A 57,671-nucleotide genomic window follows, 5' to 3' on the forward strand; every position below is an offset into this window, starting at 1 on the left:
CACTGCGTATGATCTAGCACTGTTAGGTGCCGCCCTGATCCGGGATGTACCCAATGAATATAAAATCTATGACGAAAAATCGTTTACCTATAACGGCATCAAACAGTACAACCGCAATGGTTTATTGTGGGATAACAGTTTGCATGTAGACGGCATCAAAACCGGCCATACATCAGAAGCGGGCTATAACCTGGTCGCTTCAGGAACCAAAGATGGTATGCGTCTGATTTCGGTCGTGTTGGGCACTAAGAGTGAAGCTGCGCGTAAGGCCGAAAGTAAAAAGCTGCTGGAGTTTGGTTTCCGCTTCTTTGAAACCGTCACCCCTTACAAAGCAGGTGACAGTTTCGTCACCCAGAAAATTTGGTATGGCGACAAGAGTACCGTCAATTTGGGCGTCGTTACCGACACGCCAATCACTATTGCGCGCGGCCAGGCCAAAAATCTCAAGGCCAATTTCGAACTGACTAAAGAATTAGTTGCCCCTATAGCTAAAGGCGAAACTGTCGGTCGTCTCTACTTCCAATTAAACGGTAAAGATATTGCGCAGTTTCCGCTGGTATCACTGGAAGAGGTGAAAGAAGGCAGCTGGTTTAGCAAACTGATTGATTACTTCAAACAGATGTTTGCCGGATGGTTTAACTGATGAAATGTTAAAAAGCCGCCTGATGGCGGCTTTTTTCATAGATATCCCGTTGTTTGTTTTCGAGTAACAATCTCGGGATTAGATTTTACCACTGGTGGTTTTTTGCTATACTCCGCGGCCGCCTGCCACAATATCAATATGATCACTGGTCAAGCAGGCATTTTTGCTTGAATACAGGAAGCGTAACATGAAATTTGAATCCTATAGTTTTGCCCCAGAAATCATTCGTGCGGTCAGCGAATGTGGTTATGAGAGCATGACCCCGATTCAGAAACTGGCAATTCCGCCCATCCGCCGTGGTCAGGATGTGCTCGCCAGTGCGCAAACTGGAACAGGTAAAACCGCTGCTTTTGTATTGCCGCTGTTACAACGTTTCTATGACAAACCTGCAGTCGCGCAGCCCGGCATTGCCCGCGCGTTGATCCTGGCACCGACCCGCGAACTGGTTGCGCAGGTCGCCGAGAATGCCAAAGCCTATAGCCGTTACTTAGAGACCCAAACCGTTGCATTGTTTGGCGGGGTAAAAACCACTGGCCAAGCCAACAAATTACGCCAAGGCGCCGAGCTCGTGGTCGCAACGCCTGGCCGCCTGTTGGAACATCTGCAAGCAGGCAATATTAATCTTTCGCAGGTCGAAGTGTTGGTGTTAGACGAAGCTGACCGCATGCTGGATATGGGCTTTATCAAAGATATTCAGAAAATCCTGCAAGCGACCAATAAGGAACGACAGACACTGATGTTTTCTGCCACCTTTTCTGGTGGCGTAAGACAGTTAGCAGAGCAAACTCTGCGCCGTCCCAAGGTGTTGGCAGCCGATCGCCAAAACACTACCGCCAACACTGTCAGCCAAGTGGTTTATCCGGTTGAGCAACGTCGTAAGCGCGAACTACTGGCAGAACTGATTGGCCGTAAAAACTGGCATCAGGTGTTGGTGTTTTCCGCAACACGCGAAGATGCAGACCAACTCGCCGATGAGCTAAACCGAGACGGGATCCCCACCGCTGCGGTTCACAGTGAAAAAGCGCATGGTAAACGGCGACGTTCGTTAAAGGAATTTACTGAAGGCAAAATCCGCGTGTTGGTGTCCACAGAAGTGGCCGCTCGCGGACTGGATATTCCCGATCTGGACTACGTGGTGAACTATGACATGCCATTCCTGGCTGAAGACTATGTTCACCGCATTGGCCGTACTGGCCGCGCGGGAAAATCAGGGGTAGCGATTTCGTTCGTTAGCCGCGAAGAGGAACGCATCCTCGCCGATATTGAGAAACTCATTGGTCAGCGCCTTAAACGCATCATGATGCCCGGCTATGAAGTCAGTAATCGCGACGTGCTATTAAAGCAGCTGCAACGGCGCCGTTTTGGCAAACGCAAACCTGAGGAAAGCAGCGCATCAGAACAAGTTGCTGCAGAAAAATCGCTGTCGGGTCGTCGGGTTAAAGTCCGTGTGGGCGGTAGCCAGCAACAGAAAAAATTAAAATGAGCCGTGGCGTGCTAGGATTCAAACGGGATCGCACGCCAAATCACCCCGTCTTTCTGCAACAGTAACACTCGGGTACCGGCCTCAAACGCAACATCCTCTTCCTGAGGTTCAACCATAACGTAGTGAATACGCTGTTGATCATCATGGACCAATGCCTCTGCCGGATTACCTTTAATCGCTTTCCCTAAGGTTAAAATGCCGATATTGCCACAAAGATTATCGGCGTCCTCATCTTCCCCACGTTTCCACGCCAGTTGTTTCCCCAACAGATGACAACTGACAGATGTCAGAGCAAACGCTGGCCATACAGAAATTTCTTGGGGTAATAAGATATTGAACGACAGCCAAGTGAGCAGGTTCAGCAGAAAGCCACCAATAGCAAAAGATATCAGCGCTAAAATGAACCACAAAAAAACGGGGAGACGATCGAGGCCCAACCAAGATGCGAGGGATGGCTCTTCGCCGATATCAACGCCTGAACTCTGCAATGCCAATGGCTCATCCATTAACATGCCCAGACTGCCTCCGGCTAACCGGGCCATCGCTTCAATGACGCCAAGCATCACCACGACAGTCGCACAAACCATATAAGGCAGATTATCATTCGCCAGAATAAACTCCAGCACGTTACTCCTCCTTGAGGCACACTGCATCCTGCAGTTGTCTCGCTGTTAATCCTTTAAATTCCCGTTACAGAGTCTAGTAATCTGGCGGATGATATGCCACCACCTTTGCGTGACTTTGCACAGAAAAAGCACAAAAAATGACAGTTGAGTAGCCGTGAGGACACAGCTAGCATAATGGTATTGAGCGATGTATTGAGTGGATGCCATGAATACCCAACAGCCAGCGGCTTATGAACAGTTGCGCCAACATTTTCAGAAAATTTCACATTTTGAACATTTTGCGGCGTTAGGTGACTGGGATCAGGCGACAATGATGCCCGCTGGCGGCAGCGATAGCCGTGCTGCCGCCATGGCCGAGCTCGCGGGTCATATTCATCAATTAAAAACCGCACCTAATCTGACCGACTGGCTGTCTGAAGCTGAGCAGCAACTTTCCGCATTAACGCTGCCACAACAAGCTAACCTGCGTGAAATGAAGCAGCAGTGGCGCCATGCCAGTTGTGTTCCGTCATCGCTCATTCAGGCAAAAACTGCTGCGGCCTACCAATGCGAACATCAATGGCGACAGCAGCGCCCCGCTAATGACTGGCAAGGTTTTAAAGCCAATCTGCAACCTTTGTTGCAATTAGTCAAAGAAGAAGCACAGGCGCGCGCTGACGCAGAGGGTGTGGCACCCTATGATGCTTTGCTAGCGCAATTTGAACCGGGGATGACAGCGGCAAGATTAGAACAAACACTGGGAAGCCTCAGAGATTGGATTCCCACCTTTATTCAGCAAATACACGAGCGGCAATTACCGGCAGTTGCTTCTAATGACGCCCAGCGTTACCCCATTGCTCGCCAACAGGATTTGGGTAAAGAAGTGATGCATTTCCTTGGCTTCGATTTTCAGCAGGGACGATTGGATATCAGTGCACATCCCTTCTGCGGTGGCGTGCCGGGAGATGTCAGACTGACAACACGTTACGACGAACAGAGCTTCCTTGGTGCTTTACTTGGCATTATTCATGAAACCGGCCATGCACGTTATGAATTAGGACTCCCGTTCGCCTGGCAAGGACAACCGGCGGGTTTGGCACGCTCCATGGGTATCCATGAAAGCCAGAGTTTGTTTTTTGAAATGCAACTAGCCGGCAGCCAAGCCTTTGTTGATAAAATCTATCCATTGTTAAAACGCCACTTATCCTGTCATCAAAGTGCAGCAGAGTTACATCAACAAATGACTCAGGTACAACCGGGACTCATTAGGGTTGACGCCGATGAAGTCACCTATCCTTGCCACATCTTGCTGCGTTTCGAAGCTGAGCAGTCATTGATTGACGGCTCTTTAGCCGTGTCTGATCTGCCAGAATTCTGGGATCAGCGGATGCAGCACTATCTGGGGCTCAGTACCAAGGATAATTATCGTGATGGCTGTATGCAGGATATTCATTGGGCTGTAGGCGAATTCGGTTACTTCCCCAGTTACACCTTAGGTGCGATGTATGCCGCGCAGTTTCGCTTTGCCATAGAAAAGCAGTTGGGGCCGCTGGATACATTGATCCAAAACGATAAATTGGCGAAGGTATTTGACTGGCTACAGCAGCATATCTGGTCTCAAGGTTCACTGCTCGACACAGATACGCTGGTGAGGCAAGCCACCGGAGAACCCTTGAATCCTCAATACTTAAGACGTCATTTACAACAACGTTATCTGCGTTAATTAAGCCTATAACCTGATATACTGATGGCACGTTTTGCTCAGGCTTTACATCATGCTTATTCGTGCCATCAAACCCGGCGACTGGCCGCTAATTGCTGCCGTACAACAGCAGTGTTATCAGGATCTTGAACCAGAATCTTTAGCGGTATTGCAAAACAAGTGGCAGTTGTCACCTGAAAGCTGTTTCGTGATGGTGATAAGAGAACGAGTACAAGGTTACTGCCTCGCCCATCCGTGGCTGGATGGCATGCCACCAGAACTCGACCAGATCCTCGGCCCTTGCGATGCGCCGGACACCTTGTATCTGCATGATATCGCCGTCAGCTCAGAGGCCAGAGGCAATGGTTTTGCCACTCAGGCTTTCCGTCGACTGGTACAATTTGCATTGCAACAACAACTAGGTTCCGTGTCCTTGGTTGCGGTACAAGGCGCTGAGGACTACTGGCAAATGCTGGGATTTAGTCAAGCTACAGCTAAAAAGTCCCTTAGCAACTACCCTGAAAATGCCTGTTATATGCGTTATAGCCTGTCTCGGACCATCTGAATGCAACCCACATTTATTACCATTGGCTTGCTGTGCCTCAGCAATATTTTCATGACATTTGCCTGGTATGGACACCTGCGAATGCTGGGGACCAAACCCTGGATAATCGCTGCATTAGTCAGTTGGGGCATTGCCCTGTTTGAATATCTGTTACAAGTCCCGGCTAACCGTATCGGCTATACCGTTATGAGTGTCGGCCAGCTAAAAATTCTTCAGGAAGTCATTACCTTGAGCATTTTCGTACCATTCTCAGTGTTTTTTTTAAAAGAACCACTGAAATTGGATTACCTGTGGGCTGGTCTATGTTTGCTGGGTGCGGTGTATTTCATCTTTCGCAGTAAATTCTGATGATGAGATAATTCGTTATAGACAAGCTGATGTGCTCAGTAGTTACGCTCAGGCAGAGTTCACAAATTACCTCTCGTTTTTTGATAAGGTTTTCACGTCAACAATCGCCCATCAATTCTTAAATTTCGATATTTTCCAGTTGCACAAACAACTTCTAACCTTAATCAACACACTGAAATTGGCCTTCTTCTGAAGAAGGCTTTTTTAATGCAAATCAAACCACTGTCTTTCGCTTCGATTTACACCATAAAATGTCCGAACAGTTGACCATCACTCCATGTTATATTGCGCCCTCGATAACATGGGACTTTTACACAACATACATTTTGAGTTTGGTGTTCACATTGCTGCGACGAGACACGTTCAGCGATAAGATGAATATTTCGGCAACCCGTGGCTTTAAAATGGTAAACATCCCTGCTTTTGAACATCATCATTAAGCCCACAATGCGATTCATAAATAACTCAATGATCAGAGGAGCCTAAATGGCCAGATTGGTGACCTATACATTTCGCGGACAGCAGAAAACCATCAATTTTGCGTATGATAAATACCATGACGGTTTCGAGGCAGCAGCGGCAGCTGAGGGAGTGGACATCGGTGCTTTTCTCAGGATGGAACAGCAAGTTGCCTTAACGGCGAAAGGCGGTGGTGCACTTAAAAACTTTCGGCAATCTGAATTTGCCCGAATGGGGTTCACCGAAGTGCGTTTATTAAAAACTGAAGACTGAGTTGATATGAAACAAGGTCCTGATTGCTACTACGCCAATCTCCCGAGAGCTGGATTAGGCAGACGCTTGGGCGCCGCCTGCTACGATTTGTTACTGGCAGCGGCGGTATATGTGTTTGCCGGAATTTTAGGGTTTGCCTTTTTTGCGCTGACAAGTCGGCTCGGTATAACGTCAGTTGCTAGCGACCAAGCATTAGCAGATGTATTGAGGCAGAACCGCCTATATCATGGGGTGTACCAATGCTGGTTAATGTTATGGGTGCTCGGGTTCTACTGTTTTTTCTGGAGTCATGCAGGACAAACCTTGGGCATGCAGGTCTGGCGTCTGCGAGTACAACATACCAATGGCCAGAATATTAGTCCGGTGACAGCGCTGGCAAGAGCTTTCTGGTCACTGTTAGGCTTAGGAAATATTTGGTTGGTCTTTAGTCAACAGCGGTTAGCATTGCAGGATAAGCTAACCGATTCAGAAATAGTCCAATTACCGAAGCCATAAATATGCCCGGCTTTAATGCAGGGCATTAGACATTTTTAGCTTACTTGCGGATGTAGTAAATTGCCGCACCAGTAAACAACAAACTTGGCATAATGGCGCCGAAAAATGCTGGCATATTGTACACGATGCTTAATGGTCCGAAGATTTCATTACTGATATGGAATACAAAACCCGCCACCACGCCCAGCAATACTCTGGCCCCCATAGTGACATTACGCATAGGCCCAAAGATGAAAGACAGGGCCACCAGCATCATTACCGCAACCGTCACAGGCTGCATCAATTTATGCCATAACGCCAACTCATAACGGCTAGCGTCCTGATTGTTCCCTTTGAGGTAATCCATATAACCAGCCAAGCCCTTGATAGGCAAAGAGTCCGGGTCTACTGACACCACACTCAGCTTATCCGGCGTCAGACTGGATGGCCATCGGTCTTGTGCCTGTGTATTGACCACAATCTGTTCGTCCTTAATGCTGGTACGGCTGACATTGTGCAACTGCCAGTATTCGTTGATGTATATCGCCTTATCTGCGTGAACCACGCTCAATAAACGTTGATTCTCATCAAACTCATACAGCGTGACATCGCTGAGGTGATCTGTGGTGTTAATCTGGCCGATGTTAACAAACATATTGCCATCCCGAGCCCAGACACCACGATGCGATTTAATCAGATTACCGCCAGAAATTTTAGTGGCTTTAAGCTCACTGGCTTTCATCTCTGCCACTGGAGCGCCCCATTCGCCTAAAGCCATCACCAGCAACATCATAGGAATTGCAGTTTTCATGACCGACAGAGTGATCTGCAATCGCGACAACCCGGAAGCCTGCATCACCACTAATTCCGAATTGGAAGCCAATACGCCCAAACCAATCAAGGCACCAAGCAGCACTGCCATCGCAAAAAACGTTTCAATATCACTGGGCACCAGATACAGCACATACATGGCTGCATCCATCATGCTGTAAGTGCCTCGACCGACCAATCGTAATTGGTCAACCCACTTGATGATAGCTGACAGTCCAGTCAGAACTAACAAACAGAGCGCGGATGAGCTTAATAATACCCGGGCAATATACCAGTCCAAAATCTTCATCATGCGATACTCCTTCTGCGGAACATCGCCGCAATCCGAGTACCCAATGGACGCTCTTTACTCAGTAACAATATCCCCAACAATAAGGCCGAGCCATGGATCCACCACATACCAAGCCACAACGGGATAACGTTGTCTTGTAGCGCCTTACGACCAGCAACCAGCAAACCGAAATATCCCAGATACAACAATATTGCCGGAAACAATTTGCCAAATTTACCCTGCCGCACATTGACTCTTGCCATCGGCACGGCAATCAAGGTCATTAGCGGAATTGCTAACGGAATTGCCAGCCGCCATTGCAACTCTGCCACCGCGATACTGGTATGCTGACTCAACAACTCCTGGGTAGAAAGCGCCGCCATCCGGCGATCAGTTTCATCTACTTCCTGTTCTTTAATCTTGGTCTGATAACTTCCAAATTCAATAACTTGAACATCCTTGCGGTTAGCCGCACCTTGGTAACGCACACCATTATCCAGTTTAAGGCTTTCGGCACCGCTGTTATCTTCAGTCACGCGACCACTTTTCGCTACCACGAGGTTAGTCTGACCAGACTCTTTGCCAGACTCGGGTAACTGCACCACAAAAACCTTTTGCAACTCGTTTTCTTTGCTGATTTTTTCAACATAAATGACGGCACGGCCATTAGGACTGGTCTGAAACCGACCCGGTACCAATGCAGCCAGCCCGGCGTCTGACTTAGCTTTTTCAAGCACTATGTGTTGCCGTTCTTCTGCCCATGGCTTGCCATACATAGACAACCAGAAGGTAAATAAACAATTAACCAACGCCACCAACAGCGTCACGCGGGCGACATACCACTCACTGATGCCAACGCCATGGAGCACCACCATTTCATTTTCAGCATACATACGTCCGTGAGCCAACAAGACCCCAAGGAACAGACTCAACGGCAATATCAACACCAACAACCCCGGCAAGTTGAGTCCAATCAGGGTCATAACTAAAGAAGAGGGAAATTCTCCGTCCGAGGCACCGGCGAGAATTCGCACAAATTGCTGACTGACGAAAATAGCCAAGAGCACAGACAGCACTGCGACCTGAGTTTTGAGCACTTCACGAATTAAGTATCTGAATACAATCACAGGCAGGTCCTGTATCTAAACTTATCTTTTTGCTGATATCAGAGTATCTTTTATGTAAACTGTCCACTTTTGACAGTTTTCTGTCCAAACTGGCGGTGCTGATAGTAACTTAGTTACCTCCATCGCTGCGGATAGATGTCTAGTACCGTCTCACGCCGGATATAAAATCCGCCCCAATGTAGATGGACATAAGCGGACATTATCCAATAAATCAAAAAGTTTGTCTTTAAAAGAATCTAGGAGAGCTCATGGAGTTTAGCGTAAAGAGCGGCAGTCCGGAGAAGCAGCGTTCCGCTTGTATTGTGGTCGGCGTTTATGAACCGCGCCGCCTATCCGGTATTGCTGAACAGCTGGACAAGATTAGCGGTGGTTATATCAGCAACCTGCTGCGACGCGGCGATCTGGAAGGTAAAACTGGCCAGATGCTACTGTTGCACCATGTTGATAATGTCCTAAGTGAGCGGATATTACTGGTGGGCTGTGGCAAAGAACGAGAACTCGATGAGCGCCAGTACAAACAAATCATTGCCAAGACTATCAACACGTTAAATGAAACCGGTTCAATGGAGGCTGTATGCTTCCTCACCGAGTTACATGTAAAAGGTCGCGACACCTATTGGAAAGTTCGTCAGGCAGTTGAGACCACTAACGCTGCGCTGTATAGCTTCGACGCTATGAAGAGTCGTAAAGGAGAAGCTCGTCGTCCGCTTCGTAAACTGGTGTTTAACGTACCGACTCGCCGTGAGCTGTCATTAGGTGAACGAGCCATTGCACACGGTTTGGGAGTCTCTGCGGGTATCGATTTGTGCCGTAATGTTGCCAACATGCCACCCAATATCTGCAACGCAGCCTATCTTGCCTCGCAAGCGAAACAGTTGGCTGAAGTTTATGAAGATCTCAAAGTTTCTACTGTTGGCGAAGAACAGATGGAACAATTGGGCATGAATGCGTATCTGGCCGTTGGACGCGGCAGTGCTAATGAATCCATTATGACTGTGATGGAATATCAAGGTGCAGTAGACAACACCGCTAAACCGATTGTACTAGTGGGCAAAGGCCTGACGTTTGACTCAGGTGGTATTTCATTAAAACCTGGCGAAGCCATGGATGAAATGAAATATGACATGGGTGGTGCCGCGGGTGTTCTTGGTACCATGAAAGCTATTTGCGAATTGAAACTCCCGATCAATGTCATTGGCGTACTGGCGGGCTGCGAGAATATGCCCTCCGGCAATTCCTATCGTCCTGGTGACATACTGACCACGATGAGCGGTCAAACCGTTGAAGTGCTCAATACGGATGCCGAAGGCCGCTTGGTGTTATGTGATGTTCTCACCTATGTTGAACGTTTCGAACCGGAGTTGGTGGTTGATACCGCTACGCTCACCGGTGCTTGTGTCATTGCGCTAGGGAAGCACGCCTCTGGCCTGTTTTCCAGCCACAACCCATTGGCTCATGAGTTACTCAACGCTGGAGAACAAGCAGGTGACCGCGCCTGGCGTTTGCCACTATGGGAAGAATATCAGGAACAACTCGACAGTCCATTTGCGGATATGGCCAATATTGGTGGTCGACCAGCGGGCTCCATTACCGCCGCCTGTTTCCTGTCGCGTTTTGCTAAAAAATATAATTGGGCGCATCTGGATATTGCCGGTACCGCCTGGACCAGTGGTGCCAACAAGGGTTCAACCGGGCGTCCAGTGCCAATGTTAACCCAGTTTATCCTGAACCGCTCTGGCGTAGAACAGGGCGAGTAAGCCTGGGATGTTCATCCAAAAGCGAAGCCTCAAGCTTCGCTTTTTTTATGTTTGCGCTCATTCAATTACGGCGCGGAACTATCGTAAATGGTGATAAAGCTGCATCGTTCAGGCAGTAATGGATTTATCTGCTCCACAATATCCAACCTGTCTGCTGGTCGCTCCCCGTTCCAGGTGGCCACTTGTACTCGCTTCAGCTTAAATGTCAGACGCGAATGTGCGGTTGAGAATGCACCAACACCTTGTTCATCCACAGTGTAATGGCCCTTAATAACAGGAAATGTCTCACCTCTATCAAGCGAAAAAGCATCCGCATCGGTTTCCAACACAATATATTGCTGCCCACAATCTTCGCTTTGCATCACCATCGGCATAATGACGTTAACTTGTGAAGGCAAATACACACCAACATTACGCCCATTGTAAAAATACTGTTCGGTTTGCATGGAAACCACATCGACTGACGCGTAACCATGTTGCTGCAACGAGGTTACGATGCCACCAATGTAAGCATCATCAAATAACGCAGGGCTCTTGATCAGCAGCGGCTGTGTAAGTCGGTACGGGGGCGCCACATCAATAACGGAGACATCATATCCCTGCTGTTTTAACTGAGCTTTGAGCGCATCGACCACGGATGACGCCACATGAGATCGTGACAGGAAAACATGCTGTTCAGCGCATCCCACTAGTAGACAGAGCCACAACAAAAGGTATCCATTCCTCAAGGTTTCGCTCCCATGATGTTTTGATGAGTTGCATGTTGACTATGCACTCATCACCAGCGAATTAAACTCGCCGCAATTTCTGACCGTGTTAAATAAATTACATTTTATTTTAAAACAATATGTTATATGTCTTCCGTTAAAAATCAAACCGCCCAATCTCATACTTTGTTACGAAATCTTCACTAGACTATCTTTAAGGAAAACAGTAACGTTCAGCCGTTATAACAGAATGTCCTGAATCAAATGTTGCATAGACTAATACCGCACAACAAAAAGTGGCTTTGGCTGCTACTTGGCGTTTGGCTGACTGTTTTGCAGTCGGTCGCGGTAGTGCACTCCGCGCAACATGGTTTAGTCCATGAACACGCCCACTGTCTGCTGTGTAATTTCGGTAACCATCCAACCACCGGCCCAATGGCAATACTGCCAATTGCCGCCACACAATCGTTGGTTACCAATGTTTCCGAACAACCTTACACACAGCCCGCGCTCCCTTGGTTGCGCACCCTGTCAGCTCGCGCACCACCAGCTCTGTTCTTCTAATAACTCTATAAAAAATCTTAATTTTTATTGCTTATCAAAGGACAGGCATAATGAAACTCGCTGTTTTATTCGTAGCATTGGCATCTGCCGGTGTGACTTCAACTGCTTTTGCCGCCCAATTACAGGGCAAAGTCACCGACACTAAAGGAAATCCGGTAAAGGATGCGATGGTCAGTGTCGATGGCGGCACCCAAACAACCACTGATGCACAAGGCCAATATCGTTTACAAGTTGCCGATAACAGCCATCTGCATCTGCACATCAGCAGTGATAATTACAAACACGGTGAACAGGATTTAACGGTTAGCAGCGGCACGATCACCCAAAATTTCACCCTGACTGCCGTTCAAATCGAAAATATTGTAGTGACGGCATCCCCCTTAGGACGTTCAGCCCTGGAAAGTACCACCCCAGTTACCGTGCTCAGTGATGACCAACTGAAACTCAATACTGAGCCAACACTGGGAGATACACTCGATAAACTCCCCGGCGTGCAAGCTACCCACTTTGGAGCAGGTGCTAGTCGTCCGATCATCCGCGGTATGGACGGCCCTCGAGTTAAGGTGCTGGAAAACGGTCTGTCGGTAGGCGATGCATCTACCGTTTCAGCCGACCATGCGGTGACAGCGGAAGCCGCCTCTGCGGAGCAGATTGAAATTCTTCGTGGTCCAGGCACGCTTCTTTATGGTAATGGTGCTATCGGCGGCGTGGTTAACGTTGTCGATAAACGTATGCACGAACAACCCGTTGATACGTTTAACGGTTCCGTGGGCGCTCGCTATGATTCTGCCAACAATGGTGAAACGGTGAATGCCGATCTCAATGGTGGCAATGGTAAATTTAACTGGCATCTAGATGGCACCCATCGCAATACCGATGATTACGATATCCCGGGAGAAGCAATTGAAGGTGATGCCACCACGCACGGCAGCGTCGATAACAGCCAGTTGAAACTAAATGAATATGCTGGTGGCGTGGGTTATACCGGCGATAACGGTTTTATCAGTGTTTCTGGCGCACGCACAGAATCCAATTACGGTATTCCCGGTCGTGGTGAAGTTGACGCACCAGACATTACCATCGACATGAAAAAAACCGCCTGGCAACTACATGCTGGCTTACTCGATCCATTTGCAGGTTTCTCTAAAGTTCGTTTAGATGCGGGTTACACCGATTATCAGCATGCGGAAGAAGAAGATGGCGATGCCGATACCTTCTTTTACAACAAACAATCAGAAGCACGTCTGACGTTGAATAATAACCCCTGGGGAGAATGGCAAGGAGCAATGGGACTGCACATCATGCACCGGGATTTTTCGGTGCAAGGAGCAGAGCAGTTAACGCCTAACAGCAACACCGATACTCTCGCCGCCTTTATTATGCAGGAACGTAAAGTCGGCGATTTTCGGTTTGAACTGGGCGGTCGCGTCGAAGACTATCGGCTTAATCCCGAAGCGATGACGTTAGAAACTTTGATCGGGGAAGAAGAGTACCAGCCAGAAAAACTGAGTGATCTCAACACGACATTATCAGCAGGCTTGGTATGGGATTTCGATCCGTCGTATAACCTGAGTCTGGCACTTACTCGTGCCGAACGTGCGGCCACTGCCGAAGAGCTGTACAGCTATGGGCCGCATGATGCAACCCAGAGCTTTGAACTTGGCTCAGAATTTCGCATTGAGAATGGTCAGATAGTTGTCAATGCCGGCGATGCCAACAAAGAAATAGCGAATAACATCGATCTGACCTTGCGTAAACTGGATGGTAGCTGGACTGGCTCATTAAGCATGGCCTATAACCGGGTCAATAACTTCTTTTATGAAGCGAATACCGGCTTGGTCGCTTCAGATATCGTCAATAGTGACGGCGAAGGCGATCTGCCAGTTTATCAATATGCACAAGATGATGCCGAACTCTATTCCATAGAAGCTCAGGCAAAAATCCCATTCAACGATAGCTGGTCAATGGATCTGTTTAGCGACTACACCCGCGGTAAACTGGTAGACGGTGGTAACTTGCCGAGGATCTCACCATTACGCTTTGGTTCCACTTTGAATTTTGATGTGGATCAGTGGCACGCTGATGTGGGTATGATTGCCTATGCACGTCAAACTGATGTAGCAGAAAATGAGACAGAAACCGCCGGTTATACATTGGTTAACGCCGCAGTAACCTATCGGCTGTTCGGTGATAGTGGCGACATGTTGCTCTACCTGAAAGGGACAAACCTGACCAATCAGGAAGCGCGTCCACACACCTCTTTGCTGAAAGATTACGCTCCCCTAATGGGACGCAATGTTATGCTTGGGGTCAGTTACAATTTCTAAGGCTAATTGATTAATTCAATATATAATCTTCAAAAAGCGAAGCCTTGTAGCTTCGCTTTTTTCATTTTTTTTGCCAAATCGTTGCACCTTTTCAGTGCCAAAAACCCAAAAATATTGCATTCTGGTGCAATATTTGGCTCACTTTGAAGCACCAGTCAGCAACATAAAAGTACATCCACTTAACATTCAATAACTTAATGACTGGCACAATTCATGCTGATACACATTGATAATTACTACCACAAGGAGCAAGCTCAAATGGCTGACAGCGATACAACTAACGTTCAACGCCGACAATTTCTGAAATTTTCTGGGGCCGTAATGGGCGGTGCCGCATTGGCTGGCGTAAGCCAACCAACACTGGCAAAAACCGAAGTATCACCTACTTTCAAGAAGCCGACAGCTGACCACCCAATTCGTATTTGTTGGAATGAAAACCCACTGGGTATGTCACCAAAAGGTCAGGCTGCTGCCCGTGAAATGATTGGTCAGGGCAACCTCTATCCTTTCATGGAAATGAAAACACTGCAGAAAATGTTGGCTGACAAGCATGGCGTAGCCCCAGAGTGCGTACTGCTGAGTGCTGGTGCCACCCAGGGTATCGTAGCTGCATTTGGTGCATTGGCTACTCCTGATACTCAGTTAGTTATCCCTGAATTGACCTTCAGCGCTGGTGAAGAAGCTGCTATTGATAACAGCATGAAAAAAATCACCAAAGTTAAGATGACCAAAGATTGGCAGATCGATCTAGAAGCAATGAAAAAAGCTGTTGCCGATTACGATGGTCCTTCTATTGTTTACTTTGTAAACCCTAACAACCCTACTGGTGCTATTTGCAAGGCTGACGCTGTAGAAGCTTGGATTAAGAGTAAGCCAGCTAAAACCATGTTCCTGATGGACGAAGCTTACGCAGAATTTGCGTCTGACCCGACTTTCCGCTCAGTGTCACCTCTGATCAAAGATGGCGCTGACAACATTGTACTGCTGAAAACCTTCTCCAAATTATTCGCCATGGCCGGTATGCGCGTAGGTTGGAGCGTTTCAACTCCAGCTATCATCAAAAAAATGGGCGAAAAGATTGCTAACAACAACCTTACCGGCGCCTCTGTTAGCGCGGCTATCGCGTCAATGAAAGATGACAAGTTCATGGAATTGAGCCGCGCCAGTAATGAAGCAGCCCGTAAGATCCTGCTGCAGACTCTGGATGCACTGAAACTTGACTACGTTCCATCTAACACCAACTTTGTGTTCCACAAGTTGAATGTACCTTTGGCAGACTACCAGAAGCGTATGAAAGATGCTGGTATTTGGGTAGGCCGCGCCTTCCCACCAGCAGACGAATACTGCCGCTGCTCTTTGGGTACACCAGAACAGATGGCCTATGTCGCACAAGTTATGCTGGATTTAGGTAAAAAAGGTTTGATCTAAATCTAGCCCTTAACCTTCTTCCCTACCCCCGCCAAAAGACCACACTATGTGGTCTTTTTTATTACCAGAGTCCTGCCTAAGCTTGATGAATTTTGCATACCACTGGCAATAGGTATGAGGGTTTTCTGATTGTGCCGTTAAGGTTATTTGTCGTGTTTAACTTATAAAATATGTCACCGTTATTGCTGGGGCCTAGCAATTTTATGACCACAAAGCATTCCGGCAACATTGGTATTGATAGCAAGTGCTTGTTGACGTAGGCCCTAAGCGGAATTTGAGAATAATCCATGAACTTATAAATACTAAGATACGAAGACTGCGCTGTTACAGGGTTTTCATGCTACCGTATCCCGGTCAAAAGCGTGTTAGCGCGAATTAACGCACTCCAGTCCGCCATGATTCAGTTAAGCCTGTTGATATGTAGCTTTTGCATTTTAGGAATAACTTAGTAACAACCCTGTCAGCAATCAAGATGGAAATATCCAGCAAGGCAATTGTTTGATTCGACTAAAGCTCCGCGAACAATCCAAATATAAAGTAATTATCAGACGTCCAATTGTCACACCATTCTCCAAAAAAAGAGGCTACCCCGAAGGGTAGCCTTAAAAGTAAGGGGTAACTTTAGATTAGAAATCCATTGAGAAACGAGTGAAGTAGTAACCACCGTTCCAGTCAACTACAGAGTCATCACGGTAGATACGACCCTGACCAACTTCAAACTGACCTTTATCAGGATAGTTATCTAGGATGTTACGTCCACCCACAGTGATCTTCATGGTTTCAGTCAGCTGATAAGACACTTCCAGATCAACCAACATTTCCTGACCGAACTTCTGAGTGTCAGTGATAGTATCTTCACCATCAGAGTTCTTGTAAGAACCATAGTAGTTAGCTCGGGCGGTGAACGTGAAATCGTCAATGGTATGATTCACTGTAAACACACCACGCCATTTTGGAGCACCGTTTTCGAAGTCGAAGGTATCTTCAGCGTTGAAGGCACCAGTCTTGTCCTGGGTGATCTCCTGCTTGTTGTAGTTAGCAGACAGCGTCAAGCTAGTGTAACCAAGGGCGTTATCGAATCCATAGTTAGTGACGAAGTCCATACCAGTAGTACGAGTATCGAACATGTTCTGGAAGTAGAACACGCCACCGATAGATTCAGCACCAGATACACCGGCATCTACTAACGCCAGATAGTTATCATAGGCAGCTGATGTTGGGTCACTGCTAACGTTCATAGTAGAAATTGAGTACATCCGGTCTTTCAGATCAATACGATAGAAGTCCAGAGTCATACCTACGCCACTATCAAAATCAGCAGTCAAACCTAAGGTATAGTTGGTCGAAGTCTCAGGCTTCAGCTTGCTCGCACCCAACGCTTGAGCTACTGCGCCACCCGCTGGGAACAAACCAGTTGCTACAGGCATACCAGCGGTAATACGAGTAGATACGTTGGTAGTACCCTGCTGACCTGGAGTAGGTGCACGGAAGCCTGTACCGTATGACGCGCGAACGCCGAACTTGTCAGTGATGCGATAGTTACCCGCAATTTTACCGACTAATTTTGAACCGAAGTCAGAGTAGTCTTCATAACGGAAGGCGGTCTGCAGGAACAGTTTATCGGTCACATCAGCACTGAGGTCAATATAACCTGCATAAGAATGGCGGTTGTACTTACCGCTGTATGCTGGAGAATAGCCCGGGAAGCCGTTCGAACCAACACCCATAATCTGGTAAACAGGGTCAGAAGAGTTAGCACAGTTCAAAGATGAACCATTGGCAATGACAGCTAAACCGGCATCAGTCGCAGTACCATCGTCGTTACAGAAGCCCCATGGGTCGGCAACAGAGTATGTACCTGCTTCATAAGATGCTTCATCACCCCCTTGCAGCTCATAGGATTCTTTCATATAGCTGAAACCGAAAGCGAACAACAGCGGACTGGAGAAAGAACTAACATCGAAGTCCTGAGTAAAATCACCCTGCAACTGCGCTTCGGTGTTGATCAGGTTGCCTGGATGGAACGTTGTTGGGCTCTGATCACCCATAGAAGGGTTGATGGTGTTTGACAGCGTGTAATCAATTTCATTTGAACCGTAACGGCCACTCAAGTCATAACCCAAACCGCTGGACAGCATGCCTTTAGCACCGGCAACCAATGATTTATCAGTGATATCACCTGAGAACAATGGAGTGAAACCACCTGGATACATTGACAGGGCATTCCAGGTTGAACCGTCTTCCAGACGAATATTCATGATGGTGCCATTGCGTGGGTAACGATAGAAGAAGTTACCACTACCAGATTTGTCGGTATAGTTACCAAACGCATACAGATCCAGTGCTTCGCTGACAGTGTAGCCAGAGTTAAAGAATACTGTCTTGGACTTGGTTTTAGGATTACCCCAAGACTGAACTACGCTATTACCGTCAGAGTTCAGAGAGGCAGAGCCAAGACCCGCAACATAAGTTGCATAGTCACCATATCCTGCTGGGAAAGTGCTTGGGTCAGTTACACAGAAATAGGATTCACAATATTGCTGTGCCCGGGTAGTTGGATCGGAATCGACATAGTCGGCAGAAATGCTGAGGAAACCTTTATCGCCTAACGCAAAACCTTTGTTGGCAGTAAGAGTGAGGGTATCACCATCACCTTTATAATACTGGCCCCAGTCAGCAGAGAAAGAACCACCTTCACTATTATCTTTCAGCTGGAAGTTGATTACCCCGGCAATTGCGTCAGAACCATACTGAGCCGCAGCACCATCACGCAATACTTCTACAGTTTTCAGTGCAGAAGTAGGAATAGTTGAAATATCAGGACCTTGGGTACCTGAACCGCCAATCTGCACCAAAGCAGAACGGTGACGGCGATGGCCGTTAACCAGTACCAACGTCTTGTCAGTATCCATACCACGAAGAGTTGCTGGGCGAACGAAAGTACCACCATCGGATATAGGTTGGCGGTCTACTGAGTATGATGGCACCAAAGTTTTCAGTACATCGTTGGTGTCTGAGAAACTTACAGATTTCAGTTCATCATCAGCAATAACATCGACGGGTACAGGGGAATCTTTTACTGAGCGCGCCGCGCCACGAGATCCTGTTACGACCATCTTCTCGATGTTAGCAGTGCCAGCAGCTGCTGCTGCAGTTTCTGTAGTATCGTCTTCGTCGTCAGCTCGCACTTGCGCAGTAAACGCTACTGAGGCGCACGAAAGCATTAACGCGTACGGCAAGGCACTACGAATAGAACGACTAAGCAATTTTTCCGTTATCATACCAACCCTCTTGATATTGTTTTTGTTGTGGTTCTTACAACCTAAAAACAACCACGTTATTTATTGAATCTATCCCCTGCGAAGCTTGTGTTTTTCACTGCCCAGGTTTGACTGATGTGTTCCAACCTCCACCTAAAAAGAACAATTGGTTAATCTTTTAAATTCCATTTCACACATTAGTGACCAACCTATTTCAAATAGCGTGCCTAAATGTTGGCAACAGAACATTTTCACAACATTTTTGTTACCAAATGCATTACACATCCAGATGAATTATTTGACGCAGGTCAACAAATACGCGGGTTATAGCGATTAGAGAGGGTAAAAATGTGACGAATAAAAGAGAATTATCTAACTCGATTTTTTACAAAAAACAACTTAGCCATCAGATGTAAACATTAGCGCAACAGTGACGTAACGCACTAAAAACATGCGTAACGCACCATAATGAAACATTACAAAATCCGTTTTTGATTAAACAATGTTTACGTTTTAAAGATAATCATTGACGAAAACTTAATGATTGAAAGAAAACAATGATATGAGATTAAAGCTAAATTACTGTAGTTCAAAAGCTCACCAAAGAGGTGCTTAATGGTGAGCATCAAAAAAGCCAGCATTAATTGCTGGCTTTTTGTGCTTTTACACTCAATGAAAACTAACTGTTAAGATCCTGGAAAAACTTCTTCACGCCATCAAACCAGCCTTCAGCTTTTGGGCTGTGTTTACCACCGCCACCGAGGGTATCTTCAAACTCTCGCAACAGCTCTTTTTGCCGCTCTGATAGGTTGACTGGGGTTTCCATCACAACCTTGCATAACAGATCACCCACTGCATGGCTACGTACCGATTTCACCCCTTTACCGCGCAGTCTAAACATTCTGCCAGTCTGCGTTTCTGGTGGGATTTTCAGGCTGACTTTGCCTTCAAGCGTCGGAACTTCCACTTCACCACCTAATGCGGCTTTCGCAAAGGAGATGGGCACCTCACAATAAAGATTATTGGCGTCTCGAACAAAAATGGGGTGTTCACGGACAGTCACCTGTACATACAAATCCCCCGCTGGCGCGCCGAATTCTCCGGCCTCGCCCTCGCCCGCCAGTCTGATACGGTCGCCGGTATCCACCCCAGCAGGAATTTTAACCGACAGGGTTTTGCTTTTCTCCATGCGACCATCGCCATGACATTTGCTGCAAGGCTCTTTGATGATCTTACCGCGGCCCTGACAAGTCGGACAGGTTTGTTGTACCGCAAAAAATCCCTGACGCATCTGCACTTGGCCACTGCCATGACAAGTGCCACAGGTAGTAGCAGAGGTCCCTTTTTTTGCACCTGAGCCGCCACAGAGGTCACAGGTCGCCAGTGTTGGGATACGCAGTTCGCGATTAACACCGCGCACCGCTTCTTCCAGTGATAATTCGAGGTTATAGCGCAAGTCGGCACCACGAGCCGGTTGTCTGTGTCCGCCACGACGACCACCGCCGAAGATATCACCGAAAACATCGCCGAAAATATCACTGAAGTCGGCACCACCGCCGCCACCAAATCCACCGGCCCCCCGACTGGGATCCACGCCGGCATGGCCGAACTGATCATAAGCAGCACGCTTATCTGCATCCGTCAGGATTTCATAGGCTTCTTTGACTTCTTTGAATTTGGCTTCGGCTTCTTTATCGCCGGGATTGCGGTCCGGGTGGTATTTCATCGCCAGACGTTTATACGCCTTTTTGATATCCCGTTCGCTGGCGTCTCGGGCGACGTCCAATACTTCGTAATAATCTCGCTTTGACATAATCTCTCACGCGTTCTTGGCTTGGAGCAGAACAAGCGGGCGTTAGGGTTACCCCATAACGCCCGCCTGGAATTAATCAGGTATATGCGCCTGATTATTTCTTGTCGTCTTTGACCTCTTCAAATTCAGCATCAACGACATCATCGGCAGAGGCGTTGCTATTACCCTGATGAGCGGCAGATTCAGCACCACCCTGAGCATGTTGCGCCTGGGCCTGAGCCAGCTCAACCAGTTTGGCAGAAGCTTCAATCAATGCCTGAGTGGCCTTTTCGATCGCTTCTTTATCGCTGCCTTTCACCGCAGTTTCTACCTTGCTGATCGCTTCATCAATTTTGGCCTTATCGTCGGCATTCAGAGCCTCACCAGCTTCAGTCACTTGCTTTTTAGTGGCATGGACTAAGCCGTCAGCCTGGTTGCGGGCGCTAACCAACTCTTCGAACTTCTTGTCATCTTCTGCATGAGCTTCGGCATCACGCACCATTTTTTCTACTTCATCGTCAGACAGACCAGAAGAAGCTTTAATGGTGATGGCCTGTTTCTTACCGGTTTTCTTGTCGGTAGCAGAAACATTCAAAATACCATCGGCGTCGATATCAAAAGTCACTTCAATCTGTGGCATGCCGCGTGGTGCTGGCTCAATACCTTCCAGGTTGAACTGGCCCAGTGATTTGTTGGCACTGGCCTGCTTACGTTCACCCTGCAACACGTGAATAGTCACGGCGCTTTGGTTATCATCGGCAGTAGAGAACACCTGCTGTGCCTTAGTAGGAATAGTCGTGTTCTTCTCAATCAGCTTGGTCATTACCTGGCCCATGGTTTCAATACCCAGGGACAAAGGTGTTACGTCCAGCAGCAATACGTCTTTCACGTCGCCAGCCAATACACCGCCCTGAATTGCCGCACCTACGGCCACAGCTTCGTCAGGGTTGACGTCTTTACGTGGTTCCTTACCAAAGAAGTCAGCAACGGCTTGCTGTACCTTAGGCATACGGGTTTGACCACCCACCAAAATCACTTCGTTGATGTCAGAAGCTGACAGACCCGCGTCGGACAAGGCAACTTTCACGGGTTCCAGTGAGCGAGTGATCATGTCTTCAACCAGCGATTCCAGTTTGGCACGGGTGATTTTCACCACCAAGTGCTTAGGACCGGTAGCATCTGCAGTGATATAGGGCAGATTCACTTCAGTCTGGTTAGTGCTGGACAGTTCGATCTTGGCTTTTTCAGCAGCTTCTTTCAGACGCTGCATTGCCAAAGGATCGTTACGTAAATCAAGCCCCTGCTCTTTCTTGAACTCATCAGCCAAGTAGTTGATCAAACGGTTATCAAAGTCTTCACCACCTAGGTGAGTATCACCATTGGTTGCCAATACTTCGAAAGTCTGGTCGCCATCGTTGCTGTCAATTTCAATAATAGAGATATCGAAAGTACCACCACCGAGGTCGTATACCGCGATGACATTGTCACCTTGCTTTTTGTCGATACCATACGCCAGCGCAGCGGCAGTTGGTTCGTTGATGATACGTTTAACTTCCAGACCGGCGATACGGCCAGCATCTTTAGTTGCCTGACGCTGAGAATCGTTGAAGTAGGCCGGTACGGTAATGACGGCTTCAGTCACTGGCTCGCCCAGATAATCTTCAGCAGTTTTCTTCATTTTCTTCAGCACTTCGGCTGATACCTGTGGTGGGGCCATTTTCTTGCCACGACTTTCGACCCAGGCATCACCGTTATCGGCTTTGATAATTTTGAATGGCATGATGCTGACATCACGCTGTACTTCGTCGTCAGTGAAACGACGGCCAATCAAACGCTTAATCGCGAAGAAAGTGTTAGTTGGGTTGGTCACGGCCTGACGTTTTGCGGGCTGACCTACCAGGGTCTCATCTTCGGTATAAGCAATGATTGAAGGAGTGGTGCGATCGCCTTCAGCATTTTCCAACACACGAGGCTTGCCGCCTTCAAGTACGGCAACACAAGAGTTGGTTGTGCCCAAGTCGATACCAATAATTTTACCCATGAGGTCCTCCGAAGAATCTTTTCTTTCGAACTAAATTAATCATTTGCTATGGATCTGGGGGCAAAGTTGTTGATTTCAAGACCTTTGCCAAATTACCCAAATCGCGCCTTAACCCCTATATAGGGGCGCAATTTTGCTTTACAAGGGCTCAAATAAAAAAATTGATCTTAAACGTAACCTTTTTTACAAAGTACCGCTAAAATACGAGCTACTTATCGCCACACTGCAATCGTGGCAACGGTTTCCCTGATTCCTTGAGTTGAGTAGACATAATTGAAAACATCCTCGCAGGCATTTGCCTATGGTCTGGGTGCGGTGCTGCTGTGGTCAACCGTTGCGACAGCCTTTAAGATTGCCCTCACTTTTTTTACCCCGCTGCAATTGGTGTTTGTTGCCACCATAGTATCTTCTTTGTGTCTGTTAGTGATCCTCGGGGTTCAGCGCAAGTTACCACTGTTGTGGCAACAGTTTCGCGCCCGACCATTGCTGTATTTGCAAACCGGATTATTAAGTCCCTTCCTTTATTATCTGGTGTTGTTTAAGGCTTATGATTTGCTGCCGGCACAACAAGCGCTGTCCTTGAATTACACTTGGGGCATTTTGTTGCCGTTATTGTCAGTTCCGATGCTGAGCCAAAAATTGCGGGCGTCTGATTTGGTTGCGGCACTTATTGCTTACTTTGGCGTACTGGTCATTGCGACAGAAGGCAGTATTTCTGAAATGCATTTTGAAAGTCCGCTGGGCATCGGGTTATGTTTCACTAGCACTATTCTCTGGTGTTTGTATTGGATCGTTAATACCAAGGATAAAGGCGACCCGGTGGTGAGCTTATTACTGAGTTTTCTGATAGCATTGCCCTGCATAACCTTGATGCTGGTTTGCACTCAATCATTACCACAACTCAGTCTGAAAGCGATCTTGGCGGGAAGCTATGTCGGACTGTTTGAAATGGGCATCACCTTTGTGTTGTGGCTGATGGCACTGAAAACAGCGACTCGCACCGCCAGCATCAGCAACTTGGTATTTTTGTCACCGGTGCTTTCGATGTGCTTTATTGCACTCATCCTTGGTGAGAAGATTCTGCCATCAACGCTGGCAGGACTGGGACTGATTATCCTGGCGCTATTGCTTCAGCGCCTGTTGCCACTCCTGGGTAATCACCGCCGCCCCAAAATTCGCCGCAGCTTGTGACAGATACATCGACTTTGAATTTAGTGAGGAGGTCAGCGTGACACCCGCAATCGATCTTGCCAACAAGGCCAAGATTAGCTTCAGCGTATACGAATATCACCACGACAAAAATGTCGCGTCATACGGCGAAGAAGCTGCCAGTGCTTTAGGACTAAATCCTGATCAGGTATTCAAAACCCTGCTGGTCAGTGGCGATGAAAAAAGTGCCCCCGTTGCCGTCGCATTGGTTCCGGTAAATCATCATTTGAGCCTGAAAGCAGTTGCTAAGGCACTGAAGTTAAAGAAACTGGTAATGGCAGATCCACAATTAGCCCAGAAATCTTCTGGCTATCTGGTGGGAGGGATCAGTCCTCTGGCACAAAAAAAACAATTACCAACGATTATTGATGACAGTGCCAAAAATTTTGAAGAAATCTATGTCAGTGCCGGCCGTCGCGGTCTGGAAATCTGCCTGGCAGCAGAGACATTGGCAGAGCTGTGTCGTGGTAGTTTTGCCGACATAAAAAGCGAATAAACGAGAATCTCGAGACACAATAAGGGCCCGCTGCAGGGCCCTTATCTATTCTAGATTGTGCTAACTTTCGCGACTAGCTGCGCGAAGTGTAATCTCCTACCGCCAGCCATTTGTAGGTAGTCAAGGCTTCCAACCCCATCGGGCCGCGAGCATGTAACTTCTGTGTGCTCACTGCAACTTCGGCACCCAGGCCAAACTGGCCACCATCGGTAAACCGGGTGCTGGCATTGAGATAAACTGCAGCCGAGTTCACTTCATTCATAAAATAAGTGGCGGTGGGAATATCGTCGGTCAAAATAGCTTCTGAATGGCCACTGGAATATTGCCGGATATGGGCAATAGCTTCTGTAACATCAGCGACGACTTTGATGCCCAAAGTCAGCGATAACCATTCCGTTGCGAAAGTTTCTTCATCTGCAGGACGTACCTCATACGCTGGTAGCAGACGCTGCGTTTCCTCGCACCCAACAATAGTGACCCCTTCTGCTGACAACGCGGCAGCTAGCTGCGGCAGATATTGCTCTGCAACCTCCTGATGTACCAATAGGGTATCCAGCGCATTACAGACGGTGGGACGTTGCACCTTGGCATTGATAATCACTGACGTTGAACGTGATAAATCCGCCGCTTTATCCAGATACAAATGGCAAATACCAATGCCACCCAAAATAACCGGAATCGTCGCTTGCTCCGCACATAACCGCTGCAATTTGCTCCCGCCACGAGGCACGATCATGTCCACATATTGATCCAGCTTTAACAGTCCGGAGACCAGAGCCCGGTCAGGATTATCAATCAGCTGCACCGCGTCTTCAGGCAAACCAAATTCGGCAATACCGGTTCGGATCGCTTTTGCCAGTGCCAAGTTAGAATTGAGCGTTTCCTTTCCGCCGCGCAGGATCACAGCATTACCGGTTTTCAATGCCAGTACTGCAATATCCACAGTCACATTCGGACGCGCCTCATAAATAACGCCAATGACCCCGAGCGGAACCGTGCGCCGGCACAAACGTATGCCATTATCGAGCAGACGAGAATCAAACTCGCGACCGATAGGATCTGGCAATGCCACAACATTACTGATATCCGCAATCACAGCAGCCAGCCGTTTCTCATCCAGCAACAAGCGATCGATCATTGCCGCTTCCAGACCCGCCGCGTTGGCTGCCGCCACATCTTGCGCATTCGCCGCAACAATGTCGTCTGCAGCGGCTTGCAATGAGCTCGCAATTGTCATCAACAAATCACGTTTATCGGCAGCGGATAAATTCGCCAGGGCAAAACTGGCGGCTTTGGCCTGTTGGCCGAGCTGTTGTAAGTAGGTATCCGTCATAGAACCACCATATCGTTGCGGTGCACGATTGCGTCACCATGATCATAGCCCAGTAATGGCTCAATATCGTCGGAATGCTTGCCGGCAATGATGCGGATGGCAACAGCACTATAACGGCTAATGCCGCGGGCAACCTTGTTACCCTCCTTATCCAGCAATTCGACGGTAGCGCCACGTTCAAAATTACCTTCTACCGCGGTAATTCCCTTGGATAATAAACTACGGCCCTTCTGCACTACCGCTTTTACCGCACCTTCATCGAGGATTAACCGGCCTTTGGCCTTAGGGCCAGCCAATATCCACTGCTTACGGCTTTCGAGTGGATTTTCGGTAGGGCTAAAATGCGTGCCGACAGACTGATGGCTACTGACCTTGATAATCACATCGGTATGGTGACCGGATGCGATCACAACCTCGATCCCTGCCCGCCGCGCAATATCCGCCGCTTGCAGTTTAGTGGTCATGCCGCCAGTGCCCAGTCCGGAAACGGAACCGCCCGCCATTTCACGCAAACTATCGTCGATATTGGCAACTTCACTGATCAAGTGCGCGTCAGGATGCGTCCTTGGATCGGCGTCAAACAGACCTTTCTGATCGGTCAGCAGCAGTAATAAATCCGCATCACATAACAAGGCAACGCGTGCTGAGAGATTGTCATTATCGCCAACCTTAATCTCATTGGTCGCCACTGCATCATTTTCATTGATGATGGGAATGATATTCTGTGCCAACAACGCATTTAATGCATCGCGGGCATTCAGGTAGCGTTCGCGGTCATGCAGATCGGCACGCGTCAGCAGCAGTTGTCCCACATGCAACCCATAAATACTGAAGAGCTGCGCCCAGGCGAGGATCAATTGACTCTGGCCCACTGCCGCCAGCAGCTGCTTATTGGCGATCGTGTCCGGCAGTTCTGGAAACAATAGATGTTCACGGCCGGCCGCAATGGCGCCGGAAGTACAGAGGACAACTTCAACGCCGCTGCGCATTAAGGTCGCCATCTGTCTGGCTAATTCCACCATATGGGCTTTATCGAGCTTTTTACTGCCAGATGTCAGCACGCTGGTGCCAAGTTTTATCACCACCCGTTTATAACGGGAGTTTGTCAGGTCCATCGTTTATCATGCAATAATGAGTTAGGAACTAATCTTATACCCAATCCCCGCCGAGATTCCTAGTTACACCAAGCAGGAAACCGCTGAAAAAACCATAAAAAAAGCCGCCCTTACGGCGGCTTTCAGGATTATGCAATTCAGGCCCAGATAAATTTGGCAATAAACAATAGTGCCAGCACCACGACGCCGAGATTCAAATCTTTGAAACGACCACAAAGGATCTTAACCGCCGCGTAAGTGATGAAGCCACAGGCGATACCGTTAGCAATGGAATATGTGAACGGCATTATCAGCGCAGCGACAACCACTGGCGCAGCTTCAGTGAGATCTTCCCACTCCACATGCAACAAGCTGGAGGTCATCAGGATCGCCACATAAAATAGAGTCCCGGCAGTGGCATAGGCAGGCACCATTCCCGCCAATGGTGAGATGAAAAGTGCCGCCACAAACAACAGACCAACAACCACGGCGGTCAGACCTGTACGGCCACCAGCACTCACGCCTGCAGTACTCTCGATATAACTGGTGGTGGTAGAAGTCCCCAAAGCCGCGCCCGCAATAGTGGCCAGACTGTCAGCAGTTAATGCCCGGTTTAAACGGGGTAAACGGCCATCTTTATCCAGCAAACCACCGCGATGAGCCACAGCGACCAAAGTACCAGAAGTATCAAACAGATCGACAAATAAGAAAGCGAAGACGATTGAGATCATGCTGATATCCAGCACACCCGCAATATCCATCTTCATGAAAGTAGGCGCAATTGACGGCGGCATAGACAGCACACCGGTATATTTTACGTCACCAAACACCAGTCCCAATACGGTGACCGCCAGAATGCTCATGATCACCGCAGCTTTGTAACCACGATGTACAAAAGCGACGATTAAAAAGAAACCTAAAATGGCCATGACGGAATTGAATGACGTCAGATCCCCCAACCCCACTAATGTGGCCGGATTCCCCACAACAATACCCGCATTTCTTAAGCCGATCAGCGCTAAAAACAGGCCAATCCCCGCCGCGATCCCCATTCGCAGTGACATTGGAATGGAATTTACCACCCATTCACGAATGCGCACTAACGATAAAATCAGGAAGCAGCAACCGGAGAGAAACACGGCACCAAGCGCGGTTTCCCAGCTATAGCCCATATGTCCGACCACGGTATAGGTGAAGAAAGCATTGAGCCCCATTCCAGGTGCCAGTGCAATAGGATAGTTGGCTAAAAAGCCCATCACCAAACAGCCTACTGCGGAAGCAAGACAGGTAGCGACAAAGACAGCGCCCTGATCCATCCCAGCTTGTGCCAGCATGCTTGGGTTCACAAAAATGATGTACGCCATCGTCAGGAAAGTAGTAATGCCAGCCAGCACTTCCTGCTTCAGCGTAGTTTGATGCTCTTTAAGTTTGAATAGTTTTTCCAGCATGGAACTAGGTTCCTTGAATAATATGAGGTGTAGGGCTTGGTTTTCTAACAGTTATTTAACATAACGAGTTAGCAGCGGCAGATTATAAAAAGTTTGCCAGAGTCACACCAGACAAAATATGCAGGATAAAAGCAGGATTTATGCATTTGCCTGGCCGATCACAAAACCTTTAGTCATGATTTAGGCAAAAAAAAACCTGCTCAAATGAGCAGGTAAAGAGATGCTTTAAACGCCCATAGACATGGGGACCATTCGCACAAACAGACTAGATGATGAAAGAACCGCGTCCTTTCAAGAAATCTGTATCAACAAGCAACCACATAAAAGGTGGCAAAGCAGCGACGATAATAAACTCCGAAAGATGGAGCCTCTCGAAGTATTGCTGTCTGGTTAACCACACGTATTCAACATTCCCGTTGAAGTTCATTGACCTTAACCAAACATTCAGAAATAGATTGGGGACGCTTTCTGAATGCCAGAGAGAAAAGGCAACTCAACCATGACAAATTAACCACAGCGATATCTTCGCTAACGATTAAAATAATACGCTTATGAAATTAAACTACAAGTTTTCCGGCGATAAAAATGACTTTTGTAAGTTTTTTGTTTTTTATTTACACATACTAATATTTATTTGCCTAAAAAACATTCAATCATGAGTAATAAATAAATATATATTGTTGTTTTTTTTAAATTATTTATTATTTTTTTATGGAGAATTATGGAATTGGAAGTTAACTACAATACAATCTCCAACCTTCAATAACAGGCGTTATCGCTCGTCAACATTGCCCGTATAAACCGCCAGCGAATAGCAACTGGCGGAGGTTCCTTTTAACGAGTTAACGCCGACGCAAGTAGCTCCATAAGGCTAACAACGGGGTACTGGTAGGTTTACCATAACGAGGGTCACCACTGACAGCGGCACCGGCAATATCCAGATGGATAAAGGGCAAAGGCTTTGTGGCTGCGATGCCATGGGCAGCTAGCCCCGATGCCTGCAACATAAAGGCAGCCGCTAACTGATGCCCACGTTCAACCTGTGATGAGCCGACAGGTTTGGCAGAGATGACGTCAGCCGCTCCGGTTTTGTCGGCCACATTCATAAAATCTTCTTTATGCAAAGGTGAAAGCGCCATAGGTTCGCCCATAAGCGTGGCACAATGTTGCAACTGTTCTGGCAGCGCCGATTCTCTGGCGACACTGTTAAACACCATCGCCGGGTAGCTACCAAATGCCCTCGCCGCATGGCTGGTCAGCGTAGCAACGGATATCAGTTCTGGAGACGCTGCATCACATGCCTGCAACCGCAGATGCGACAGTAATTCGGTTAACACCAGCCGACCTTCGGCGTCGGAATTGCCGATACGGACGCGGATCCCGGCATGGGTGGTAATGATCTCATCCGGAACCATCGCATCACTGCCGATACTGTTGCGCACCAATCCCAATTCTGCCACCACTCTGACACCGGTAGGTTGCAACTTAGATAATGCGAGCATCAGCCCGGCAATTGCCGCAGCGCCGCCTTTATCGCGACTCATACCTGACATGGTGCCGCCTACCTTAAGGCTGGCACCGCCAGTATCGTAGATCACGCCTTTCCCCGCCAACAACAGCGTGTGCTCGATAGGCCCGGACGGACAGTATTCCAACTTAACCACCCGCGGTTGGTGCCTAGGTACAGCACAGGATGCCCGCGCCACGGCACTTAATAACGGATATTCACGCTGCAACATCTCGGGTTCAGCGATTACCTCCACCGTCACAGCTGATCCTGCAAAAGCTTCGGTACAAGTGTTTGCAAATGCAATTGCTGACATGCGTTCCGGCTCGGTGCCACATAAATCTCTGGCAAAACTGCGCCCTGCTTCCAGTGCCGTTAAGGTCGCAGCAGGCAACACCGCATTCATTAAACCCATTTGCTGAATAGAAGTAGGAACGCCTGCTTGTCGCGCTTCCAACGGTTGCCACAACGCCTGACCGCAAGCCAATGCCGCAACGGCGGAAGCCTGACGACACTGCACAGCCGGCACATTATCAACCCACAGTAACGGCCGTGTAGCGCCAGCATCCTGTGCTAACGTTACCGCTTGTATGGCGGCCGCGGCAAAAACACTGACATCGCCATAATCCGCATCACACTGTGCTGGGGCGACAATCAATCTGCCACCCGCAAGTCCCGGAGCCATTAGCAGTACCGGCACACGCCCCACGCGTTTATCAATTTCTTGCGCGTGACTCGCCAACAGTGCAACTTCCGTTATAGGACAACGACAAACATCGGCGGATATCACGATCACCGCATCCCACTCGTCACTGTAAATCGCCTGCGGATCTGCTACATCAACAAAGCTCAACATCACAACTCCTCAACGTGGTTATCAGCAGCATTATTGTCCCGGCGACAAGTAATTGCCACGACAAATCACGGCCCCCAAACGCTATGTGGCATGCACGCACCGACGGGAGATTATGGTAAACTTGGTGGCAATCGAAACCGGCGTTATCCGCGCCAGCGTTCAGCAACTTAAGGTCAGGAGTCTCAAGTGTCCAATCTCAGCCAGTTAGCCCCTCAGCCTTTGTGGCAATGGTTTGAAAAAATTTGTAGTTTTCCCCGTCCGTCAGGACACGAAGCGGCGCTTAGCCAGTTCATTCAGCAGTGGGCTAAGGATAAACAATTAGAGGTTATTGAAGAAAACGTCGGTAACCTGATCATCCGCAAACCGGCAACACCTGGAATGGAAAATCGCAAACCGGTGGTGATTCAGGCGCACATGGATATGGTGCCGCAAAAGAATGCCGATAAAGTGCATGACTTTACTAAAGACCCCATTGAAGCTTGGGTAGATGGTGACTGGGTAAAAGCCCGTGGCACCACACTCGGTGCAGATAACGGTATTGGCATGTGTTCAGCGCTGGCGCTACTTGAAAGTACCGATATTGCACACGGTCCACTGGAAGTATTGCTGACCGTTGACGAAGAATCCGGAATGACCGGTGCATTTGGTCTGCAACCGGGAGTGTTGCACGGAGAAATTCTCATCAACACCGATTCCGAACAGGAAGGTGAAATCTATATGGGTTGCGCTGGTGGCGTCGATGCCGCAATGACGCTGCATCTAGCAACCACCGCCGCCGACGCTGATCGTCAGACCTTCCAGTTGATGCTTTCCGGACTCAAAGGCGGCCACTCTGGCGTCAATATTCATCTTGGTCGTGGCAATGCAAATAAATTACTCGCGCGTTTCCTGTTTGAGCAGTCAGAAAAATTAGGCATTCAATTAGTGGATTTTCAGGGCGGCACTCTGCGTAACGCCATTCCCCGCGAAGCTGAAGCCAAACTAACGATTGCCAACACCCAGGTCTCATTATTGCAACAAGCTATAAATGAGTATGCAGCCTTGCTCCGTAACGAATTTGCCGTGGCCGATGCAGGCGTCAAACTGACCCTGACTGAAGCACCTGCGGCAACTGAGGTGATGACTCAAGATGCACAACAGCAATTGCTGGCACTGCTAAATGCCTGCCCTAACGGTGTTATCCGCATGAGTGATGAAGTTGAAGGCGTTACCGAAACGTCTTTGAATGTCGGCGTGGTATCCATGAAAGATAATCAGGCTACTATATTGTGTCTGGTTCGCTCACTGATTGACTCAGGCCGTGATTATGTCTGTGGTCAATTGTCCGCCTTAGCCAAACTTGCTGGCGCAGAAATCAAATTCAGCGGTGCCTATCCAGGTTGGAAGCCTGACAACACCTCTCCAGTGATGGCGATTGTGCGTGACACCTACCAGGATATCTATCACAAAGAACCAGTGATCATGGTCATCCATGCCGGGCTTGAATGCGGGCTGTTTAAAAAGCCTTATCCTGAGATGGACATGGTATCGATTGGCCCCACCATTCGCTTCCCCCATAGCCCAGATGAAATGGTTAATATCACCACTGTCGGTCAATACTGGCAGCTATTACTCGCCGTACTGCAACGTATCCCAAGCAAAGATTAAATAATGGCCACCGAACGGTGGCCTTTTTATTGCTTTTTCCATACCTGCTACAATGATCACAGTCGGAAATTTGTGTGATTCAAACACCACGAAGAATTTGCTGCACGGAAGCCTGTGACAGCCAGTTGCTGTTTACCGTTGCAGACACTCACAATAACTGTCCGTCAGGGTGATATCTCCAGCAACGGTAATAAAAGAAAGGTTTACCCCTATCATCCATTATCCGGAACATTGCCTATGTCCTTTACTCTGTTAAAAAAGTCACAAGACAACACAGCACAACTACAGTTGGAAAGTAAAAATCCACCTGCTATTCAGGTGGATTTTTACTTTCAGCAGACGGCTGAAATTACACTGACAAGCAGAGGTATTTCAGTTCCAGATACTCTTCAATGCCATACTTGGAGCCTTCGCGGCCAAGACCAGACGCTTTAATGCCGCCAAAAGGTGCCACTTCGTTAGAAATAAGACCGGTATTAATCCCAACCATGCCATACTCCAGTGCTTCGGCAACCCGCCACACCCGCGACAGGTTATTGGCATAAAAATAAGCGGCCAGTCCGAATTCGGTATCGTTTGCCATCGCGATAACCTCTGATTCATCATGAAAACGGAATAAGGGCGCTATGGGTCCGAAGGTCTCTTCCCGCGCCACCTTCATTGAGCTGTCTACATCGGTCAGTACCGCTGGTGTCATAAAATTACCCGCAAGTAATTGGCCGCCACACAACAGATTGGCGCCTTTGTCTATGGCATCATGAAGATGTGACTGTACTTTTTCGACCGCTTTAGCATCAATTAATGGCCCAATAGTGACGTCAGCATCTGTGCCCTTACCGACTTTCAGTGTCGCCACTTTCGCCGCGAGCTTTTCAGCAAAACGTTCGTAAATGTTATCCTGCACATAGATACGATTGGCGCATACGCAGGTCTGCCCCGCATTGCGGTATTTAGCGATTACCGCACCTTCGACTGCAGCATCAATATCCGCATCGTCGAACACGATAAAAGGCGCATTGCCACCCAGCTCTAACGAGAGCTTTTTCAGTGTTGGTGCACACTGTGCCATTAACTTCCTGCCAACCGCGGTTGAGCCGGTGAACGACAGTTTACGCACTACAGGGCTGTCACACAGAACCCGACCGATAGCCATTGCATCACCGGGCACCACACTGAATACTCCAGCCGGGATCCCCGCTTCTTGTGCTAACTGAGCCAGTGCCAATGCCGTTAAAGGTGTCTGCGGTGCGGGCTTTAACACCATAGTACAACCTGCGGCCAATGCAGGTGCGGCCTTACGGGTAATCATCGCCGCCGGAAAGTTCCAAGGCGTAATTGCAGCGGTGACACCAACAGGCTGTTTCAGCACGATTAAACGTTTATCCGCCTGATGACCAGGAATGGTATCGCCATAAATCCGCTTGGCTTCTTCGGCAAACCACTCAATAAATGACGCGGCATAAGCCACTTCACCGCGGGCTTCAGCCAATGGTTTGCCCTGTTCACTGGTCATCAACAATGCCAAATCATCGGTATGTTGCACAATAAGTTCAAACCAACGGCGTAAGATATTGCTTCTTGCTTTTGCCGTCAGTGCACGCCACTGCGGCAATGCTGCCTGCGCGGCATCAATGGCGCGTTGCGTTTCAGCCGCCCCCATATAGGGCACTTGAGCCAACGCTTCACCGGTTGCAGGATTAATCACCGATTGTGTTTGCTTGTCGTCTGCATCGCACCAGCATCCATCAATGAATGCCTGCTGCTTAAGCAGTTGTGGATATTGCAGTTTCACTTTTCCTCCTTGCCGACAGGCGGCTTTCGCTAACGGCAGTCTGCCTGACGCGGGCGACAAAATGAATGTAGTGGCAGACTACCGCTTCGATTGAGATGGCTCACGTTAACATAAATGACGCCGACCACACACAATAACGCCATAGCAGCTAACGTGATATGGATGTGATATGAACAGCAGTAAAGCAGCAGTTCTGTAGCTATATTCAGTAAGTATTATGTCAATTATCTGTGTTCAAGGAGTCCTTTCATGGCCTATGCTCTGAAGATACTGTTTATTGCCATTGCGCTGGTCATCATTTACAAGCTGGTATTCGCCGCCCGTAAAGGTTCGCGCACCTTGTTTGAAATGAAATTCAAAGATGGGCGTCTGGTATCTCACTACGGGAAAATTCCGGAAAAATTTGAGCGCGATTGTCGGAACCTAGCGAAAACCGGCAAACTCACCTGTATTGTCCGTGCCGAACAAGGCAATCAGGTACAACTGCATGTTTCAGCGAATGCCGGCGACCACTACATTCAACAACTACACGCGTTATTTCCTCAGAAATACTACAGCCAAAACGCCTGACCCACGCGCCACACTGCCACAGCGAAAGTGGCAATGTGGCGTTTTAGGCCTTTTTCAAAACGGCTAACGCTGACAGCGCGCGTTGCCGGGCAGAAGAGTGTTCAACAATCGGTGCAGGATAATCACCAGTGAATAGGCTTTTCTCTGGGACTGGTTGATGCAGTTGTGCCAAAGGCCAATGTCGTAGTTCCGGCAGCCAGTGGCGGATAAAACTGCCATCCGCATCAAATTTCTCGCTCTGGCTAATCGGATTAAAAATACGAAACCAGGGCTGAGCATCACAACCTGTGCCAGCCGACCACTGCCAACCGCCGTTATTGGCCGCAAGATCGCCATCTAGCAACTGTTGCCGGAAATATCGCTCGCCCCATCGCCAATCAATCAAAAGATGTTTGCTCAGGAAACTGGCGACTACCATACGCAAGCGATTATGCATCCAGCCGGTATTATTCAGCTGTCGCATCGCTGCATCGACAATGGGGTAGCCGGTCCGGCCTTCACACCAAGCGCTAAATTCCTGAGGATGGTTACGCCAGACAATACCATCTGCTAATGGGTTAAAGTTGCCGCCCATACTCAACGCCGAGAATGCCACCAGCAAATGTCGGTAAAATTCGCGCCAGACCAGTTCAGATAACCAGCAGCGCACTGGACTCGTATCATCTGCCAGGGCTGCCGGGAAACGAGCCAACAAGGCGGCAAAACACTGCCGTGGACTTAACACTCCCAAGGTTAAATAGGGCGATAAACTGCTAGTGCCATCCAGGGCAGGAAAATCCCGTTGTTGTTGGTAATCGCTTACTGCGGTGAACACAAAGTGCTGCAGTCGCCGCTGTGCTTCCCCTTCCCCGGCGGGCCACTGGTAGTGATTATCAGATTTAATTAACGGCAGGAAATAGCGGTTAATTGTATCGAGCAAGGACTCAATATTTACATCCGCAATGGCTGGGCCAACAGGTGCGGGAGGGCCTAAAGGGACCACCGGATACTGCTGAGCGATCTCACGCCAACGCCGAAAAAACGGGGTGAATACCCGATACATTTCGCCACTTTTTGTCAGCACCGAACCCGGGGCAAGCAAACAATGCTCATTGGTCAGCTGTAATGGCAGTCCATGGTTGAGCATCGCTTGATCGCGGCGAATCTCATTAAGCTCCGGCTCGCGGCCGGCGTATATGGCGACAATATTTCGCGAACTAAGTTGCCGTTGCCACAATGCTGGAATATCGGCAAAGTGCTGACATTGCCACACAGTTAGTTCAATCCCGAGACTGGCCAATGCGCGGGCCACCAACTGCAGATGACGCCGAATAAAATCCAGTTGCCGGCTACCAACATCATGGGCTTGCCATTGTGCAGGCGTTACTATGTACACGGCTTGAATATTGGCGTTTACAGTTTTGGCATGTTCGCAGGCGGCGGATAATGCTTGATTATCCGTCACCCGGAGATCATTGCGAAACCAGATAAATACGGTTGGCTTAGTATCTGGACTAGTCATCAATAAGTCCTCGCTGGCAACTGGCTATTTAGCAACGCCACCGCGTCATCCTGTGCTTGTTGTATATCAATAACTTGATTATCTGCAGCTGCCAACATCGGCGCGAACTCACCCACCAGCAACACCGGGCGGCCGAGTTGTTGCTTCAACGCAGCAGCTTGCGTGACCAACTTGTGGCTACTGTCTGCCGCCGGTTGAATGAGAACTGCATCGACCTGCAATCTCGGCTGCAGTAATAACAGCAAATCGAGGTTAGCAATTTCCCCAAATTGTTGGGGATATCTGCCACTTAACACCAGTTCCAGCGTCAGCAACCACTCACTCCACGGAGATTGCGCCCCCAGACGACATAACAAAACGTAGGGAGGTTTTTGACTGAGTAACTTGCTGGCGCGCAGCGATAGCCACTGGGTCAGTTCACTCTGGCACCAGTTACTCAATAACGCGCCATCTACACGCAACGCCAACTGCGTTTGCAGTTGTACTAACCATTCTCGCAGATAGCGATTGAGGATTGGTTGCGGATACAAGCTGCAACTCTCATCCAAACGCTGCTGCAAATAGGCTGCATTTAGTTCCATGACGGCGTTTGTCAGGGCCGTGGCTAATGTTTGCCAGTCATCGTCAGAATGATGTTCATCGCTCATTCCACCGTCCAACAACGGCTTAACTTTGCTAATAGCTACGCCGCGTTCAAGCCAACTAAGGATCTCCTTTATCTGTAGCACCTGCGCATCGCTGTATAACCTGTGACCTTTGGGGGTACGCGCGGGAATAACCAGCCCAAAGCGTCGCTGCCATGCTCGCAAGGTGATGGGATTAACCCCTGTCAGTTTGGCGACCTCGCCAATAGATAAATAAGCTGCATCAGTAGGCATAACGTAGCTTTAACTCCTGGGGGTGCGGATTCAGATAAACCTGCTGAGCAATATAAGGGCTGGGAAATTCCTGCAGATAGTGATTGATCAAGGTTAATGGCACCAGCAGCGGTTTAAGGCCGTTACGGTAATCCATGATCGCCTGGCTCAACTCGGCCTTTTGTTTTTTATTCAGCGACTTTTTGAAGTAGCCCTGAATATGCTGCAATGCGCTGGTATGGTTATTACGGCTAGCTTTGTGGCCAAGTGCTTCCATAAATTTTATGAAATAGTGCTCAGCTACCTCAGCCAAAGGCTTGGATGAATCCGCCAGCATAGGGCCTAACTCTCGATATAACTTGGGGCAGTGGGCCAATAGCAGATATTTATAGCGGGCGTGAAACTCCGTCAGTTTGTGCCGACTTAACCCTGACAGCTTTAATGTGTGCCAATCATGATGGGCATACACTCGGGTGAAAAAATTCTCCCGCAACACCAGATCGTGGAGTCGCCCTTCCTCTTCGATAGGCAGTTGTGGCCATTGTTGATGCAATGTCGCGGCTAACACGCCTATACCAGTTTTACTGCCATTATTGGTGCCGGCCTTGTATACCGTTACTCGCTCCATGCCACAAGTTGGTGACTTAGCACAGAGGATATAACCACTGAGGAAATCCAGTGTTGCAACTTTCTGCTCACAGTATTGCTGCAGCTTCTCGGTCACATCAATGTCACCCTTGGCGTTCTGCACCCGGAGGATGTCACCATCCAGAACTTGGCGAATACTCGGGCGGGGCGCGCCGAGTCCAATGCCGACTTCCGGGCATACGGGAACGAACTCAAAGTAAGGCGCCAACTCATTGTTGCAGTATACGGATCGTTTATGGCCGCCATCGAACCGCACCTTCTCACCGAGCAAACAGGCACTGATCCCAAGACGGATACGTTGTGGTTCAAACTTATACATAGAAATCTCTTTTGTATAACTATGACCATAAGTAAGACACAAACTTGTACAATAATCAAATTTTTGTACAGGTTATTGAGCGGCACAAAAAAAAGCTCCATCAGGAGCTTTTTTATGAACAGCGTCAGTTATACCTTACGCATGCGATTACCCATGTAATCCAAAGCGAGTACCAGCACAATGGCAGCAATGGCACAGACCACCGCAAACATCAGCTGGTGCGAATGCCCGGTCAACTGCTCGTAGGAGAATGGCGATAGATCCTGCTGTTGCCAGGGTACTTTTTCACCATGAGAATTGGTGCGCCAGCTCAATGTTTGCTTCCATGGCCAGATCTTACCTAATGTTCCCATCATCAAACCGGTAAGGAACACCAATGTGGCGTCACGAAAACGCTTGAGCAGCATCGATAACAGATGACTAAAGCAGAGAATGCCAATGATCGCACCAACAGCAAAACACGCGAGAATGTCTAGCTGCAGGTTTTTGGCGGCGCCCAACACTGCAGGATATAAACCTAACATCAACAGAATAAAACTGCCCGATATACCTGGCAGGATCATGGCACAGATAGCAATCGCCCCCCCAAAAAAGATGTTCAGATAGGAAGCATCAACTTGGCCGGGATTTGCGACCGTAATCCCCCAGGCGATTAAGGCACCCAGCGCAAACAACCCCAGACGTGACAGCGAAAATCCCCCCTGAACCTGTCGCAGCATATGGTAAACAGACACCAGGATCAGGCCGAAGAAAAACGACCACACCGGAATCGGATGATTCGCTAACAACCACGAAATGAGTTTGGCCAAGGTAAAAATGCTGGTAAGAATTCCAGCTAACAGACTTAACAGAAAGCCACCATTGATATGCTCAGTGACACCTTTTAAGCCTTGTTGCCGATAGATTGACCACAGTGAGGGATTAATACGGCGAATACTCTCCAGCAGATGATCATAAATACCGGTAATAAAAGCGATAGTGCCTCCCGAAACACCCGGCACCACATCGGCTGCGCCCATTGCCAGCCCTTTCAAATAGGTTAACAGATAGTTCACACTAAGTTCCTGAACGCTAAATTCTGCAGCGGATTATACGTAACTCTAGGGGTAAAGCTAAGCAACGTTTTGTCGCCTTTAACTATTTCTGTTCATTATCAAATTGCAACAAGTCATGTCATCAGCCAACCCCACCAAGCTGCTTAAAATGCCATAAAGGTAAATTAACTCACTGAATATTGGTAATTTATCTTAAATTATCCTTAATAGTTCTCGAATATTTGACAGTTCAGCCAGTTATCGAGCCAACCCAATGAGGGTTTAACCGGCTGAGGTTCTCTGCTAAAACGAAGACCCCTTTAAAAAATACCCATCATCTCTAGCGGAGCAACCCATGCGTCAATTACCTCTGGCATCCCTGTTATGTGCCAGTTTACTGATGGCGGCGCCTTTATATTCTTATGAAGCGCTGGCAACTGAACACTCAGAACCAAGCCAAACCGCCCCCAAAGCCGAACAACCTCAAGATCAAGCGGTGACGACGGAACACCGTATCAAAGTGAACGGCGATACCCTTAAGTACACGGCAACGACCGGTAATATGATCATTAAGGATGATAAGAATCGCCCTTCTGCCAGTGTCTTTTACGTTGCCTACACCATGGAGTCTAAAAAGGACGAACCGCGTCCGGTGACCTTTGTCTTTAATGGTGGCCCTGGCTCCTCTTCACTGTGGCTGCACATGGGCTCCTTCGGCCCGGTCAGAGTACAAACGACCAATGCCGCACCAACGCCACCGGCGCCTTATAAGCTTCTGGATAACCAGTACACTTTGCTGGACAGCACCGACTTAGTGTTTATTGATGCATTTGATACCGGTCTGACTCGCGGCATCGCAACACCTGATGATAAAGAAAAAGGTGGTAAGGAAGAAAATCCAGCGAAGAAATTCTGGGGTGTTGACGAAGATGCAGACGGTTTTGCCCGCTTTATCACACGCTATGTGACCGTTAACAATCGCTGGAACTCACCTAAATATCTGCTGGGAGAGTCATACGGTACTGTGCGTGCACCAGTCCTGGCGAACCATCTGCAACAATCGGGTATGGCCTTCAACGGCGTGATCTTGGTCTCCAGCATCCTTAACTATGGGGCTAAAGCGCCTGGTTTGGACCGTGATTATGTGGGTCTGCTGCCAACCTTTGCAGCGGTGGCTTATTACCACGACAAGCTGCCAAATAAACCGGCAGCGCTGGAGCCATTCCTGCAACAGGTAAGAGCATTTGCAGAAGGGGAATTTGCGCAGGCTCTCGCAGCTGGTCACAATCTTCCTGCGGCAGAACTCAATAAAGTAGTTGAACAACTGCATCAGTACACCGGATTGAGCACCGAATATCTGAAACACGCGAATATGCGAGTTGGCCAGGCTCAGTTCCGTAAAGAACTGCTGCGTGATGAAGAACGCACGATGGGCCGCTACGATGGTCGCTTTACTGGTATGGATAAAGATGCCATCGGTGAAACACCAGATACCGATCCCTCAGATACCGCACCATCTGCAGCGTTTATTGCTACTTTCAATGATTATCTGTCAAATCAGCTCAACTATCATCCAGATGATACCTACAAGGTATTCAGTTTTGATGCGTTCCACAGCTGGGACTGGCAACACGATTTAGGCCGTGGGCATAAGAGTCGTTCACCTTATGTGGTTGATGACCTGGGAAATGCGATCCGCACCAACCCAAGCTTGCAGGTATTCTCAGCTAACGGTTATTTTGATATGGCAACACCATTCCATTCCACTGAATACGATTTAGCTCATATGGAGCTGGATCCTTCGCTGGTGGGCAATGTGCATTTTGGCTACTACCCATCCGGCCATATGATCTATCTGAATCCAGAAGCGCTGAAATCGCTGCATAAAGATTTAGAAGATTTTTATAAAAATACGCTTCACAAATAAGCTGTTATGAGTAAAAACGCCCTGAATTAGCAGGGCGTTTTTATTTATCGCTCACTATTTACCGCGTGTTCTTCAGCTGGTTTATAACGCACGAGCCAAATCATATAACCGACTATCGCCAGGTTAACGACTAAAGTCGCCACACTCAGCAGATTTCGGTGAACGACAACTTCATAAGCTTCAAAGGGCAAGTAAATGCCGCCACTGACCAGAGCAAACCACTCCGTCCAAACCAGGCTATGCCATAGTCCATAGGCTTCAACAAAACGGATACAGGAATAGAGTAAGGCACCCATGGCAATCAGTGTCAGATTGATATTACCGAGCGATTCTGCAGCATGCAGAAATATCCCCGGCAGATGACTGGCCGGATTCAGATGCAGGTGCGTTAACAACAATTCGCATGATTGCTTAAGGTTTTTACCTGCCAACGTGTGAATGCCAAATCCCACAATCAATGACAACACACCTTTTGAGGCTTCAAGCACTGCCACAGCTCTCAACCCTTTTTCTACTTTTGCCATTCTCACCCTCAATATGAAATAACAACCACTACAACCATTGTTCCATAAACACTTTCGCATTGGTTAAAAACGCTAGTGAACAACATAAATAAATTTACTTCGACTGGTTTCATCGATAGAAGTGCGGCAAATGATAACAAAAATCCTATTTGCCGCAGTAAATAACTTGGCGATAACCCTTTACTTATGGAAATACCGCGTAAGGCGCTGGAGGCTTTTGTTCCGGAGGTAAGTACGCAGGGGCTTCTTTGCCTGCGGGCCCCAGTTGCACCAGATAACGATAGATACTTCTTAAATCAGCCTCATGCATATTATTCAAACCAAACCACGGCATGGGTGGCCGCGCTTTCAGCGTTTTGGCATAAACCACCCATTGTTCTTCCGTAAAGTGCCTTACCTGTAAACGCAAGTTTGTCGCATAGGTCGTCCCCCAGGGACCATGCCAACCAAAGGCCTCACCGGTAAGCCATTGGGCTTCTGGGGTCTGTCCGCCATTAATTGAATAGGCCGGAGTATGACAATCATTGCAACCAGCGATCATCACCAGATATTTTCCGTGTTCCGCCGAAGCGGTATCTACTTCAGCGCCAACCGCTAGGTTCCCCCCCATCAGCCCGACAAGTGCCAGTATCGGCACTCTAATTAGTGCTTTCAAATGTTCGCCTCCATATCCACGCAGATGTCCATAACCTGCACACCGGTACCTCGGGTATGCGTACCGGGTCAGAGATCACCTGAAAACCAGTTCTGAAGGTGAAATCACTGCTGAGCACCGTAGCATAAAAGCTAGACCAGAAATTTCAGTGATGCCAAAGTGGAGCCCCAAACATCTAAACACAGGAGCCATAAAAATTTCTGTTACTATCAGGGTGAAGCCTTTTACCACAGGGAACGTACTGTAGATGCAACAGGATCGTCACCAAGCGCAACTTGTTGTCGCGACGCATTCCTCGCCGCCCTCACCTCATTGCCAGCAATTTTCCAGACAGCCCAACATTGACGCTGTAAGGGGCCTGGCAGTGTTGGGAATTTTCTATCTGAATATTTTTACCATGGGTATAAGCAGCTACGAGTATGTGGCTTCAGAGCCCGCTGCGACTGGCGATACGCTCGGTGAAATACTGTATTACATGTTGCTGCGAGATAGATTTATTTCGCTGTTTTCTTTGTTATTTGGAGTCGGACTTTATATTCAGTGGCACAATTTTAGTGCAGCCGGACTGAATGCGGGATCACGTGTGAAGTCGAGACTTTACTGGTTAATGGCATTTGGTATGGTTCACGGTGTATTGCTATGGCCCGGCGACATTTTGCTGAGTTATGGTGTTTGCGGCCTATTAGTTTGGCGATATCGCGGACTCAGCACAGCCGAACTACTGCAAAAGGCCCAACTCTTTATCGCGATTGGGTTATTGGTCATGCTGCTAATGGCATTAATCCCAATAGAGGCTGTGCCAATGGTGCGAGGCAGTCCCGCGTATATGCACGAGTACCAGCTTTGGACAGGAAGTTACGGTAGTCAGTTAGTACAACAGCTTCTCGTTGTCGGCGTCAGTCTGCTGGTGTTTCCGATGACCTATCTCTGGCTCATTAGTGGAATGATGTTACTGGGGATTTATTTGCTGCAACAAGGTTGGTTTAGCCACAGATTGTCTAATGTTCATCGCCTGTTGGGATGGTCATTGATTTTAGGGTTTATCGCTTACCAGTGCAGTACGGCTGACAGCTACATAATACAGAACATGGCGCTGGTTATCGTACTATTAGCGGCCATACCTATGGCATTATGGATGCTGCAATGGGTGGTGGGATATTGTGACAACCAGCCACAGCGGCTTACAGCACTTCAGGCTGTCGGTAAGATACCGCTATCACTGTACATTTTGCAGTCAGTGGTTGGTGTTATGCTGTTTCGCCATGTCGCACCGCAACTATTGCTGACACTCAACTTTCTCGATTATCTGCTGTTAGCAAGCATTTGGAGCCTGATCCAGTTACTGTTAGCCAGTGCTTATCTGCGATACTTTAAGCAAGGACCATTGGAATGGTTATGGCGCAAACTTGCCTACAACGGCTTACAGGGAAGGTAACTCATGAAACCCAAAAGTTCATACTCATCACGCAACCGTGCTTATCGACCGGGAGGCTTTTGGCGTATGCCCTGGGCCTATAAAGTAACCTTGATATTTTCCCTGTATTTGGTGTTATCAGTAACCACCAAAGCGTTACCCTGGTGGTTTATGGTTTGGTATTTGCTACTCAGTCTGACCACCTACTGGCTGTACGCCAATGACAAACAGGCCGCCATTAATCACTTGCAACGCACCCCAGAATTTCAGTTACAAATTTTAGGGCTGATAGGTGGCTGGCCGGGCGCGTTATTGGCACAACATCAATTCCGGCACAAAACGATTAAACGTCGCTTCCGTCTGCTGTTCTGGTGCTGTGTAATCATCAACTTAGTGGCACTGATGGGAATTCACCAGTATCAGCACACAGTCATTGCTATCCATTAGCAATCGCTGTCAAGTCATTGCGCAAACTGCTAATATATTGGCTGATTTATAACAATGTGCAGATAATTCGGAAAGCGAAATGAAAACTATCATTGGGGTTGTACTGGCATCCGCCGTCGCAGTAGCCATGTACTTTTACCTGAACTCACTCACTAACCGAGGCATTGAACAAACCGTTGCAGAGGGAAATGCATTTCTTACGGCCAACAAAAGTAAACCTGGGATTATTACTACCGCCTCAGGTTTGGAATATGAATATTTGAACCATGGCACAGGCACAGTTCATCCCACCGCCGAAGATACCGTTAAGGTTCATTATGAGGGGCGCCTATTAGATGGCACGGTGTTTGATAGTTCAGTTAAGCGCGGCGAGCCACTCAAGTTTCCATTGAATCGCGTGATTAAAGGTTGGACAGAGGGGGTACAACTGATGGTCGAAGGGGACAAGGTGCGTTTTTTCATCCCCAACAATCTTGCCTATGGTAATCGCTCTGCCGGACCCATTCCCCCGGGAGCAGCACTGATATTTGATATTGAATTGCTGAAAATCAATCCGTAATCAAGTGTTATTCAGCTCAGAGAGCATGGCCATCAATCCCCGACACACCAGCGTTTCAGAGTCATCTACCCGACTGATTTGACACATGCCTGACATCGCTGGTGATACCATTTCGCGAATGTTGGCCACACACCCTTTATAATAATCTGCATTGGCAATGGTACTGCCTGCCAACCACAGATGCTGCGGATTAAACAAGTTGATGGCCCAAGCAATGCCCATTCCCAAATACGCCCCTGAACGATACAGTTCTACCGGGTTACGCAAACGTCGCTGACGGATAGACTCACCGCTGGCCATCTGCTCTAGCGTAAATTCACCCGATTCGGTCATCACCCAACAATTGCCAAGATCACCAGCCAAACCATTCGCCCCGGTAAAAACCTTACCGTGAATAGACAGTGCCAGTCCCATACCTTCGGAACACATCACCAATAGCTCACAGGCGTATTTGTTGCTGGTCACAGCGTGCATAGCGGCCTGTACATCATTGCAGACGACTTCTAGTGTACCTTTGGTATGTAACTTTTGCAGATTTTGCCCGGCCAATCCCGGCAAATGTTTGCAAGAGACTAACGAGTGATCTCTGACCATGCCGGGGAATGCCAGCGCTAGTCGATAATCCTGCAGTTGGTAGTCACTCTCTAAATCGGCGATTTGCTGATTTAAGTCATCCAGCGAGAAGCCTTCTCCTGTAGGGATTTTATATTGCTCGGTACTGCCCGCCTCACTGAACAGAAACAGCGCGGTTTCCGAACCGACATCAATTGTTAACTCCGCCATGCAATCCCCCAGAAGCTATACCGCAGTGCGATATAGTAGCACAGGCATCCATCATGCGGCACTGCCAATAACTTAACATATTGCTTTTACTGTAGTTCCAGTTGAATTATTGCACTCAATCATCATCAATTCACCCATGACGCACAAATATCGCAGTTAAAATATCCGTTTTACATTCTGGCAGTCCTTTAGCTGCAAACGACTGCCCCTTGCGGAAAGGATTAGTGGCTTGCGATAATCAGCCACAGATGCATTCATATTGACTGGCTTGCAACGCGCCTGAATTGCAAGCTGCTAACGGAGTAACCATGTCTGATAACATTGCCGCCCGTCTTACCGCTGTGCGTGGTGAGATGGCCAAGCTAAAGCTCGATGCCTTTATTCAACCACGTGCCGACGAGTATCTCGGTGAATACGTTCCCGCTCATAATGAACGGTTGTTGTGGTTAACGGGATTTACTGGCTCGGCGGGCATGGCCATCGTGATGAAAGACAGCGCGGCAGTGTTTGTTGACGGACGTTACGTCGTGCAAGTTCGTCAACAGGTGGACGCCAAGCTCTATCACTATGAAAGTCTGACTGATATGCCTCAATATCAATGGTTAGCCGCTCACCTGCCCAGCGGCAGCCGAGTTGGGGTCGATCCGCGTTGCCATACGCTGGCCTGGTTCAATGAGGCAATGGCCACCTTGGAGAAAGCCGGTATCGAGCTTATCGCCTTGGAAAACAATCCAGTGGATATTTGCTGGCACCCACGCCCGGCACCCACCAAAGATTTGGCTATTTTGTTCAGCGATGCGACTGCCGGTAAAACCAGCCTGCAAAAACGCAAGGAAATTGGCGAACTGGTGAAAAAGGCCGGAGCCGATGTCGCACTAATCACTGCGCTTGATTCTTTTTGCTGGCTGCTCAATATCCGCGGGCAGGATATCCCGCGCATTCCAGTCATCCTCGGGACCGCGCTGTTGCATGCCGATGGCACGATGATTCTCTTTACTGACCTGGATAAATTGCCACAAGGAATCGCTGCCCATGTCGGGACTGGCGTGAGTTTTAAAGCAGAAACAGAACTCAGTGATGCACTGATGGCACTCAATGGTAAAAAGCTATTGGCTGACCCCAACAGCGCCAATGCGGCCAGTCAGCTACAAGCCAAAGCCGCAGGTGCCAAGCTGATCGCCGGCAGTGATCCTGTTGCCATGCCCAAAGCCCGTAAAAACTCAGCAGAAATGCAGGGAATGATCGACAGCCATGTCCGTGATGGGGTGGCCGTTAGCCGTTTTCTGGCGTGGCTGGATAATGAAGTGGCCAATGACCGTCTTTACGATGAAGCCACACTGGCAGAAAAGCTGAAAGGTTTCCGCAAACAACATTCGCTCTACCGTGAACCTAGTTTCGACACCATTTCTGCTGCGGGTTCCAACGCGGCGATGTGCCATTACAACCATCTGAACGGTACGCCTAAGATGCTGGAAATGAACAGCATCTATCTGGTGGACTCCGGTGCGCAATATCTTGATGGCACTACCGATGTTACCCGCACCATTGCCATCGGCGCAGTAACCGACGAGCAGAAAAAACTGGTGACACTGGTACTTAAAGGCCATATCGCACTGGATCAGGCTCGCTTCCCGAAAGGCACCACCGGTCAGCAACTGGATATTCTGGCGCGCCAATATCTGTGGCAGCAGGGGTTTGATTATGACCACGGCACAGGTCACGGTGTCGGCCATTATCTGAGTGTGCATGAAGGCCCGCAACGTATCGGCAAAAATCACAACGCCGTTCCCTTGGAACCCGGAATGATCCTGTCCAATGAACCCGGTTATTATCGTGAAGGGGCCTTCGGCATTCGCTTGGAAAATTTGCTGACAGTAAAACCTTGTGCAGAACTCGCTGGGGCTGAACGGGAAATCTATTGCTTTGAAGCGCTGACATTAATTCCGATGGATAAGCGTTTGTTTGATAAAAAGCTGCTGACAGATGCCGAAATCGGCTGGGTTAACCGTTATCACCAACGCGTTTACACCACGTTGTCACCAATGCTGTCTGGTGCGGAGCTGACGTGGCTACAGCAGGCAACATCAGCCCTGTAGCAACTATTGGCGGAGGAACAGATGTTCCTCCGTAGCTTATGTCATCCCTTGAATTCGGTTATACTTGCCGCCATATAAACTGCAGTAGCGTTGTTGAGAGAGTCATGCAGATGCTGAATACTGAATTTGATAAATATCTGGAATTTCCTACGTCATTTCCGTTTAAAGTGGTAGGAGATTACAGTGAAGCGCTGGCCGAGCAAGTGGTCATGGTCGTGCAGAAACATGCCCCCGGCGATTACACCACCTCATCCAAAACTTCCAGTAAAGGTAGTTACCTTTCCGTGACCATCAGAGTACAAGTCACCAGCAAAGAACATATAGAAACCTTGTACACTGAACTTGCCGCCATTGAAGGGGTTCGTCGGGTGTTATAACCCATCACAAAATGTGATCTAGATTACATTTTTGCCGACTCTGGGTATAATGGCCGGCAGATCCACAGGGAGAGATGTTGCCCTTGTCCGAAAAAACCTTACACGTGTTCCATCTGGGTAAGATGGATTATGAAACGGTATGGCACGCAATGCAGCACTATACCGATATCCGCGACGATAATAGCCCCGATGAGCTATGGTTGGTGGAACACCCACCTGTATTTACCCAAGGTCAGGCTGGCAAGGCCGAGCATATTTTGGCGCCGGGTGATATACCGGTAGTACAAGTTGACCGCGGTGGTCAGGTGACTTATCACGGCCCTGGACAGATGGTTGCGTATCCGCTGTTAAACGTGCGCCAACTGAAGATTGGTGTACGGCAGTTGGTCACCGACATTGAGCAATCGGTTGTAGGCGTACTGGCACGTTTTCAGATAGAAGCTTATCCGAAAGCAGATGCCCCCGGGGTTTATGTCGATGGTAAAAAGATCGCATCTTTGGGATTGCGCATCCGCCGAGGCTGTTCCTTCCACGGCGTCGCGTTCAACGTCGATATGGACTTGGAGCCATTCCACCGCATCAACCCTTGTGGTTACGCCGGGCTGGAGATGACTCAGTGTAAAGATCTGGGTGGTCCCGCCACCGTCGAGGAAGCTGCTAAGCTCTTCAGTGAAATTTTCAGCCAGCGACTTGGCTATCAGCAATTACAGCATTACCAAGGATTACCAGAGTCATGAACAGGCCAGAAAGATTACAACCCGGCGTAAAATTGCGTGACGCCGATAAAGTTGCCCGCATTCCCGTAAAGGTGGTCCCGTCTGAACGCGACACTATGCTGCGCAAACCCGACTGGTTGCGTGTAAAGCTGCCGTCGTCCAATCAACGTATCCTGGATATCAAACAGGCACTGCGCAGCCATGGCCTGCATTCCGTCTGTGAAGAAGCCTCCTGCCCCAACTTGGCAGAATGCTTTAATCATGGTACAGCGACCTTTATGATCTTGGGTGCCATCTGCACTCGTCGCTGTCCTTTTTGCGATGTCGCCCATGGTCGTCCGCTCAAACCCGATCCGGAAGAGCCATTACAATTGGCGCGCACCATTCGTGATATGAAGCTCAAGTACGTGGTGATCACTTCAGTGGACCGCGACGACTTGCGTGATGGCGGCGCACAGCACTTTGCTGACTGTATCCGTGAGATCCGTAAACTCAATCCACATATCAAAATAGAAATTCTGGTACCTGACTTCCGCGGGCGTATTGAACAGGCATTGGATATTCTGGCAACTGAGCCACCAGATGTGTTCAACCACAATCTGGAAACCGCCCCGGCGCATTATCGTAAAGCGCGCCCCGGCGCAAACTATCAGTGGTCGTTAAATCTGCTGCAGCAGTTCAAACAGCGCCACACAGAAATCCCGACCAAATCCGGTCTGATGATGGGACTTGGGGAAACCAATGAAGAGATCGTTCAGGTATTAAAAGATCTCCGTTCCCATGGGGTGAACATGCTGACTTTGGGGCAATATCTGCAACCATCCCGTTTCCATCTGCCGGTAGAGCGCTATGTCACGCCGCAGGAGTTTGATGAACTGCATGACATCGCGGTGGAATTAGGCTTTACCCACGCCGCCTGTGGGCCACTGGTTCGCTCCAGCTATCATGCTGATTTGCAAGCGCAGGGCAAAGAAGTTAAGTAACGCCTCTTAAATAAGAGAAAAGCCGCCATCTGGCGGCTTTTCTCTTTCGACAAATCATGCCTGAATATCACAATGCAGCTTTAACTCCATCAACATTGCGTCTTCTCGGCCTGCAGCTGTGTGGTAATAATTTCTACGACTGCCAGTTTCAATAAAACCAAGATGACGGTAGAGGCCTATGGCTGAAGCATTACTGACCCTGACTTCCAGCAGTAACACCTCAATATGTTGGGCTTTTAACGACGCGATTGTTTGTTCCAGCAGCAGTTTGCCAAATCCCTTTCCTTGCTCACTGGGCTTCACACAAATATTCATCAATGTCGCTTCTTCAAACAGGCACTGCATAATACTGAAGCCTATTAGCTGTGCATTATCGTCAAACAATCCCAGTTGCTGGTAAAAACGGCCAAAGCAACTGGCAAGGGTTGCCTCGTCCCAAGGATAAGGATGTGCCTGCTGCTCGACTAACAGCATTTGCGATAATTGCGCTATCGAAAGCGGTAATACTTGAGCCATTATTGAATATTATCCAGATGACGCCACAGCTGTTGCCACAAAACACGTTTGGCTTCGCTATCACTTTGTAGCGACGCTAATGCAGGAGTAGAGAGAGTCGCATTATGAGCCGTTGATTCACCAAAGGACCACAATACATTTGTGCCCGTAGCGACTTCGGCTACCACACGGCATTTTTCTGGTGCAATCCCCAGCAACGCTAACACCGTTGCAACGATGGGATGTTGCAGCAGCGATTGACCAGCATCTGCCAGCAAAAAAACTTCATCGGTGACATCGCTGCTCGCTCGTAAGTGCCACTCGGTCACACCCATGGCATAAAGAAATTTATTCATCAACAAACACCACACTGAATTGGTGAATAAGGATATCAAATTATCACTTTATAAGTCCTGTCCGCCTTAACAAACCATCAGTTTTTCAAGTCTATCGATTGCCGGTATCTATTTTATCAACTTTAAACAGGCCATCTGACGGCTATGATATGGAGGTATCGAGAATAGGAGGTTTATCATGAATACATCCGTCAATATTGGTATTAATCAGGCTGACCGCCTGGAAATTACCCAAGGGCTAAACAAGCTGCTGGCCGACACATACAGCCTCTACCTCAAGACTCACAGCTTTCATTGGAATGTTACCGGCCCCATGTTCAACACGCTACACCTGATGTTCGAAACGCAGTATACAGAACTCGCCACCGCTGTAGACATTATTGCCGAAAGGGTTCGGACTTTAGGCGAACGCGCGTTGGGTTCTTATAGTGGCTACGCGAACGTCACAAGCATCAAAGAAGACAATGGGGTAAACGATGCCATGCAGATGTTATTGGAGTTACTGGATGGGCAGGAAACCATTATTCGCAGCGCCAGAGCTCTATATCCGCTGGTGAATCAAGCAAATGACGAAGCGACCGCTGACCTGCTGACGCAACGTATTCAGTTGCACGAAAAAACCGCTTGGATGCTACGCAGTATGTTAGCCAGTTAAGGTTTCCGATATAAAAGACCACCGATAATCGGTCTTCGTACTGTTGAATGGGCTACTTGAGATGAACGAAAAACGGCTCGCACATTACATGCAAGCCGTTGAAATTAGTGGCAGGGGTGACAGGACTCGAACCCGTAACCGTCGGTTTTGGAGTGAGTTATTTAAGTCATAAAAATCAATCAGATAAGATTTTCATTAGAAAATTAAACTAGAAAAAACATCGAATAAACACATGATTTTTAATGTTTTACATTGCTAATTTCTAACTATTTTAATCACAAAAAAAGATACCTATTCGCGCATACTTAACTACTACACTTTTATGGTAGTCCCCGAAAAATAACCATATCCATCGTTCAGCACTCTTTGTCCTTTTTATGATTACTAAAAACTAGTCACTACGCCACTACACCCACTATCTCTGATGACGACCTGCTTTTTAGAAAAATAACGTACTACATGTGAATTGAAAGCATTTCTGATTGATTGTTAGCTCTCTCAAATCATTGAATAGCCACAAGCATGCCCCTGATGTGTGAGAGTAATGAAGTCTCATACCAAGTAATAAAGATTCATACTGAGTATTAGAGTACCATACTAAAATGGCAGCGATTGCAGTCGGTACGTTGCCATTGCTAAATCGAAAATGCCCCTTTTCTCGTTAGTACTTTTACTCATTCACATCTTGTTAATGCGAGTTTGCCCTACGAAAAGTTATCCCTAGCTTTTGTTTGTTATCTAGCCTGTATCACGAGGTATAGTTGACCAAGTGACTAGTGCGCGTACAACTCTAGCCCTGTATATCAATTAGTGTAAAGATGAAATGCTATCCATCTGATTTTAAGCTACTATTTTGTAGTGAACGGGAGTATGAAGGAGAGGGAGATGCATCGAAGCATTAGGCATAGTGATAGTGACTATTATTTAAACTACCTTAACATTTCTGCCCATAACACCAATGACAATCGTCAACTATGTAGCGGTAGCAAGTTTTTCTCGTACATCAAAAATAATTTTGGTATCAAGCGACTTCCCTATAACTTGAAGTTGATAGACTTAATTTCGAACGATGTTAGTGCTTATGAACTTTGTGTCAATTTGCCTGATAAGTATTTTTTAGACTGGGAGAACTATCCAACGATAGGAGGGAAACAATGTGTAGATCCTCAAGTAAAGAATGCTGCATATTACGATGTATTTATAAGAAATTTTCAAGATGAATCACTAACTGATTTTATACACCCTTACGATACTTCTTTGAAAGAGATATTCGTGAATGTGTTTAAAACTGATACCACTTTAAAGCCTGAGTTAAAAGACCATCCTAACGGTCGCTCTTATCGTTCATGCGAATACTACCTTGCGTATTGGCGCTCTTACATCATATTTGAAACTATTGCTAACTGTATGTTTATAGAGAAATACCTCGATAAGCGCTCAGGTACTGAATACTTTAAAAAAGAATACAATAAAGTCAACGCTCATTGGGTTTCAAAATACGCTCAAACGTTCAAGCGTATTGCTAACTATAGAACTATTAATACAAGGTGTAGTTGCCCCCACCAAAACGGACAGCTTAACTCGCCACTTTAAGAGCTCGATACTCTCTAGGTGACATCATTTTCAATCCACTGTGTGGGTGGTAATTGTTGTAATCGTCAAACCATTCAGCGAGCTTTGCAAGCACCGTGGCTGCGTCTGGACGGTCGTTCAGGTATACATAATCTCGTTTAAACGTCTTCACGAAAGCTTCTGCCATGCCATTGCTTTGCGGGCTTCTAACTGGCGTCGTGCACACCTTAAAACCGAGTGACTTGGCGAACTGCCGTGTTTCTTCGGCGATATAACAACTGCCATTATCGGTTAACCATTCGACGGTATGTGGCAACTCTCGGACATCTCCGAAGCGCTGTTCCATGCTTTCAACCAAAATGTCTTGAACCATGTCAGCGCGGATACCCGTCGTTGTGGCTACATAACTCATAATTTCACGATCACAGCAATCTAAGCTAAATGCCACGCGCACTTTTTCTTTGTTCCAGCACGTTATTTCAAAGCCATCTGAGCACCAGCGAGTGTTTGGGTGCAACGTAATAACCTGACCGTCATGAGCGCGGTGCTCACTTACACGACCGGTATGTTTGCGTAACAGCAAGTTGTTTTGTTGCATCAGGCGATAGACGCGTTTTGGATTCACTCGCGTAATTACATGCTGCTCTGCTTTCAACTGGCGATTTAAATGCGCAGTAATCCGGCGATAGCCGTTGCTTTCACGCTCCTCGCAGATGTCGATTATTAACGGCAATAACAGCGCATCATCAGCCTTGTTGTAGCGTACTGAGCGGCCTTCTCGGCGCACGGACAAACGTTGGTATAAGTTCGAACGCGACACGCCAAGAGCCGCAGCTACTCGGAGGACAGGGAATCGTCCGGTGGTAGCAATGGCATGCGCGATATCAACTTTTTTGACTGGGCTATCTCCAGCGCCTCTTTTAGAATTTCGGTTTCCATCGTTTTACGGCCGAGCAACTGCTCAAGCTGTTTCACTTTCTTTTGAAGCGCCTTATGGTCTGCAGCACTGACGACTTCGTCACCAGACTGGATAGCAGACATACCACCATCTTGCATGAGCTTTTTCCACTTAAACAATAGACTCGGGGTTATGCCGTTTTGCCTGGCAACCAGCGAAACCGAATAGCCCGGCTGCATAGTCATGGCAACGAACTTTGCTTTTTCTTGCGGAGTATAACGACGGCGACGTTGTTCGCCAGTAATAATTTCAATACGTTCCATAGACACTCCTTAAAGATAGGTCTAAGCCTATCGCTTAACTAATGAGTGTCCGTTTTAATTGGGGGCTATTACACAAGGTTTGTTTTTGATGATGGTAAAATTGGAAATACATTCTCTGAAATGTCCCTGTTTGTCTTGGATCTAACACATTCATCTAAAGATCAACTTATATCTGACATGACTTTATTGCTAGAGCTTTTTTCTTTATGGGAAGATAAAAGTAAAGTTCAAGGAATGAATTGCTATGAGTTAGCATTAGAATTACTGCGAAAAGACATATATTTCTTATTTGAATGGCTAACTTATTTGGGTGAAAACGAACGTGAGCTTATAGAAAAATGGTCATATCGTGGTCGTATGAGAGAACGCCATTCTCAATTAGCAGATGTATTAGATTTTGAAGAGTTGAAGTTTAAAGAGACTTTTTCTAGATATACCCCAGTTTACTTATCATCAATAGATAAATTGCTGGATAAGCAAGATTTAGGCTCTTGGTATAACGAATTAGAGTTACTCCCTGGTTTCTATCCGTGGATTCGAAGTTTTCATGATCTGCATCATACACTTAACTCGAAAAGCAATGTACACCTCGTTCAGCCACGAATTCTAGACAACTTGCTAGTCTTGACAATAAGAACAGAGATCTTAATAAAAAGCATATTGCTTAACAAGTACGCAGAATCTGAAGATGATTTAAAGAAAGCCATTAAGTTACTAGCCGCGCATGTAGCAGATACAAAATCGAAGGTAGTATATGAAGCTGTTACTGGGAAAGATTGTTGGGATCTTACTAGCTTGAGACATACACCTGAAGATATTTTCCATAAAATAGATTCAGTCTCAGTAGGCCAAAGATGGTCTAAGGAACAACGTTACTTTCTCACTCAAACACTAAAGTTCATCGCATCTAGGAACTACTTCGCACATCATTCCTATAAAGATGGTGATATGAATGACCAAAGTAGCAGTCAAAGCAGAACCGTTTTGATTTCATGCTTGTACACAGTTCTTTATGTATATGCAAGTACGAAAGCATAAAAAGCTCAACTCGTAACTTTATCAAATTAGTGGTTACAAACAAATCGAGCAGACTTTGCATTACAAAAAGTTATGTATTGGTTTCTAATTTAGCAAATCCATAGACAAGGTTCTGTCCAGAAATGAGTTACAACGAGTATGATACTTTAATACTCAGCTGTAGCTTGATTCGGACTTGATGGATGCAATCAGTATGAATCTTTATTTTTGATCATGTTTAATCTTAAACTGTTCGAGCAGGGTTGCTTGACTGTTTGGTATCAAACTTTATTTCTCTCTTACACCTGAGCGTGTAACCTCATTTATGGACATTTTCGAGTTAGATTTCTAGCTCTAATTGATGAATTTCGGATAACAATTTCTATGGATTAACGCTCCACTAACCTGCGTCGCTTGCGGTGTCTGTGTTTAGTGGCTTGTTAGATTGTGTTTGTGATTTATTTGAGCATTTTAGAAATGACTCCCCGACAGCATCAACGTAACGCTGAATCAGCATCAGAAACAATGTTGAATTAGTGTAATCAAGCTCATTATCTTCATGGATATGTGCTGTTAAAAATGCCGACGTGATTTGCGCTAAGGTTATAGCTGTCATGTGTGCTGGTTCAACCATTCCAGAATTCGATTGACCAACTAACAACATATCTTGTTTTGCTTCAGACATTGCAAACAATGACAACATTTCGCTGTAGTCAGCATGCACATTCCTACTTGCCAATTTATAGTTGTGAGACCATTTCCCTAACCCAACATCTTCGCGTAATTTTTCAAGCTTTGAAACTCCTGCGTATTTTCTAGCCCAATGAAAATGTGTTTCTCCTTCTGATATTTCTTCCTTCAAAGCTATAGCAGCCGATATTTCATTTTCATCATATGGTTGAAGGTTCATCTCTTTTGCTGTCTTTTGGTACTCTTCCATCCCCTCAACAGCCTTAACTCGTCCGTGACGAATGTAATCTTTAGCGGCATCACGTCCATACTTGTTAATAACCAAACAAGTAACCGAAATCTCGAATAATGAGCGCCATCTTGCAAGAGCACCATCAGGATACCCCCCTTTTAGGAGCAGAATTATTTCCCCTACAATACGGCAAGCATTGGCATGCTGGCGCATTAAAACGCCAAGCAATGGGTCGGTTTCATATTCGGGAATAGACAAAAAATGCTTTTGAAACTCCATGCCAGCTTCAATTGAAATTTGACGAAGCATCTCTAGTTTTTGAAAACCATCCTTCCACCTCAGATAGTTCCTTTTCTTGAATTCTTCAGAGATTAATTTAAGCTCTTTTACATTTTCGTCTTCAGAAGCACTCATTAGCTCATAAAGGTATAAAGAACTTCTTTCTAATAGCTCTGAAAGCTCATAAGACTCAGAGTTTTCATCCAACTGCTCTTTAACATGTTTTAGAATTTCTTCGAACATCCAATCACCCTATGAGCAATCTAACGCTCAAGCTGTAGGGCCGTAGCGAAGCTGAGGCCCTACACGAGCGCCTTGTTAGATTTCATTTGCAGCCTTTAGAGCCGCTAAGGTGACGAGATATTGATTTGCTACAAGCTCAAAAGCTTTACCAATATCTAGAATCGGAAAGTTAGCAGTTTTTCCAAATGCTGTTTGAAGTATGTTGTTCAGATTTTTTCCATGCGTATCAAAGCTCGTGACTCTGTAGATGAAATATAAATAACTAAGGCGATCACCATAGTTATTGGTCAATTGCGCAAGCATGCTGTTGACATCCATTGCTTTTGGCGCACTAGCCCATGCTGTTTGTGAAGGCTCAAGCTTATCTTTATGGGGCAGCAATGGCTCATTTAGCAGCTTGTTGTAATCTCGCTTAAACGAATTTATGAGCTCTTGGTATCTGCTGTCCCTTTTTGCGGCATCATCAAATATGTATAGCAGCCAAAAGTAATTCTCCATTAGTGAGCGAGAAAGAATATGCGTGATATATCGCTCATCTACACTAGCACTCGTGTCGGCTTTGAAGCTGCTCAGAATCGTTCCGGCTACAGAATGAAATCGAAGAGCCTCCTGTGAAAAAAAGCCGATAGCGCCATCCTTTGCCGATAACAGCTTTAGTTCTTCAAGGTTTGATTTTAACTGATCGAAATATTGGCTCATTATGCTTCCTTTGAAATCTAACGATCATAACGCAACGGTGCGGTTTTCCGTGTCCGTTGCCGTGGCTTGTTTTGTGAGAGGCAGATTATGTAGGAGGTGCGCATGGTGATGGGCTATTTGACGTCCTTGTATCTGAACTCTCCTATTCCGCCAACATTGAGAATGTTTGTTCCTCACTTGAAGCTGGCTGGCGGTGGCTGCGTACAAGCTTGCTTCAACTGCTTATGTAGTAACTTTGTCGCATTACTAAAATTTGGTCAATCTTTGTATGTCAGATTCAGCCTAATATCACATGCTGAATCACGATGGGGAATCTCCGTCCTAGTTTATATCCCACCACTTGCTGGAGAACGTCCAAAGTTGGTAGTTGTTAGTTCTGAGCAGTTAGTTTCGGATTAAGATTTCAATGGATTAATTCATTTTATTTTCTTGTATTTCAGGAATATTCCATTTTTGCCGCCGGCTTGTAAATTACCGTTCTTATCAAGCAAAAAATACTCTCCATGAGGGTTGCCCCCCTTTTCGACAAGCTTTGTGCCAACTGCTGTCCGGGATTCGGCCATCTCTTCTATGGAGCTGCTGCCGTCCTTATATTTCGATTCCAAATATAGTTTTTTGTTTTTGCGATATATCGTTATTGTAGCGCCTGCGTATGGCCTATCATCCATCCATATGCCTACTGAATCGGTGGATGAGCTTTTTGCGGCACGCGCCATCTTATCTTCTTCATCAGCGGTAAGGCCAAGGATTTTCACTTCTAATT

51 protein-coding genes (2 of these 51 only partly in view) are annotated in these 57,671 nt (G+C 47.5%); 26 read left to right on the plus strand and 25 right to left on the minus strand.

The genetic code is table 11. The annotated features are described in order from the left end of the window. Together KDN34_RS12620 and KDN34_RS12625 are read left to right on the plus strand one after the other, a co-directional pair. Positions 1-643: the 3' portion of a serine hydrolase gene (locus KDN34_RS12620; RefSeq protein ID WP_228730337.1), read on the plus strand. Its footprint begins 590 nt before the window's first position; only the last 643 of its 1,233 coding nucleotides appear in the window; its start codon lies beyond the left edge, outside the window; it ends in the stop codon at positions 641-643. A gap of 187 nt (positions 644-830) precedes the next feature. Then, positions 831-2,126 (plus strand): DEAD/DEAH box helicase, encoded by a 1,296-nt coding sequence (locus KDN34_RS12625; protein WP_212594103.1) that lies wholly within the window; start codon positions 831-833, stop codon positions 2,124-2,126. A gap of 11 nt (positions 2,127-2,137) precedes the next feature. Here KDN34_RS12625 and KDN34_RS12630 read toward each other — a convergent pair whose 3' ends face one another. Further along, the gene (locus tag KDN34_RS12630) at positions 2,138-2,752 is read right to left on the minus strand and encodes an OB-fold-containig protein (protein WP_212594104.1); all 615 of its coding nucleotides are present in this window, start codon (positions 2,750-2,752) and stop codon (positions 2,138-2,140) included. Between the two features lie 196 nt (positions 2,753-2,948). On the opposite strand from KDN34_RS12630, the gene KDN34_RS12635 reads away from it, so the two are divergent. From KDN34_RS12635 to KDN34_RS12655, 5 genes are all read left to right on the plus strand, one after another. After that, positions 2,949-4,454: a carboxypeptidase M32 gene (locus KDN34_RS12635; RefSeq protein ID WP_407695770.1), complete on the plus strand. Its 1,506-nt coding sequence runs from the start codon at positions 2,949-2,951 to the stop codon at positions 4,452-4,454. Positions 4,455-4,506: 52 nt separating this feature from the next. Continuing rightward, positions 4,507-4,998: a GNAT family N-acetyltransferase gene (locus KDN34_RS12640; RefSeq protein WP_212594106.1), complete on the plus strand. Its 492-nt coding sequence runs from the start codon at positions 4,507-4,509 to the stop codon at positions 4,996-4,998. Further along, the gene (locus tag KDN34_RS12645) at positions 4,999-5,346 is read left to right on the plus strand and encodes a DMT family protein (RefSeq protein ID WP_212594107.1); all 348 of its coding nucleotides are present in this window, start codon (positions 4,999-5,001) and stop codon (positions 5,344-5,346) included. It begins immediately after the preceding gene. Positions 5,347-5,832: 486 nt separating this feature from the next. Beyond that, positions 5,833-6,078, plus strand: coding sequence for a DUF2960 family protein (locus KDN34_RS12650; RefSeq protein ID WP_212594108.1), 246 nt, complete (start codon positions 5,833-5,835; stop codon positions 6,076-6,078). Positions 6,079-6,084: 6 nt separating this feature from the next. After that, positions 6,085-6,573: an RDD family protein gene (locus tag KDN34_RS12655; protein WP_212594109.1), complete on the plus strand. Its 489-nt coding sequence runs from the start codon at positions 6,085-6,087 to the stop codon at positions 6,571-6,573. 40 nt (positions 6,574-6,613) lie between these two features. Here KDN34_RS12655 and lptG read toward each other — a convergent pair whose 3' ends face one another. Together lptG and lptF are read right to left on the minus strand one after the other, a co-directional pair. Then, on the minus strand, positions 6,614-7,672 hold the full coding sequence (gene lptG / locus KDN34_RS12660) for an LPS export ABC transporter permease LptG (protein ID WP_212596654.1): 1,059 nt from the start codon (positions 7,670-7,672) through the stop codon (positions 6,614-6,616). Beyond that, positions 7,672-8,781 (minus strand): LPS export ABC transporter permease LptF, encoded by a 1,110-nt coding sequence (gene lptF / locus KDN34_RS12665; RefSeq protein ID WP_212594110.1) that lies wholly within the window; start codon positions 8,779-8,781, stop codon positions 7,672-7,674. The genes lptG and lptF overlap by 1 nt, the downstream gene beginning before the upstream one ends. Before the next feature lie 248 nt (positions 8,782-9,029). Here lptF and pepA point away from each other — a divergent pair, with 248 nt between their 5' ends. Continuing rightward, complete coding sequence (pepA, locus tag KDN34_RS12670) at positions 9,030-10,538, plus strand: leucyl aminopeptidase (protein ID WP_212594111.1); 1,509 nt, start codon at positions 9,030-9,032, stop codon at positions 10,536-10,538. 65 nt (positions 10,539-10,603) lie between these two features. On the opposite strand, the gene KDN34_RS12675 is transcribed toward pepA, so the two are convergent. Beyond that, positions 10,604-11,185, minus strand: coding sequence for a hypothetical protein (locus tag KDN34_RS12675; RefSeq protein ID WP_212594112.1), 582 nt, complete (start codon positions 11,183-11,185; stop codon positions 10,604-10,606). A 324-nt stretch (positions 11,186-11,509) separates the two neighbouring features. Between KDN34_RS12675 and KDN34_RS12680 the strand changes: the two genes are divergently transcribed. The 3 genes from KDN34_RS12680 to KDN34_RS12690 all read left to right on the plus strand — a co-directional run bounded on the left by KDN34_RS12680 (position 11,510) and on the right by KDN34_RS12690 (position 15,564). Then, a complete protein-coding gene (locus KDN34_RS12680; protein ID WP_212594113.1) occupies positions 11,510-11,809 on the plus strand; it encodes a hypothetical protein in 300 nt (99 codons plus the stop codon). Between the two features lie 50 nt (positions 11,810-11,859). Then, on the plus strand, positions 11,860-14,136 hold the full coding sequence (locus KDN34_RS12685; RefSeq protein ID WP_212594114.1) for a TonB-dependent receptor: 2,277 nt from the start codon (positions 11,860-11,862) through the stop codon (positions 14,134-14,136). 258 nt (positions 14,137-14,394) lie between these two features. Beyond that, entirely contained in the window at positions 14,395-15,564 is a 1,170-nt protein-coding gene (locus tag KDN34_RS12690; protein WP_212594115.1) for an aminotransferase class I/II-fold pyridoxal phosphate-dependent enzyme, read from the plus strand. 626 nt (positions 15,565-16,190) lie between these two features. Here KDN34_RS12690 and KDN34_RS12695 read toward each other — a convergent pair. The 3 genes from KDN34_RS12695 to dnaK form a co-directional block, all read right to left on the minus strand. Next, the gene (locus KDN34_RS12695; RefSeq protein WP_212594116.1) at positions 16,191-18,845 is read right to left on the minus strand and encodes a TonB-dependent receptor plug domain-containing protein; all 2,655 of its coding nucleotides are present in this window, start codon (positions 18,843-18,845) and stop codon (positions 16,191-16,193) included. Between the two features lie 658 nt (positions 18,846-19,503). After that, a complete protein-coding gene (gene dnaJ, locus KDN34_RS12700) occupies positions 19,504-20,637 on the minus strand; it encodes a molecular chaperone DnaJ (protein ID WP_212594117.1) in 1,134 nt (377 codons plus the stop codon). 94 nt (positions 20,638-20,731) lie between these two features. Then, complete coding sequence (gene dnaK / locus KDN34_RS12705) at positions 20,732-22,657, minus strand: molecular chaperone DnaK (RefSeq protein WP_212594118.1); 1,926 nt, start codon at positions 22,655-22,657, stop codon at positions 20,732-20,734. Between the two features lie 273 nt (positions 22,658-22,930). Here dnaK and KDN34_RS12710 point away from each other — a divergent pair, with 273 nt between their 5' ends. Together KDN34_RS12710 and ybaK are read left to right on the plus strand one after the other, a co-directional pair. Further along, on the plus strand, positions 22,931-23,848 hold the full coding sequence (locus tag KDN34_RS12710; RefSeq protein WP_212594119.1) for a DMT family transporter: 918 nt from the start codon (positions 22,931-22,933) through the stop codon (positions 23,846-23,848). A 37-nt stretch (positions 23,849-23,885) separates the two neighbouring features. Further along, positions 23,886-24,362, plus strand: a complete 477-nt coding sequence (gene ybaK / locus KDN34_RS12715) for a Cys-tRNA(Pro) deacylase (protein WP_212594120.1) — start codon at positions 23,886-23,888, stop codon at positions 24,360-24,362. A gap of 73 nt (positions 24,363-24,435) precedes the next feature. Here the strand turns inward: ybaK and KDN34_RS12720 are convergent, their stop codons facing one another. From KDN34_RS12720 to KDN34_RS12735, 4 genes are all read right to left on the minus strand, one after another. Continuing rightward, positions 24,436-25,695 (minus strand): glutamate-5-semialdehyde dehydrogenase, encoded by a 1,260-nt coding sequence (locus KDN34_RS12720; protein WP_212594121.1) that lies wholly within the window; start codon positions 25,693-25,695, stop codon positions 24,436-24,438. Further along, positions 25,692-26,810, minus strand: coding sequence for a glutamate 5-kinase (gene proB / locus KDN34_RS12725; RefSeq protein ID WP_212594122.1), 1,119 nt, complete (start codon positions 26,808-26,810; stop codon positions 25,692-25,694). The genes KDN34_RS12720 and proB overlap by 4 nt, the downstream gene beginning before the upstream one ends. 137 nt (positions 26,811-26,947) lie before the next feature. After that, positions 26,948-28,237 carry an NCS2 family permease gene (locus KDN34_RS12730; RefSeq protein WP_212594123.1) on the minus strand — a complete coding sequence of 430 codons (1,290 nt, stop codon included), beginning with the start codon at positions 28,235-28,237 and terminating at the stop codon, positions 26,948-26,950. An 842-nt stretch (positions 28,238-29,079) separates the two neighbouring features. Then, positions 29,080-30,600: a M17 family metallopeptidase gene (locus tag KDN34_RS12735; protein WP_212594124.1), complete on the minus strand. Its 1,521-nt coding sequence runs from the start codon at positions 30,598-30,600 to the stop codon at positions 29,080-29,082. A gap of 186 nt (positions 30,601-30,786) precedes the next feature. Here KDN34_RS12735 and KDN34_RS12740 point away from each other — a divergent pair, with 186 nt between their 5' ends. After that, positions 30,787-32,247 (plus strand): aminoacyl-histidine dipeptidase, encoded by a 1,461-nt coding sequence (locus tag KDN34_RS12740; RefSeq protein ID WP_212594125.1) that lies wholly within the window; start codon positions 30,787-30,789, stop codon positions 32,245-32,247. A gap of 349 nt (positions 32,248-32,596) precedes the next feature. Here KDN34_RS12740 and gabD read toward each other — a convergent pair whose 3' ends face one another. Continuing rightward, the gene (gene gabD / locus KDN34_RS12745; RefSeq protein ID WP_212594126.1) at positions 32,597-34,039 is read right to left on the minus strand and encodes an NADP-dependent succinate-semialdehyde dehydrogenase; all 1,443 of its coding nucleotides are present in this window, start codon (positions 34,037-34,039) and stop codon (positions 32,597-32,599) included. 249 nt (positions 34,040-34,288) lie between these two features. Here gabD and KDN34_RS12750 point away from each other — a divergent pair, with 249 nt between their 5' ends. Then, complete coding sequence (locus tag KDN34_RS12750) at positions 34,289-34,609, plus strand: DUF3634 family protein (RefSeq protein WP_212594127.1); 321 nt, start codon at positions 34,289-34,291, stop codon at positions 34,607-34,609. Between the two features lie 43 nt (positions 34,610-34,652). Here the strand turns inward: KDN34_RS12750 and phrB are convergent, their stop codons facing one another. The 4 genes from phrB to KDN34_RS12770 all read right to left on the minus strand — a co-directional run bounded on the left by phrB (position 34,653) and on the right by KDN34_RS12770 (position 38,989). After that, a complete protein-coding gene (gene phrB, locus KDN34_RS12755) occupies positions 34,653-36,110 on the minus strand; it encodes a deoxyribodipyrimidine photo-lyase (RefSeq protein ID WP_212594128.1) in 1,458 nt (485 codons plus the stop codon). Then, positions 36,110-36,988, minus strand: a complete 879-nt coding sequence (locus KDN34_RS12760) for a MerR family transcriptional regulator (RefSeq protein WP_212594129.1) — start codon at positions 36,986-36,988, stop codon at positions 36,110-36,112. The genes phrB and KDN34_RS12760 overlap by 1 nt, the downstream gene beginning before the upstream one ends. After that, positions 36,978-37,934 (minus strand): YbgA family protein, encoded by a 957-nt coding sequence (locus tag KDN34_RS12765; protein WP_212594130.1) that lies wholly within the window; start codon positions 37,932-37,934, stop codon positions 36,978-36,980. Before KDN34_RS12765 ends, KDN34_RS12760 begins: the two co-directional genes overlap by 11 nt. Positions 37,935-38,062: 128 nt before the next feature. After that, positions 38,063-38,989: a DUF368 domain-containing protein gene (locus KDN34_RS12770; RefSeq protein ID WP_212594131.1), complete on the minus strand. Its 927-nt coding sequence runs from the start codon at positions 38,987-38,989 to the stop codon at positions 38,063-38,065. 334 nt (positions 38,990-39,323) lie between these two features. Here KDN34_RS12770 and KDN34_RS12775 point away from each other — a divergent pair, with 334 nt between their 5' ends. Next, entirely contained in the window at positions 39,324-40,895 is a 1,572-nt protein-coding gene (locus KDN34_RS12775) for a S10 family peptidase (RefSeq protein ID WP_228730338.1), read from the plus strand. Positions 40,896-40,939: 44 nt separating this feature from the next. On the opposite strand, the gene KDN34_RS12780 is transcribed toward KDN34_RS12775, so the two are convergent. Next, positions 40,940-41,419 carry a DUF2127 domain-containing protein gene (locus KDN34_RS12780; protein ID WP_212594132.1) on the minus strand — a complete coding sequence of 160 codons (480 nt, stop codon included), beginning with the start codon at positions 41,417-41,419 and terminating at the stop codon, positions 40,940-40,942. Between the two features lie 184 nt (positions 41,420-41,603). Beyond that, positions 41,604-42,074, minus strand: coding sequence for a hypothetical protein (locus KDN34_RS12785; protein WP_212594133.1), 471 nt, complete (start codon positions 42,072-42,074; stop codon positions 41,604-41,606). A 247-nt stretch (positions 42,075-42,321) separates the two neighbouring features. Here KDN34_RS12785 and KDN34_RS12790 point away from each other — a divergent pair, with 247 nt between their 5' ends. The 3 genes from KDN34_RS12790 (at position 42,322) to KDN34_RS12800 (ending at position 44,494) form a co-directional block, all read left to right on the plus strand. Beyond that, a complete protein-coding gene (locus KDN34_RS12790; RefSeq protein WP_212594134.1) occupies positions 42,322-43,509 on the plus strand; it encodes a DUF418 domain-containing protein in 1,188 nt (395 codons plus the stop codon). 3 nt (positions 43,510-43,512) lie between these two features. After that, positions 43,513-43,935, plus strand: a complete 423-nt coding sequence (locus tag KDN34_RS12795; RefSeq protein WP_212594135.1) for a DUF1294 domain-containing protein — start codon at positions 43,513-43,515, stop codon at positions 43,933-43,935. A gap of 127 nt (positions 43,936-44,062) precedes the next feature. Next, positions 44,063-44,494 carry an FKBP-type peptidyl-prolyl cis-trans isomerase gene (locus tag KDN34_RS12800; RefSeq protein WP_407695806.1) on the plus strand — a complete coding sequence of 144 codons (432 nt, stop codon included), beginning with the start codon at positions 44,063-44,065 and terminating at the stop codon, positions 44,492-44,494. Here the strand turns inward: KDN34_RS12800 and KDN34_RS12805 are convergent, their stop codons facing one another. Continuing rightward, positions 44,495-45,277 carry an ROK family protein gene (locus KDN34_RS12805; RefSeq protein ID WP_212594137.1) on the minus strand — a complete coding sequence of 261 codons (783 nt, stop codon included), beginning with the start codon at positions 45,275-45,277 and terminating at the stop codon, positions 44,495-44,497. 308 nt (positions 45,278-45,585) lie between these two features. On the opposite strand from KDN34_RS12805, the gene KDN34_RS12810 reads away from it, so the two are divergent. The 4 genes from KDN34_RS12810 (at position 45,586) to lipA (ending at position 49,449) form a co-directional block, all read left to right on the plus strand. After that, positions 45,586-47,373 carry an aminopeptidase P family protein gene (locus tag KDN34_RS12810; RefSeq protein WP_212594138.1) on the plus strand — a complete coding sequence of 596 codons (1,788 nt, stop codon included), beginning with the start codon at positions 45,586-45,588 and terminating at the stop codon, positions 47,371-47,373. 110 nt (positions 47,374-47,483) lie between these two features. Continuing rightward, positions 47,484-47,750, plus strand: coding sequence for a DUF493 family protein YbeD (gene ybeD, locus KDN34_RS12815; RefSeq protein WP_212594139.1), 267 nt, complete (start codon positions 47,484-47,486; stop codon positions 47,748-47,750). A gap of 83 nt (positions 47,751-47,833) precedes the next feature. Beyond that, on the plus strand, positions 47,834-48,487 hold the full coding sequence (gene lipB, locus KDN34_RS12820) for a lipoyl(octanoyl) transferase LipB (RefSeq protein ID WP_212594140.1): 654 nt from the start codon (positions 47,834-47,836) through the stop codon (positions 48,485-48,487). Continuing rightward, positions 48,484-49,449: a lipoyl synthase gene (gene lipA, locus KDN34_RS12825; RefSeq protein ID WP_212594141.1), complete on the plus strand. Its 966-nt coding sequence runs from the start codon at positions 48,484-48,486 to the stop codon at positions 49,447-49,449. Before lipB ends, lipA begins: the two co-directional genes overlap by 4 nt. Before the next feature lie 54 nt (positions 49,450-49,503). Here lipA and rimI read toward each other — a convergent pair whose 3' ends face one another. Together rimI and KDN34_RS12835 are read right to left on the minus strand one after the other, a co-directional pair. After that, entirely contained in the window at positions 49,504-49,965 is a 462-nt protein-coding gene (gene rimI, locus KDN34_RS12830; RefSeq protein WP_212594142.1) for a ribosomal protein S18-alanine N-acetyltransferase, read from the minus strand. Then, entirely contained in the window at positions 49,965-50,300 is a 336-nt protein-coding gene (locus KDN34_RS12835; RefSeq protein WP_212594143.1) for a DNA polymerase III subunit psi, read from the minus strand. Before KDN34_RS12835 ends, rimI begins: the two co-directional genes overlap by 1 nt. A 178-nt stretch (positions 50,301-50,478) precedes the next feature. Between KDN34_RS12835 and KDN34_RS12840 the strand changes: the two genes are divergently transcribed. Together KDN34_RS12840 and KDN34_RS12845 are read left to right on the plus strand one after the other, a co-directional pair. Continuing rightward, positions 50,479-50,955, plus strand: a complete 477-nt coding sequence (locus KDN34_RS12840; RefSeq protein WP_212594144.1) for a Dps family protein — start codon at positions 50,479-50,481, stop codon at positions 50,953-50,955. Between the two features lie 885 nt (positions 50,956-51,840). Beyond that, positions 51,841-52,548 (plus strand): hypothetical protein, encoded by a 708-nt coding sequence (locus KDN34_RS12845; RefSeq protein WP_212594145.1) that lies wholly within the window; start codon positions 51,841-51,843, stop codon positions 52,546-52,548. On the opposite strand, the gene KDN34_RS12850 is transcribed toward KDN34_RS12845, so the two are convergent. Continuing rightward, positions 52,532-53,748 (minus strand): IS3 family transposase gene (locus tag KDN34_RS12850; protein ID WP_407695771.1). Its coding sequence is split into 2 segments (ribosomal slippage): positions 52,532-53,433 and positions 53,433-53,748, totalling 1,218 coding nucleotides; the frame shifts between segments, so codons are not numbered across the junction. The two genes, KDN34_RS12845 and KDN34_RS12850, sit on opposite strands and share 17 nt — an antisense overlap. 45 nt (positions 53,749-53,793) lie before the next feature. On the opposite strand from KDN34_RS12850, the gene KDN34_RS12855 reads away from it, so the two are divergent. After that, entirely contained in the window at positions 53,794-54,786 is a 993-nt protein-coding gene (locus KDN34_RS12855; protein ID WP_212594147.1) for a hypothetical protein, read from the plus strand. Positions 54,787-55,165: 379 nt separating this feature from the next. Here KDN34_RS12855 and KDN34_RS12860 read toward each other — a convergent pair whose 3' ends face one another. The 3 genes from KDN34_RS12860 to KDN34_RS12870 all read right to left on the minus strand — a co-directional run. Further along, positions 55,166-56,209, minus strand: a complete 1,044-nt coding sequence (locus KDN34_RS12860; RefSeq protein WP_212594148.1) for a DUF5677 domain-containing protein — start codon at positions 56,207-56,209, stop codon at positions 55,166-55,168. Positions 56,210-56,284: 75 nt separating this feature from the next. Beyond that, complete coding sequence (locus tag KDN34_RS12865; RefSeq protein ID WP_212594149.1) at positions 56,285-56,908, minus strand: hypothetical protein; 624 nt, start codon at positions 56,906-56,908, stop codon at positions 56,285-56,287. 416 nt (positions 56,909-57,324) lie between these two features. Continuing rightward, positions 57,325-57,671 carry the 3' portion of a hypothetical protein gene (locus KDN34_RS12870; RefSeq protein WP_212594150.1) on the minus strand. Its footprint extends 310 nt past the window's final position, so 347 of the gene's 657 nt are visible here — the last part of the coding sequence; its start codon lies off the right edge, out of view; it ends in the stop codon at positions 57,325-57,327.

Origin of the sequence: Shewanella yunxiaonensis, from assembly GCF_018223345.1 — a bacterium.
Classification (GTDB): Bacteria; Pseudomonadota; Gammaproteobacteria; order Enterobacterales; family Shewanellaceae; genus Shewanella; species Shewanella yunxiaonensis.

What these genes read in the sequence shown, in the direction of transcription:
- KDN34_RS12625 (WP_212594103.1), top strand. Translation starts at nt 831, where the DNA reads ATGAAATTTGAATCCTATAGTTTTGCCCCAGAAATCATTCGTGCGGTC.
- KDN34_RS12640 (WP_212594106.1), top strand. Translation starts at nt 4,507, where the DNA reads ATGCTTATTCGTGCCATCAAACCCGGCGACTGGCCGCTAATTGCTGCC.
- KDN34_RS12645 (WP_212594107.1), top strand. Translation starts at nt 4,999, where the DNA reads ATGCAACCCACATTTATTACCATTGGCTTGCTGTGCCTCAGCAATATT.
- KDN34_RS12650 (WP_212594108.1), top strand. Translation starts at nt 5,833, where the DNA reads ATGGCCAGATTGGTGACCTATACATTTCGCGGACAGCAGAAAACCATC.
- KDN34_RS12655 (WP_212594109.1), top strand. Translation starts at nt 6,085, where the DNA reads ATGAAACAAGGTCCTGATTGCTACTACGCCAATCTCCCGAGAGCTGGA.
- lptG (WP_212596654.1), bottom strand. Translation starts at nt 7,672, where the DNA reads ATGAAGATTTTGGACTGGTATATTGCCCGGGTATTATTAAGCTCATCC.
- pepA (WP_212594111.1), top strand. Translation starts at nt 9,030, where the DNA reads ATGGAGTTTAGCGTAAAGAGCGGCAGTCCGGAGAAGCAGCGTTCCGCT.
- KDN34_RS12680 (WP_212594113.1), top strand. Translation starts at nt 11,510, where the DNA reads ATGTTGCATAGACTAATACCGCACAACAAAAAGTGGCTTTGGCTGCTA.
- KDN34_RS12685 (WP_212594114.1), top strand. Translation starts at nt 11,860, where the DNA reads ATGAAACTCGCTGTTTTATTCGTAGCATTGGCATCTGCCGGTGTGACT.
- KDN34_RS12690 (WP_212594115.1), top strand. Translation starts at nt 14,395, where the DNA reads ATGGCTGACAGCGATACAACTAACGTTCAACGCCGACAATTTCTGAAA.
- KDN34_RS12695 (WP_212594116.1), bottom strand. Translation starts at nt 18,845, where the DNA reads ATGATAACGGAAAAATTGCTTAGTCGTTCTATTCGTAGTGCCTTGCCG.
- dnaJ (WP_212594117.1), bottom strand. Translation starts at nt 20,637, where the DNA reads ATGTCAAAGCGAGATTATTACGAAGTATTGGACGTCGCCCGAGACGCC.
- dnaK (WP_212594118.1), bottom strand. Translation starts at nt 22,657, where the DNA reads ATGGGTAAAATTATTGGTATCGACTTGGGCACAACCAACTCTTGTGTT.
- KDN34_RS12720 (WP_212594121.1), bottom strand. Translation starts at nt 25,695, where the DNA reads ATGACGGATACCTACTTACAACAGCTCGGCCAACAGGCCAAAGCCGCC.
- proB (WP_212594122.1), bottom strand. Translation starts at nt 26,810, where the DNA reads ATGGACCTGACAAACTCCCGTTATAAACGGGTGGTGATAAAACTTGGC.
- KDN34_RS12730 (WP_212594123.1), bottom strand. Translation starts at nt 28,237, where the DNA reads ATGCTGGAAAAACTATTCAAACTTAAAGAGCATCAAACTACGCTGAAG.
- KDN34_RS12735 (WP_212594124.1), bottom strand. Translation starts at nt 30,600, where the DNA reads ATGTTGAGCTTTGTTGATGTAGCAGATCCGCAGGCGATTTACAGTGAC.
- KDN34_RS12750 (WP_212594127.1), top strand. Translation starts at nt 34,289, where the DNA reads ATGGCCTATGCTCTGAAGATACTGTTTATTGCCATTGCGCTGGTCATC.
- phrB (WP_212594128.1), bottom strand. Translation starts at nt 36,110, where the DNA reads ATGACTAGTCCAGATACTAAGCCAACCGTATTTATCTGGTTTCGCAAT.
- KDN34_RS12760 (WP_212594129.1), bottom strand. Translation starts at nt 36,988, where the DNA reads ATGCCTACTGATGCAGCTTATTTATCTATTGGCGAGGTCGCCAAACTG.
- KDN34_RS12765 (WP_212594130.1), bottom strand. Translation starts at nt 37,934, where the DNA reads ATGTATAAGTTTGAACCACAACGTATCCGTCTTGGGATCAGTGCCTGT.
- KDN34_RS12775 (WP_228730338.1), top strand. Translation starts at nt 39,324, where the DNA reads ATGCGTCAATTACCTCTGGCATCCCTGTTATGTGCCAGTTTACTGATG.
- KDN34_RS12780 (WP_212594132.1), bottom strand. Translation starts at nt 41,419, where the DNA reads ATGGCAAAAGTAGAAAAAGGGTTGAGAGCTGTGGCAGTGCTTGAAGCC.
- KDN34_RS12790 (WP_212594134.1), top strand. Translation starts at nt 42,322, where the DNA reads ATGCAACAGGATCGTCACCAAGCGCAACTTGTTGTCGCGACGCATTCC.
- KDN34_RS12795 (WP_212594135.1), top strand. Translation starts at nt 43,513, where the DNA reads ATGAAACCCAAAAGTTCATACTCATCACGCAACCGTGCTTATCGACCG.
- KDN34_RS12800 (WP_407695806.1), top strand. Translation starts at nt 44,063, where the DNA reads ATGTACTTTTACCTGAACTCACTCACTAACCGAGGCATTGAACAAACC.
- KDN34_RS12805 (WP_212594137.1), bottom strand. Translation starts at nt 45,277, where the DNA reads ATGGCGGAGTTAACAATTGATGTCGGTTCGGAAACCGCGCTGTTTCTG.
- KDN34_RS12810 (WP_212594138.1), top strand. Translation starts at nt 45,586, where the DNA reads ATGTCTGATAACATTGCCGCCCGTCTTACCGCTGTGCGTGGTGAGATG.
- ybeD (WP_212594139.1), top strand. Translation starts at nt 47,484, where the DNA reads ATGCTGAATACTGAATTTGATAAATATCTGGAATTTCCTACGTCATTT.
- lipA (WP_212594141.1), top strand. Translation starts at nt 48,484, where the DNA reads ATGAACAGGCCAGAAAGATTACAACCCGGCGTAAAATTGCGTGACGCC.
- rimI (WP_212594142.1), bottom strand. Translation starts at nt 49,965, where the DNA reads ATGGCTCAAGTATTACCGCTTTCGATAGCGCAATTATCGCAAATGCTG.
- KDN34_RS12835 (WP_212594143.1), bottom strand. Translation starts at nt 50,300, where the DNA reads ATGAATAAATTTCTTTATGCCATGGGTGTGACCGAGTGGCACTTACGA.
- KDN34_RS12840 (WP_212594144.1), top strand. Translation starts at nt 50,479, where the DNA reads ATGAATACATCCGTCAATATTGGTATTAATCAGGCTGACCGCCTGGAA.
- KDN34_RS12845 (WP_212594145.1), top strand. Translation starts at nt 51,841, where the DNA reads ATGCATCGAAGCATTAGGCATAGTGATAGTGACTATTATTTAAACTAC.
- KDN34_RS12860 (WP_212594148.1), bottom strand. Translation starts at nt 56,209, where the DNA reads ATGTTCGAAGAAATTCTAAAACATGTTAAAGAGCAGTTGGATGAAAAC.
- KDN34_RS12865 (WP_212594149.1), bottom strand. Translation starts at nt 56,908, where the DNA reads ATGAGCCAATATTTCGATCAGTTAAAATCAAACCTTGAAGAACTAAAG.